This is a genomic window from Oceanibacterium hippocampi (assembly GCF_900172325.1).
GTDB classification, from domain to species: Bacteria; Pseudomonadota; Alphaproteobacteria; order Sneathiellales; family Sneathiellaceae; genus Oceanibacterium; species Oceanibacterium hippocampi.
In genome coordinates this window covers 285791-337459 of sequence record NZ_FWFR01000004.1, presented here as the reverse complement: position 1 = coordinate 337459, position 51669 = coordinate 285791, and the positions used below count along the sequence as shown (strand labels likewise).

Annotated in this window: 47 protein-coding genes, 1 pseudogene and 1 other annotated feature (1 of these 49 running past the window's edge); of the genes and pseudogenes, 21 read left to right on the top strand and 27 right to left on the bottom strand. The window is 66.4% G+C overall.

Features of this window, described 5'->3' with window-relative positions; all coding sequences use genetic code 11:
• Positions 1-247 precede the first annotated feature (247 nt).
• Positions 248-589: a helix-turn-helix domain-containing protein gene (locus OCH7691_RS20405; RefSeq protein WP_085885435.1), complete on the bottom strand. Its 342-nt coding sequence runs from the start codon at positions 587-589 to the stop codon at positions 248-250.
• Between the two features lie 504 nt (positions 590-1093).
• On the opposite strand from OCH7691_RS20405, the pseudogene OCH7691_RS23680 reads away from it, so the two are divergent.
• Positions 1094-2039 (top strand): annotated as a pseudogene (locus OCH7691_RS23680) (IS3 family transposase); the annotation flags it as partial.
• Positions 1375-1491: a sequence feature (AL1L pseudoknot), on the top strand. (Overlaps the previous pseudogene by 117 nt.)
• Before the next feature lie 1129 nt (positions 2040-3168).
• Here OCH7691_RS23680 and OCH7691_RS20395 read toward each other — a convergent pair.
• From OCH7691_RS20395 to OCH7691_RS20365, 6 genes are all read right to left on the bottom strand, one after another.
• Positions 3169-3516 (bottom strand): hypothetical protein, encoded by a 348-nt coding sequence (locus OCH7691_RS20395; RefSeq protein WP_085885433.1) that lies wholly within the window; start codon positions 3514-3516, stop codon positions 3169-3171.
• Positions 3513-3809, bottom strand: coding sequence for a hypothetical protein (locus OCH7691_RS23055; protein WP_139839821.1), 297 nt, complete (start codon positions 3807-3809; stop codon positions 3513-3515). Before OCH7691_RS23055 ends, OCH7691_RS20395 begins: the two co-directional genes overlap by 4 nt.
• A gap of 258 nt (positions 3810-4067) precedes the next feature.
• Complete coding sequence (locus OCH7691_RS20380; protein ID WP_085885430.1) at positions 4068-4439, bottom strand: hypothetical protein; 372 nt, start codon at positions 4437-4439, stop codon at positions 4068-4070.
• A gap of 170 nt (positions 4440-4609) precedes the next feature.
• Complete coding sequence (gene queF / locus OCH7691_RS20375; RefSeq protein WP_085885429.1) at positions 4610-5071, bottom strand: preQ(1) synthase; 462 nt, start codon at positions 5069-5071, stop codon at positions 4610-4612.
• Positions 5072-5165: 94 nt separating this feature from the next.
• Positions 5166-7082, bottom strand: a complete 1917-nt coding sequence (locus OCH7691_RS20370) for a TRAP transporter permease (protein WP_217808171.1) — start codon at positions 7080-7082, stop codon at positions 5166-5168.
• Positions 7083-7153: 71 nt separating this feature from the next.
• On the bottom strand, positions 7154-8314 hold the full coding sequence (locus OCH7691_RS20365; RefSeq protein ID WP_085885427.1) for a TAXI family TRAP transporter solute-binding subunit: 1161 nt from the start codon (positions 8312-8314) through the stop codon (positions 7154-7156).
• A gap of 183 nt (positions 8315-8497) precedes the next feature.
• Between OCH7691_RS20365 and OCH7691_RS20360 the strand changes: the two genes are divergently transcribed.
• The 7 genes from OCH7691_RS20360 to OCH7691_RS20330 all read left to right on the top strand — a co-directional run bounded on the left by OCH7691_RS20360 (position 8498) and on the right by OCH7691_RS20330 (position 16553).
• Positions 8498-9328, top strand: a complete 831-nt coding sequence (locus tag OCH7691_RS20360) for an IclR family transcriptional regulator (protein ID WP_085885469.1) — start codon at positions 8498-8500, stop codon at positions 9326-9328.
• A 130-nt stretch (positions 9329-9458) separates the two neighbouring features.
• On the top strand, positions 9459-11606 hold the full coding sequence (locus OCH7691_RS20355; RefSeq protein ID WP_085885426.1) for a thiamine pyrophosphate-dependent enzyme: 2148 nt from the start codon (positions 9459-9461) through the stop codon (positions 11604-11606).
• Entirely contained in the window at positions 11603-13138 is a 1536-nt protein-coding gene (locus OCH7691_RS20350) for an indolepyruvate oxidoreductase subunit beta family protein (protein WP_085885425.1), read from the top strand. The genes OCH7691_RS20355 and OCH7691_RS20350 overlap by 4 nt, the downstream gene beginning before the upstream one ends.
• Positions 13139-13169: 31 nt before the next feature.
• Positions 13170-14141, top strand: coding sequence for a TRAP transporter substrate-binding protein DctP (gene dctP, locus OCH7691_RS20345; protein WP_085885424.1), 972 nt, complete (start codon positions 13170-13172; stop codon positions 14139-14141).
• Between the two features lie 79 nt (positions 14142-14220).
• Positions 14221-14739, top strand: coding sequence for a TRAP transporter small permease (locus OCH7691_RS20340; protein ID WP_085885423.1), 519 nt, complete (start codon positions 14221-14223; stop codon positions 14737-14739).
• Positions 14740-14743: 4 nt separating this feature from the next.
• The gene (locus OCH7691_RS20335; protein ID WP_085885422.1) at positions 14744-16060 is read left to right on the top strand and encodes a TRAP transporter large permease; all 1317 of its coding nucleotides are present in this window, start codon (positions 14744-14746) and stop codon (positions 16058-16060) included.
• A gap of 19 nt (positions 16061-16079) precedes the next feature.
• On the top strand, positions 16080-16553 hold the full coding sequence (locus OCH7691_RS20330; RefSeq protein WP_085885421.1) for a MarR family winged helix-turn-helix transcriptional regulator: 474 nt from the start codon (positions 16080-16082) through the stop codon (positions 16551-16553).
• A gap of 54 nt (positions 16554-16607) precedes the next feature.
• On the opposite strand, the gene OCH7691_RS20325 is transcribed toward OCH7691_RS20330, so the two are convergent.
• The 3 genes from OCH7691_RS20325 to OCH7691_RS20315 form a co-directional block, all read right to left on the bottom strand.
• Positions 16608-16814, bottom strand: a complete 207-nt coding sequence (locus OCH7691_RS20325; RefSeq protein WP_085885420.1) for a hypothetical protein — start codon at positions 16812-16814, stop codon at positions 16608-16610.
• A 93-nt stretch (positions 16815-16907) separates the two neighbouring features.
• Complete coding sequence (locus OCH7691_RS20320; protein ID WP_085885419.1) at positions 16908-17945, bottom strand: 2,5-dihydroxypyridine 5,6-dioxygenase NicX family protein; 1038 nt, start codon at positions 17943-17945, stop codon at positions 16908-16910.
• A gap of 92 nt (positions 17946-18037) precedes the next feature.
• Positions 18038-18940, bottom strand: coding sequence for a sensor domain-containing diguanylate cyclase (locus tag OCH7691_RS20315; RefSeq protein WP_085885418.1), 903 nt, complete (start codon positions 18938-18940; stop codon positions 18038-18040).
• Between the two features lie 209 nt (positions 18941-19149).
• Here OCH7691_RS20315 and OCH7691_RS20310 point away from each other — a divergent pair, with 209 nt between their 5' ends.
• Positions 19150-19851, top strand: a complete 702-nt coding sequence (locus OCH7691_RS20310) for a hypothetical protein (RefSeq protein ID WP_085885417.1) — start codon at positions 19150-19152, stop codon at positions 19849-19851.
• Here OCH7691_RS20310 and OCH7691_RS20305 read toward each other — a convergent pair.
• From OCH7691_RS20305 to OCH7691_RS20295, 3 genes are read right to left on the bottom strand one after another with little or no spacing between them, the layout of a single operon-like run.
• The gene (locus OCH7691_RS20305; protein WP_085885416.1) at positions 19845-21179 is read right to left on the bottom strand and encodes a TRAP transporter large permease; all 1335 of its coding nucleotides are present in this window, start codon (positions 21177-21179) and stop codon (positions 19845-19847) included. The two genes, OCH7691_RS20310 and OCH7691_RS20305, sit on opposite strands and share 7 nt — an antisense overlap.
• Entirely contained in the window at positions 21176-21724 is a 549-nt protein-coding gene (locus tag OCH7691_RS20300; protein WP_085885415.1) for a TRAP transporter small permease subunit, read from the bottom strand. The genes OCH7691_RS20305 and OCH7691_RS20300 overlap by 4 nt, the downstream gene beginning before the upstream one ends.
• Positions 21721-22815 (bottom strand): C4-dicarboxylate TRAP transporter substrate-binding protein, encoded by a 1095-nt coding sequence (locus OCH7691_RS20295; protein ID WP_085885414.1) that lies wholly within the window; start codon positions 22813-22815, stop codon positions 21721-21723. The genes OCH7691_RS20300 and OCH7691_RS20295 overlap by 4 nt, the downstream gene beginning before the upstream one ends.
• Before the next feature lie 96 nt (positions 22816-22911).
• On the opposite strand from OCH7691_RS20295, the gene OCH7691_RS23410 reads away from it, so the two are divergent.
• From OCH7691_RS23410 to OCH7691_RS20275, 4 genes are read left to right on the top strand one after another with little or no spacing between them, the layout of a single operon-like run.
• Entirely contained in the window at positions 22912-23679 is a 768-nt protein-coding gene (locus tag OCH7691_RS23410) for a TetR/AcrR family transcriptional regulator (RefSeq protein ID WP_306456048.1), read from the top strand.
• Positions 23676-24452, top strand: coding sequence for a cyclase family protein (locus tag OCH7691_RS20285; RefSeq protein WP_085885413.1), 777 nt, complete (start codon positions 23676-23678; stop codon positions 24450-24452). Before OCH7691_RS23410 ends, OCH7691_RS20285 begins: the two co-directional genes overlap by 4 nt.
• A gap of 26 nt (positions 24453-24478) precedes the next feature.
• Positions 24479-25426, top strand: a complete 948-nt coding sequence (locus OCH7691_RS20280) for a fumarylacetoacetate hydrolase family protein (RefSeq protein WP_085885412.1) — start codon at positions 24479-24481, stop codon at positions 25424-25426.
• A gap of 30 nt (positions 25427-25456) precedes the next feature.
• Positions 25457-26401 carry an MBL fold metallo-hydrolase gene (locus OCH7691_RS20275; RefSeq protein WP_085885411.1) on the top strand — a complete coding sequence of 315 codons (945 nt, stop codon included), beginning with the start codon at positions 25457-25459 and terminating at the stop codon, positions 26399-26401.
• Between the two features lie 13 nt (positions 26402-26414).
• Here OCH7691_RS20275 and OCH7691_RS20270 read toward each other — a convergent pair whose 3' ends face one another.
• Positions 26415-27404, bottom strand: a complete 990-nt coding sequence (locus OCH7691_RS20270; protein ID WP_176245184.1) for a glycosyl transferase family protein — start codon at positions 27402-27404, stop codon at positions 26415-26417.
• On the opposite strand from OCH7691_RS20270, the gene OCH7691_RS23050 reads away from it, so the two are divergent.
• Both OCH7691_RS23050 and OCH7691_RS20255 read left to right on the top strand, forming a co-directional pair.
• Positions 27403-28287 (top strand): CbiX/SirB N-terminal domain-containing protein, encoded by an 885-nt coding sequence (locus tag OCH7691_RS23050; RefSeq protein ID WP_139839820.1) that lies wholly within the window; start codon positions 27403-27405, stop codon positions 28285-28287. The genes OCH7691_RS20270 and OCH7691_RS23050 overlap by 2 nt on opposite strands.
• A gap of 85 nt (positions 28288-28372) precedes the next feature.
• Complete coding sequence (locus OCH7691_RS20255) at positions 28373-29620, top strand: MFS transporter (RefSeq protein ID WP_085885467.1); 1248 nt, start codon at positions 28373-28375, stop codon at positions 29618-29620.
• Positions 29621-29630: 10 nt separating this feature from the next.
• On the opposite strand, the gene OCH7691_RS20250 is transcribed toward OCH7691_RS20255, so the two are convergent.
• From OCH7691_RS20250 to OCH7691_RS20225, 6 genes are all read right to left on the bottom strand, one after another.
• A complete protein-coding gene (locus OCH7691_RS20250) occupies positions 29631-29876 on the bottom strand; it encodes a hypothetical protein (RefSeq protein WP_139839819.1) in 246 nt (81 codons plus the stop codon).
• A gap of 121 nt (positions 29877-29997) precedes the next feature.
• Positions 29998-31026, bottom strand: coding sequence for an ABC transporter ATP-binding protein (locus OCH7691_RS20245; RefSeq protein ID WP_085885407.1), 1029 nt, complete (start codon positions 31024-31026; stop codon positions 29998-30000).
• Positions 31023-32018 carry an ABC transporter ATP-binding protein gene (locus OCH7691_RS20240; RefSeq protein WP_085885406.1) on the bottom strand — a complete coding sequence of 332 codons (996 nt, stop codon included), beginning with the start codon at positions 32016-32018 and terminating at the stop codon, positions 31023-31025. Before OCH7691_RS20240 ends, OCH7691_RS20245 begins: the two co-directional genes overlap by 4 nt.
• 10 nt (positions 32019-32028) lie before the next feature.
• Positions 32029-32931 carry an ABC transporter permease gene (locus OCH7691_RS20235; RefSeq protein WP_176245182.1) on the bottom strand — a complete coding sequence of 301 codons (903 nt, stop codon included), beginning with the start codon at positions 32929-32931 and terminating at the stop codon, positions 32029-32031.
• On the bottom strand, positions 32928-33911 hold the full coding sequence (locus OCH7691_RS20230) for an ABC transporter permease (protein WP_085885405.1): 984 nt from the start codon (positions 33909-33911) through the stop codon (positions 32928-32930). Before OCH7691_RS20230 ends, OCH7691_RS20235 begins: the two co-directional genes overlap by 4 nt.
• Before the next feature lie 88 nt (positions 33912-33999).
• Positions 34000-35595, bottom strand: coding sequence for an ABC transporter substrate-binding protein (locus tag OCH7691_RS20225; RefSeq protein ID WP_085885404.1), 1596 nt, complete (start codon positions 35593-35595; stop codon positions 34000-34002).
• Positions 35596-35977: 382 nt separating this feature from the next.
• Here OCH7691_RS20225 and aptA point away from each other — a divergent pair, with 382 nt between their 5' ends.
• The 3 genes from aptA to OCH7691_RS20210 are packed head-to-tail and all read left to right on the top strand — an operon-like array spanning position 35978 to position 40233.
• Positions 35978-37294: an omega-aminotransferase AptA gene (gene aptA / locus OCH7691_RS20220; protein WP_217808170.1), complete on the top strand. Its 1317-nt coding sequence runs from the start codon at positions 35978-35980 to the stop codon at positions 37292-37294.
• Between the two features lie 49 nt (positions 37295-37343).
• Positions 37344-39062, top strand: a complete 1719-nt coding sequence (gene xsc / locus OCH7691_RS20215; RefSeq protein WP_085885403.1) for a sulfoacetaldehyde acetyltransferase — start codon at positions 37344-37346, stop codon at positions 39060-39062.
• Positions 39055-40233, top strand: coding sequence for an acetate/propionate family kinase (locus OCH7691_RS20210; RefSeq protein ID WP_085885402.1), 1179 nt, complete (start codon positions 39055-39057; stop codon positions 40231-40233). The genes xsc and OCH7691_RS20210 overlap by 8 nt, the downstream gene beginning before the upstream one ends.
• Here the strand turns inward: OCH7691_RS20210 and pdxR are convergent.
• From pdxR to OCH7691_RS20175, 7 genes are all read right to left on the bottom strand, one after another.
• The gene (pdxR, locus tag OCH7691_RS20205; protein ID WP_085885401.1) at positions 40230-41714 is read right to left on the bottom strand and encodes a MocR-like pyridoxine biosynthesis transcription factor PdxR; all 1485 of its coding nucleotides are present in this window, start codon (positions 41712-41714) and stop codon (positions 40230-40232) included. The genes OCH7691_RS20210 and pdxR overlap by 4 nt on opposite strands.
• 91 nt (positions 41715-41805) lie before the next feature.
• Complete coding sequence (locus tag OCH7691_RS20200; RefSeq protein ID WP_085885400.1) at positions 41806-42747, bottom strand: nucleoside hydrolase; 942 nt, start codon at positions 42745-42747, stop codon at positions 41806-41808.
• A gap of 9 nt (positions 42748-42756) precedes the next feature.
• The gene (locus OCH7691_RS20195) at positions 42757-43053 is read right to left on the bottom strand and encodes a YciI family protein (protein ID WP_085885399.1); all 297 of its coding nucleotides are present in this window, start codon (positions 43051-43053) and stop codon (positions 42757-42759) included.
• Positions 43054-43163: 110 nt separating this feature from the next.
• Positions 43164-44093: a dimethyl sulfoxide reductase anchor subunit family protein gene (locus OCH7691_RS20190; RefSeq protein ID WP_085885398.1), complete on the bottom strand. Its 930-nt coding sequence runs from the start codon at positions 44091-44093 to the stop codon at positions 43164-43166.
• A 13-nt stretch (positions 44094-44106) separates the two neighbouring features.
• Positions 44107-44877 carry a 4Fe-4S dicluster domain-containing protein gene (locus tag OCH7691_RS20185; protein ID WP_085885397.1) on the bottom strand — a complete coding sequence of 257 codons (771 nt, stop codon included), beginning with the start codon at positions 44875-44877 and terminating at the stop codon, positions 44107-44109.
• A complete protein-coding gene (locus OCH7691_RS20180; RefSeq protein WP_085885396.1) occupies positions 44874-47744 on the bottom strand; it encodes a molybdopterin oxidoreductase family protein in 2871 nt (956 codons plus the stop codon). The genes OCH7691_RS20185 and OCH7691_RS20180 overlap by 4 nt, the downstream gene beginning before the upstream one ends.
• 263 nt (positions 47745-48007) lie before the next feature.
• A complete protein-coding gene (locus OCH7691_RS20175) occupies positions 48008-49468 on the bottom strand; it encodes an amidase (RefSeq protein WP_085885395.1) in 1461 nt (486 codons plus the stop codon).
• 178 nt (positions 49469-49646) lie between these two features.
• Between OCH7691_RS20175 and OCH7691_RS20170 the strand changes: the two genes are divergently transcribed.
• The 3 genes from OCH7691_RS20170 to OCH7691_RS20160 all read left to right on the top strand — a co-directional run.
• Positions 49647-50180: a PAS domain-containing protein gene (locus OCH7691_RS20170; RefSeq protein ID WP_176245181.1), complete on the top strand. Its 534-nt coding sequence runs from the start codon at positions 49647-49649 to the stop codon at positions 50178-50180.
• A gap of 61 nt (positions 50181-50241) precedes the next feature.
• A complete protein-coding gene (locus tag OCH7691_RS20165) occupies positions 50242-51360 on the top strand; it encodes an ELM1/GtrOC1 family putative glycosyltransferase (protein ID WP_085885393.1) in 1119 nt (372 codons plus the stop codon).
• 121 nt (positions 51361-51481) lie between these two features.
• Positions 51482-51669: the 5' portion of a hypothetical protein gene (locus OCH7691_RS20160; RefSeq protein ID WP_085885392.1), read on the top strand. The gene runs 715 nt beyond the window's last position; the window shows 188 of its 903 coding nt (coding positions 1-188); it begins with the start codon at positions 51482-51484; its stop codon lies beyond the right edge, outside the window.

Here is a 51669-nt window from a genome sequence, read left to right as displayed (position 1 = left end):
GCTGGTATAATCCCGCCAGGCGCCATTCCGCCCTCGGCTATCAGTCACCCATCAACTACGAAAGGAGCGCCCAAACGAGACTGGAATCCCCAAGCCCTTAACTGTCCACGAAACCGGGGGAACTCCACGCAGAGATCAACCTCTTGAGCAGCGGCAACGGCCCCGACCTGAATAGCCTCAAGTTCCCTAAACGACCTCAGTGCTCATCTCCTGCTGCCGTTCGAGCTCGACGGGCGACAGCATCCCATTATTTCCATAAGGCCCGACGCTTGGCCTTTAGGCATAGATAGATTTCCGGCTCGTATTCCTTGAGCAACTGCTCGGCCAGCTCGGCGCGGTCGATGCCCACGGCGTCCGCCCAGGCCGCCCAGTGGGCTCCCGGCAAACGGGTCGCGCCGCTCTCGACCGAGCCGACCATCGTGTAGTAATTGAAGCCGATCTTGACGCCCATCTCGCGCTGCGTCAGGTCAGCGTTGTTGCGCGTTGCGCGCAGGAACTGGCCCGCAGCGCGCTTGCGGCGCTTCAGGTCGGCCTGTTCCTCGGCAGTTAGGGTTGCGGATAGTCGTGCAGGCTTCTTGGTGGTGGTCATGGCTGATTCCGTCTGTTGTCTTGAAGGGTGGGCACCTTTCGTCGCCTCGATTTAGTGCCGGCTCTCGTGACCGACCAGGTAGGTGCGCGACACACCCCATTCAGTCCAATAGAGGTGACCAGCGGTCGCTCCACTAGCGATGAGGGTGATCGCCTTCTCGCACAGACAAGACGATAATGCCGAGACTCAAAGGGGACAGGAGGTCAGCCTAGAGCTTTAGGCGTAACCTCCTGTTACTCTAAGAGTTGGGTTCTCTCCTCGTCTCTCGTTGAAGGGAACTTAGAGACTCTACGGGCTCTAGAGTGTCACCCAAGGGTCTCTTTAAGACCCCCCTAGAGACAGCTCCTCCTCATGTGGGTGCCAAAATTGGTCCCTCCCGCTCTGCGACAGTTTTCTGCGGCCTACTGGCGCATTTTGCGTCTGATCGGTGGTGGTTGTGAATTAATACGAATGAATTGCTCCGGGATTTCCGGAGGCCCCAACTGCTGAGAAGAAGGGGCCATCATGAGCAAGACGACGAGCAAGTTTTCAACTAAGTTGCGCGAGCAAGCCGTTCGGAATGTGAGGGAGAATCGGGGCGAGGATCCGTCTCGGTGGGCTACGATAACCTCGATTGCGGGCAAGATCGGCTGTGCGCCCTAGACGCTGTCGGAGTGGCTCAAGAAGGTCGAGATCGACGGCGGGGTCGTTGCGGGCGTTCCAAGCGACGTCGCCAAGAAGCTGAAGGCTCTGGAACGTGAGAGCCGCAAGCTCCGGCAGGCCAATGAGTTCCTGCGCAGGGCATCGGCATGTTTCGCTTAGGCGGAGCTAGACCATCCGCTCGAGCGATAATCGCCTTCATTGACGATCACCCGGCGGAGTTCAGGGTCAAGCCGATCTGCAGGGTGCTGCCGATTACCCCACCCACCTACTATGACCATGTCGCCAAGCGGCGCACCCGTGTCTGTCATCGACGCGCGACAAGCGCGATATCGCTTTGAGGGCCGAAGTCCGCCAAGCCTTCGAGGAGACCTTCGGCGCATACATTACGCACAAGAGGTGGCGGCAGCTCCGGCGCGAGGGGCATGACGTCGCGCGCTGCACGGTCGTCCGTCAGATGCGGGAACACGAGCTTCAGGGCGTCATCCGCGGCAAGTTCGTCCGCATCACAGTCGGGGACAAGGCGGCGCCGTGTCCGCTCGAACAGGTCAACCGTCAGTTCCAAGCTCCGGCCCCGAACAGGCCTGGGTCTCCGACTTCACCTATGTCGCCACTAGGGCTGGCTTCGTTAATGCCGAGTTCGTCATCGACGTCTTCGCCCAATACATCGTCGGCTGGCGCGTCAGTCCGACTGCGCACGCCAACTTTGTGCTCGACGCCTTGGAACAGGCGCTCCACGACCGGCGGCCTGGTCCATCGCAGCGACCGGCGAAGCCAATTCCTCTCGGCCAATTGCACCGAGCATCTGGCCAGCGTGCGGGGCCTGTTCGTCCAGGGTCTTGGTCGAGAGTGACGACGATCTTGCCGCGCCAGCTCTGGGCCTCTAACTTCAGGCCCATGGTCTTGTGGCCGAGGCGCGACGCTTCAGAACGTTCGCTGCGGGCGATCCCGCGGAAGTGAGCCAATTTCATTCTCCGATTGTGGGGTGCGGATGCCCGGAAAACTGATCGCCGCTTGGCTTGTTGCCGCCTTCCCGGCCCTAGTGGTCGTGGCGGCCGTGAAGCATGGTCACGGGCCTGACCGGGAAGGCTTGGAGCGGTACAGGGAGCGCGTCAGGCGCTTGTGGCGCGAGGGCTAGGCCCCCGCGCTTGACGACGCGGAAATCTTCCCGCTGGGGGACGGTCTCCGCCGACATGTACCCGGCAGCGACAGCCTCATCAATGTCCTACAAGTGGCTGTCCAATGCCTCTTATGCCTCACGCCATGAGTTGAACTTCTCGCGCTCTGAGCGGCCGTCGCAGTCGGTTGCCATCCAGAAACTTTCATGGCGCTAGCGGTATTTGATTCATCAGGCGGTTCTGCTTCCGCTTGGTGGCTTCTGTCGGTCCCAACCCCGAGCTAATTACTAGCGCTCCGTCAAAGGTCGCTGATGACTTTTTTCGGGCCCTCGCAATAAACAGGGGTGCGCGTTGGCGCGCGCTTTTGAAATCAGCCGGCCCATAGGCGCCCCTCGGCACCCCTTACGCCCCTTGCCGCGCCCCTGAATAGCGCCCCTATCATCTCCCTGATGTTATCGGGCATCCGCCGCAAGGCCGCTTCGCGCTTGGCCTAGCGCCATGCGCCTTGCCGACTGTGACGGTCAATGCGCGGCCAGCTCGCCCGGGCGAGGCGTGGCTGAGGCGCGACCCCCCACCCCCGGTCAGCCGTGGGAGGCGAAGGGGGGCCAGGGGGGAACTGCTGCTCGCGCGCCCCCTAATATGGGTCTATGAACCGCAGACCATTTTTCGATCGGTACTAGCGTCCGCTTGTAGAGCGACAGAGGGGCTATTGCTGGGCCTCCAGAGCCCCCTCAGGCCCCGTTACGCCCCCACCCACCTTCTTATAGGGGCCGAACCTAACGGCCGCTGAGGGCCCATTTCCGGGACTCCCAGCGGACTCGTTCAGAAGCTCACCTGCCAGACCTCGGTGAACTCCCCGTTCCTCATGACGCCCCTGCGGCCGAACCTGGGGCCGGACTCAGCGGCCTCATTGAACCACTGGGCGATCCAGCGGTCCTTCTCGTCCTCCAGGAGGGTCTTTCGGGCGTGCTCAGGGTCCTGCGCCAGGACACGGACCAGGTGCCCCACGGCCCCCGCTACGCAGTCGACGCGGTCATCGTGACGCAGGCAGTTCCGCTCGCGGGTGATGTGGGTGAGTTGATGAATAAAATTCATCTCAAGCGCCAGGCTCTTCCACCCCTCCCCGCCCCTCGCGACCTCTTCGTCCACCACAAGGCGGTGCTGGGTCATGACGGGCTCCAGGGTGTCGATGATGCGCTGCTCCTTCTGGCTGCGCGCCCCCGACCGCCCTCCGCGATCCGGCTGGCGGCGAACGCCTGGGAGGACGCGACAGCCGCCGTCAGGCGTGGCATCAGGGCGGAGATGATGTGCGATCCCGGGCCCGTCTCGGCGAGCGTTGCGTGCCGGACGTTGCCCCTGTCGGTCACGGTCGAGAGCGAGGCCCGGTAACGCTTCACGACCTCGTCGACGCAGGACATCTCGTGGCGGATTTGACGTTCGATGTCGGCGTTTGTGGGGGTCATAGGACAACACCTCTGTTGCGGCGAGCGCCGTACAACCTGATCCGGTCTCCTGAAGCGACCGGCGCTTCCGCCGTGACCCGGACGCGCGTTCCGTCGTCCAGCTTCACGGATACGCGGCACAGTCTGGTGCTCATGAAGCCACCAGCAGAGCATGTGTGGACCTCCGTCACGACGCCTCGGCCGGCGTCGGGGTTGCAAGCGGACAGGCTGGCGAGGGACACCGCGAGGGCGACGGCTGTGAGACAGGCTTTCAACATCTCAGCTCTCCTTTGCGACTTCTGTGATCTTGACGGGGACGACAGAACAGCCGTCATCGTCGCCGAAATAGATGCCGCCACCCGTGCGCGCTTGATAAAGCGCAGCTTCGGCGGCCTCCTCTGTCGGGCGGATGTTTCGCACTTCAACGGGGTCGCCGGCCTTCTTCACAGCCCACGCCTCCACCGGCGCGTGCGCGGCCGTGCCGTTGAGTATGCGGTCGATGGTCGCGATAGCGCGCTGGCAGCGCTCCCAAGGCTCGCGTTCGTCCGGGTCCGTGCTGTAGGTGAACAAGTAGGACGCTTCCTCCTCCAGCAGCGCCCGCACGTCAGCGAGTGCGTCCGTGTCGATCGCAGTGTGCCGCTCAGTGTGCATTTCGTTTCCCTTTGCTCTCAAAGAGTTACCAGTGATCGCTATTAACGATGCTGAAAACAAAAGGAAATCAAAAGCCTAGAGGCTCCCCTCAACCCAGAAGATGTTCACCGGCATCGAGAACGGTCTCTACGTCATCAAGGACCGCGTACAGAACTGACGCCTGGCGCTGCTCAGCCGCGTCCGCGATACGTCGGGACCCCGGTGTCGGGCAGCCAGAGCCCCTTCGGCGGCTCACCGGTCTGCCAGAAGACGTCGATCGGGATGCCGCCGCGGGGATACCAGTAGCCGCCGATGCGGAGCCAGCGGGCTTCCATTTCCCGAGCGATCCGCATGCCGATCGACAGCGTGCAATCCTCATGGAAGGCGCCGTGATTGCGGAACGAGGTGAGATAGAGCTTGAGCGACTTGGATTCGACGATCCATGGCCCGGGCAGATAGTCGATCACCAGGTGGGCGAAATCCGGCTGGCCGGTGACCGGGCAGAGCGAGGTGAATTCCGGGCAGGTGAAGCGGGCGACGTAGAGGCTGTCCGGATGCGGGTTGGGGACACGCTCGAGCTTGGCCTTTTCAGGCGTTTCGGGAATGGCGGCCGGACCGCCGAGCTGCGTCAGGTGGCTATCATAGTCGGACATGGGATCACTCCGCTTCGGCGAAGCGGCGATCCTAGCCAAGATCGCCGGCGGGTAAAGGGACTTGCGCACCCCCGCCCGCCGGCGTTTCGTTGGATCAGATCGCCGGGCTGGAGGCCGCCCGGCGATTGAGCATCAAGGCGACCGCCGCCGCCGGCCCGGCAATGACGAGAGCGGCCAGGTTGAGTTCCGTATTGCTGACCGGCACCAGCCCGCCGCCGGGCGTGGCCAGCAGGATGCCGCCGACCGCGATCGCCAGCCTGACCGGCCATTCGACGAAGGGGTTGCCCTTCAGCGTGCCGATCCCGATCAGGTAACCCTGCAGACCGCCCGCCAGAAGCACCACGCCGGACAGGCCGCCGGCCGCGACCGTCAGCACCTCGGGCCATGGCGCCCGCATGATGTAGGCGCTGTTGAAGACGAAGAAGAACGGGATGAAATAGATGATGCTGCCGAGCCGCATCGCCTCGAACCCGGTCCGCATCGGGGTCGACCCGGCAAGCGTTGCGGCCGCGAAGGCGCCGAGCGCCACCGGCGGCGTGATGTAGGACAGCATCCCCCAGTACAGAATGAACAGATGCACCGCGAAGGGATCGAGGCCGGCCTGGATCAGGGCCGGCGCGAGGACAATGGCGAGGAAGATATAGGCCGCCGTCACGGTCATCCCGATGCCCAGGATGAAGCTCGTGATCGCCCCCATCACCAGCAGCAGGATCGTCGACCCGCCGGCGATATGGATCAGGTCGTTGACCAGCGTCCCCGCCATTCCGGTCACCGAAAGCGCGCCGACGATCAGCCCGATGCCGGCCAGGATCGCGGCGAGTTCGGCGAACAGCAGGCCGACACCCTCGACGAAGGCCAGCAGCTTCTTCATGTCCCAGCGATCGCCGCCGCGCGAGGTGACCTGGTTGATCGCGATCAGCAGCACTGTCGCGTAATAGGGTGCCAGCGCCTCGCGGTTCAGATAGACGAGCATCCAGACCAGGAGCACGAAGACCGCGACGAAGTACCAGCCTTCCTTGAAGGTCTCGCGCAGCGTCGGCATTTCCTCCGCTGGCAGGCCCTTCAGCCCTTCGCGGGCCGAATAGGCGTCGATCTGCATGAACAGGCCGAAGAAGTAGAGCACCGAGGGGATAACCGCGGCGATCGCGATCTCGGCGTAGGGCACGTTCAGGATCGATGCCATCACGAAGGCGGTCGCGCCCATGATCGGCGGCATCAGCACGCCGCCGGTCGAGGCGCAGGCCTCGATTCCGGCGGCATAGGAACGCGAGATGCCGACCCGGCGCATCGCCGGGATGGTCATCACGCCGGTGGTGAGCACGTTGGTGATCACGCTGCCGCTCATCGAGCCCATCAGGCCCGAGGAGAAGATCGCGACCTTTGCCGGCCCGCCCCGGACATGGCCGAGCAGGGCGAAGGCGAGATTGATGAAGAAGCGGCCCGCGCCGGTATGCTGGAGCGCGACGCCGAAGATCAGGAAGCCCAGGACGAGCTGGCCGAAGGCCCGCATCGGGATGCCGAGCACGCTCTCGGTCGACAGCGCGTGATAGGCGGCGGTGTCCGAGAAGGTGGTGGCGAAGCCCGAGATCGGCCCGGGCACCATGTCGGCATAGGTCGGGTAGAGCGAGATGATGAAGACGATGATGAACAGCGCGATCCCGCCGGCGCGCCGGCAGCCCTCGAGCAGCAAGCCCCAGAGCGCCACCGAGAACCAGACCGCCTGCTCGGGCGCGGCAAACTCCCAGCCCTCGTCGACATTCTGTTCCGAAGTCGCGACGAAGTAGCAGCAGACGACGATCGTCACGATCGCCAGCAGCGCGTCATACCAGGGCAGCCGCCGGTCGGTCATGCCGCCGCGGATCGGGAACGCGAGGAAGGTGAGCGGCAGGAGAAGGCCCAGCAGCGAATAGAGATACTGGTTGTCGAGCATCGTGTACCCGACAAAGAACCTGAGATTGAACAACTGGTTGACGCTGAGCAGGATCGCCAGCGTCGCGGCGAGGATAATCACCCCCCGCCACGCAGGGGACAGCCGGCGGTGGCGGCCTACTTCCACCTCCGCCGGCTTTACCTCTGACGAGGTTAGCGCCATACCGGCTCGAAGCCTGCCTTTTCAAGCGCCGCGGCGCGGACCTTCATCCACTCCGTCTGGAACGCTTCGTCATCCAGCCCGTCCTTCGAGCTCATCTGCTCCCACGCTGCATGCAGGACATTCTGGCGCTCGACCAGCTTGTCGTTGTGCATCTGCATGGCGTCGGTCCAGACACCGATCTCCTTGAAATAGGCGATCGCGCCGTCGTGGTAGGGCACGACCCACTGGAAGCTCTGCTTGTCCATCGCCCAGCCCTTGGCGGCCGGCTCGGCCTGGCTGTAGACGTCGAACTCTTCGTTCAGCGTCCGCGTCACCGAGTAAACCAGCTCGTTGTCGCGATCCGGATAGGTCATCAGGATCGGATAGGGATAGGCGGCGCCCTCGTGCGGATTGTCCGCCGAGATTCCACCCGAACCGAGAGTGCCCATCGACTTCACGAAGTAGGGGGCAACCTTGGCGATCCGCTCCCAGCAGCCGGCATCGTCATGGGGCACCGGCGGCCAGAAGATACCGCGCGGCGAGGCCTCGAGCTTCCGCGTCGGGCCGGACACGGTCGAGGCGAAGGCGGCGTCGGCCTGGTTGCTGACCAGCGCATCCCAGGATGCGCCGTAACCCGGAAATTCGACTTTCTCCACCTCGTCCCAGGTGAGATCGCCGCAGGCCAGCATGGCCTCGGCCCCGATATTCAGGGCATCGCCGCCACGAACCCAGGCGACCCGCTTGCCCTTGAGATCGGCCCAGGTCTTGATCCCGAGATCGGCGGCGACCCCGACACCGAGATTGGCGTCCGAAAGCGATGCCATCACCATGCGGATCATCTGCGGGCCCCAGCCCTTGGCGCCGAACTGGAAGACACCCTCCTGGGCGAAATAGGTGCCGATGCCGTTGGCCGAGAACTGGGCCTTGCCCTGGCGGACCGGGGTCAGCCGCGAGACGTCGTTCTTGCCCGGGATGACGCGCAGGGTAACGTTGTACTTGTCCTTGAGCGCGGCGCCGATGGCGACCGACTGGTTGTATCCGGTCGTGCCGGTGTTGTAGGCGGTCCAGGCCATCGTCGACGGCAACTTGACCTCGGCGGCAAAGGCGCCGCCGGCAAAGGCGCTCACTGCGAAAGCAGCGCCGAGCGCTGCCACGATAGGCTTAATTCTCATCCTGTTCCCTCCCAAGGGATCTGCGATTTTATTATCCAATCGCCGATAACGCCGCGTTGCGTCCGTTCCGACATGCAGAAATCTATTCTGCTATGAATGACATGGCGGGTAAAGTACCGATAACGCGCAAAGGACACGTGACGCGATCGACGGAAAAAGAAAGAAACCATGACGGACGGCAGCATGACCGACCCCAGCGCCGAAGCGCCCGGGATGCAGATGAACCCGGAAGGCGAACGGGACACCGAGAAGGATCGCCATTTCGTGACCGCGCTGGCCCGCGGCCTCGACATCCTCCGTGCCTTCCGCCCGGGCGAGGGCCCGCTCAACAACCAGGTTCTTTCCGCCCGGACTGGATTGCCGCGTTCGACCGTATCGCGCCTGACCAGCACTCTGACCCGGCTCGGCTACCTGACCCAGCGCGGCGAACGCGGCGCCTATGAACCGACCACGGCGGTCGTGGCGCTCGGCTATACGGTGCTGGCCAACAATCGGCTGCGCAGCCTGGCCCGCCCGATGATGGCCGAACTCGCGCGCGATGCCGATCTCGCCGTCGCCATGGGCAGCCGCGACGATCTCGCGATGATCTATGTCGAGATCTGCCAGGGGCGCGGCAACCTTGCGCTCTACCTCGACATCGGATCGCGCCTGCCGCTCGCGCTCACATCGATGGGGCGGGCCTACATGGCGGCGCTCGACGAGGCCGAGCGGTTGCCGTTGCTGGACGCCATCCGCCGGGAAGCGGATCCGGCCGACTGGCCGCGCATCGCCCGCGGCATCGAGCAGGCCTTCGAGGACTACGCGACCGCCGGCTTCTGCCTTTCGGCCGGCGACTGGCAGCGGGACGTGTTCGCCGTCGGCGTGCCGTTGCGGGACAAGCCGAACGGCCGGCTCGCCGCCCTCAACGCCGGCGGCCCGCGCTACCGCGTCGACCTCGACTGGCTGCGCAACGAGATCGCTCCCCGCCTGGTCGCGCTCGCCCGCAACGTCGAAGGGATGTGCGGCTGGCGCTGAGCGGATTCCCGACCGCCGCTCGCGATCGCCCTTGACCGCATGCCCCGGTTCCGGCGATATGTTTGCAAATGCATATTTCTCCCGTCGGGCGATCACGGCGGGGTAACGGCAATGCGACGGGAAGGGTGCGATGGAACGCTCATTCGCCAGGGAGGTGGAGAAGCTCAAGCTCGGTGACGGCGAGCTGTTCGAGGGCGAAGGCATCCTCGCCATCACCAAGGCGCTGCTGCAGTCGGGCGTGAGCTATGTCGGCGGCTACCAGGGGGCGCCGGTCTCGCACCTGATCGACGTGATGGCGGATGCCAGGTCGATCCTCGACGACATGGGCATCCATTTCGAGGCCTGTCCGAACGAGGCCGCCGCGGCGGCGATGTGCGCCGCCTCGATCAACTATCCGATGCGGGGCGCCGTCGTCTGGAAATCGACCGTCGGCACCAACGTGGCCTCGGACGCGCTGTCCAATCTCGCCTCGGCCGGCGTCAAGGGCGGCACGCTCATCATCCTCGGCGAGGACTACGGCGAGGGCGCCAGCATCATCCAGGAGCGCAGCCACGCCTTCGCGATGAAGTCGCAGATGTGGCTGATGGACCCCCGGCCCCATCATCCGACGATGGTACGCCTGACCGAGCAGGCCTTCGAGCTTTCGGAGGCCAGCGGCACGCCAGTGATGATGGAATTCCGGATCCGCGCCTGCCATGTCCATGGCCGTTTCCGCACCAGCGACAACAAGCGCCCGGCAATCTCCCGGAACGACCTGCTGAGCGAGCCCGACTTCGACTACGAGCGCATCTGCCTGCCGCCTTCCACCTATACGCAGGAGCAGGACAAGGTGAAGCGGCGCTTCCCGGCGGCGGTCGATCTCGTCCGTGACCACAAGCTCAACGAGATCTTCGCAGGCGCCAGCGACGATGTCGGCATCGTCATGCAGGGCGGGCTCTACAATTCGGTGATCCGCGCCCTGCAGCAGCTCGGGCTCGCCGACGCCTTCGGACGCACCGACATCCCGCTCTACGTTCTGAACGTCACCTACCCGCTCGTGCCGGACGAGGTCGCCGGCTTCTGCGCCGGCAAACGCGCGGTGCTGGTGGTCGAGGAAGGCCAGCCCGCGTTTCTCGAAGACGCGCTCCATGCCCTGCTCCGCAAGGCCGATCTCAACACCACGCTGGTCGGCAAGGACGTCCTGCCGATGGCCGGCGAATATACCGCCGAGGTCCTGCTGAACGGGCTCGTCGCCTTCCTGGAAGGCGCGGTGCCGGACGGTATCGAGCTGGCGCCGCTCGGCGCCGAGGTGGCGCGGATCGCCCGGATCAAGGCCGAGGCCGCCGAACTGCTCGGCGCGCCGATGCCGAAGAGGCCGCCCGGCTTCTGCACCGGCTGCCCGGAACGCCCGGTATTCAGCGCCATCAAGCTGCTTGAGCGCGACATGGGCAGGATTCATGTCGCCGCCGACATCGGCTGCCATACCTTCTCGACGCTGGCTCCGTTCAATATCGGCAACTCGGTGCTCGGCTACGGCCTCGGTCTGGCCAGTTCGACCGCGGTCGGACCGGCCTTCGACAAGCGCGTCATCAGCATCATGGGCGACGGCGGCTTCTGGCATAACGGCCTGACCAGCGGCGTCACCTCGGCGGTCTTCAACAAGAACGATTCGATCCTGCTGATCATGAACAACGGCTACACCTCGGCCACCGGTCAGCAGTATATCCCGTCCACCGGCAAGAATTTCGCCAACGAGCCGACCGGCCAGGACATCGAGCACGCCCTGCGTGGCGTCGGCGTCAAATGGCTGAAGACGATCACCACCTACCGCGTCGGCGAAATGAAGAAGGCGCTTAAAGAGGCCATGACCACGAAGCTTCCCGGCCTCAAGGTCATCATCGCCGAGAGCGAATGCCAGCTCGCCCGCCAGCGCCGCATCAAGCCTTTGATCCGCAAGCAGCTGGCCGCCGGAAAGCGCGTCGTCCGCACCCGCTTCGGCGTCGATGAGAATGTCTGCACCGGCGACCACGCCTGCATCCGGCTGTCGGGCTGCCCGTCGCTGACGGTCAAGCCGTCGAGCGATCCGTTGCGACGCGATCCGGTCGCCCATGTCGACCAGAGCTGCGTCGGCTGTGGCCTGTGCGGCGAGGTCGCGGACGCCGCCGTGCTCTGCCCCTCCTTCTACCGCGCCGAGATCGTGCAGAATCCCGGGCTCGGCGACCGCCTGCTCGCAGCCGTCCGCCGCCGCGTGATCGGCTGGCTGACGCCGAAGTCCCCGAACGCGGCACAGGCGTCATGACCCGCCCGGTCGCGATCCTCATCGCTGCGCTTGGCGGTGAAGGCGGTGGCGTGCTCACCGACTGGCTGGTCGAGGCGGCGACCGCCGAGGGGCTTCCCGTCCAGAAGACCTCGATCCCCGGCGTCGCCCAGCGGACCGGCGCGACGACCTATTATGTCGAGATCTATCCGGACCGGGATGCGCCGCTGGACGACGGCGCGCCGGTCCTCGGTCTCTATCCGAGTCCCGGCGGTATCGACCTGATGGTCGCGTCGGAGCTGGTCGAGGCCGGGCGCGCCATGGAAATGGGCTTCGTGACCCCCGACCGGACGACGCTCGTCGCCTCCTCGCACCGGATCTACGCAATCGGCGAGAAGACCGCGCTGGGCGACGGGCTGATCGACCATTCGCGGATCGTGCGCGCCGCCGGGACGCTTGCAAAACGGCCGATCCTCAGCGACTTCGCCGCGCTTGCCCGCGAACAGGGCACGGTCATCAACGCGGTCATTCTCGGCGCCATCGCCGAAGCCGACATCCTGCCGGTCGGCGCGGAGCGGCTCGAGGCGGCGATCCGCGCCGGCGGCGTTGCCGTCGAGGCGAGCCTGCGCGGCTTCAATGCCGGGCGCGCGTCTGTGCGCGGCGAAGGTCCGAAGGCGACGGCCGCACCGGCCAGGCCCCGGGCACTCAGCGCATCCGGGCTCGAGGCGCAGCTTCAGGCGGAGTTTCCCGCTGCCTGCCACGCCATCCTGGGCGAAGGCCTCCGGCGCGTGATCGACTTCCAGGATCCCGCCTATGGGGCGCTCTATCTCGACCGCATGCAGCGGATCCTGGCCCAGGAGCAGACTCTCGGCACGGCCGGGGGCGAGTTTCCCCTGACGCGCGAAACCGGACGCTACCTGGCGCTCTGGATGGCCTACCAGGACGTCATCCGGGTCGCCGACCAGAAGTCCCGGCCCGACCGGCTGACCGCGGTACGTGCCGAAGTCGGCGCGAAGGCCGACGAGCCGGTCCGGATCAGCGAGTTCCTGAAGCCCGGCATCGAGGAGATCGTCTCGGTGCTGCCGGCCGGGCTCGGCCGCACGGTGCGGCGCTGGGCCGCCCGCAGCGAACGGGCCCGCCAGCTGCATTTCACGATGCGGCTCCGCACCGACAGCATCAGCGGCTATCTCCGGCTGCGCCTGCTCGCCGGTCTTCGCGGCTGGCGTCGCCGCTCGCTGCGCTTCGAGGAGGAACAGGCCGGCATCGGACGCTGGCTCGAGCTGATCGAGCGCGCCGGGCGGATCGGACCGGACTTCGCCATGCAGGTGGCCGAGCTGGCCCGCCTGATCAAGGGCTATGGCGACACGCACGAACGCGGACGGGCCAACTTCGAACTGCTGATCGGTGGTATCGTGGAGCCGGCGCTGACCGGCCAGGGGCCGACCGATCCGGCCCGGGCACTGGCCGACGGCATCGCCGCGGCGCTCGCCGACGACAAGGGAACGGCGCTTCACCAGGCACTGGAGACGACCGGGGAAGCATCAGGGGACGGGTCCAGGCGCAACGTCGCCTAGATCCCATCATCACAAGGGAGGAAACGAAACCATGAAACGGACCAGCTACCTCATCGCCGCCGCCTGCGGCGCCGCGCTTCTCGCGGCGGCCGGCAGCGCCTCGGCCGAGACCACGCTCCGCGCGGTCAGCGCCTTCGCCGACGACACCACGTTCAGCGTCAATTTCCAGCGCTTCATCGACAAGGTGAACGAGTCCGGCAAGGGCGTCATCCAGATCAACTATGTCGGCGGCGGCGGCAAGGTGATGAACCCGTTCGAGCTCGGCAACGCCGTCAAGACCGGCGTCGTCGATATCGGCAATCTGCCGGGCGCCTTCTACACCAACCTGCTGCCGGAGGCCGACGCCATCAAGCTGTCGCGCTACACGATCCAGGAGGAACGGCAGAACGGCGCCTGGGCATACATGAACAAGCTGCACAACGAGAAGGTGAACGCCGAACTCCTGGCCCGCCAGAAGGACTGCGTCCCCTTCCACATCTATCTCAACAAGAAGATCGACAAGCCCGACCTGACCGGCCTCAAGATCCGCGTGACGCCGATCTACCGCGCCTTCTTCGCCGCCATGGGGGCGGAGAATATCCGTACCGCGCCGGGCGAGGTCTACACCGCGCTGGAGCGCGGCACGGTCGACGGCTACGGCTGGCCCACGGTCGGGGTGCTCGATCTCGGCTGGCACGAGGTGACGAAGTATCGTGTCGACCCGGGCTTCTACCGGGCCTCCGTCGAGATCCTGATGAACCTCGACAGCTGGAAGAAGCTGAGCGACGCCGAGCGCGGCGTTATCAACAGCGCCGTCCAGTGGCTGGAATCGCTCTGTGAGGAGGACAAGGCAATCGCCGAGAAGGAAATCGCCCGGCAGACCGAGGCAGGCATCCAGGCGATCACCTTCGAGGGCCAGGTTGCCGATGACTACCTGCAACTGGCCTACGATTCCGGCTGGAAGGCGTTCCTCGAGGCCAACACCGAGCATGGTCCGAAGCTCCAGGAGCTGCTGAGCAAGTAATCTTGCCGACTGCCGACACCGGCCGGTATCTTCCGGCCGGTGTCGTGCGTCGCTCGCGCCCCCGTGTTCTGGTGACAACATGAAGCAACTGGCGTCCCTCTATTCGACGCTGCTCGATGCCTGCGGCCTGCTCGCGGGCTTCGTCTTCGTCCTGCTGGCACTGTTCGTCAGCATCGACGTGGTGATCCGCAATGTCGGGCTCGGGAATTTCGGCTGGCTGATCGAGATTTCCGAATATGCGCTCTACGGAGCGACCTTCATTGCCGCGCCCTGGGTGCTCCGGCTCGGCGCACACGTGCGCGTCGATCTCGTTGTCGGAAACGTGCCGCGCCGGGCGGCGCTCGCGCTCGAGATCGTCACCGACCTGATCGGCCTCGCGATCTCGCTCATCCTGTTCTGGTACAGCCTCGCCGCGACGATCGCCTCGGCCGAGTCGAACTCGCTGATCTTCAAGGATCTGGTCGTCACCGAATGGTGGCTGCTCGCCGTGCTGCCGGCATCGATGGCACTGCTGGCAATCGAATTCGTCGTCCGTCTCGTGCGCGCCGTGCGCGGCAGGACGGAGGCCGGGAACGACACCGTGCTGGACGGACTCTGAGAGAATGGACTGGCTTTCCGCACTCGTCCTGATGCTCGGGCTGCTCTGCGCGCTGATGGCCATCGGGCTGCCCGTCGCCTTCGCCTTTCTCGGCGTCAACATCGTCGGCGCCTTCGTCTTCCTGGGCGGTGAAGCGGGCCTGACGCAACTCGCCCGCAACGCGATGGCCTCGCTCACCTCCTTCACCCTTGTGCCGATCGCGCTCTTCCTGCTGATGGGCGAGATCCTGTTTCACTCCGGCGTCGCCTTCAAGGCGATCGACGCGGTCGACCGGCTGATCAGCCGGGTTCCGGGCCGGCTCTCGATCGTGTCGGTCGTCGGCGGAACGATCTTCTCCTCGCTGTCCGGTTCGACGATCGCCAATACCGCCGTGCTCGGTTCCATGCTGCTGCCCAACATGCTGAAGCGCGGCTATCACCCGACGCTCGCGATGGGCCCGATAATGGCCGCCGGCAGCATCGCCATGCTGATTCCGCCCTCGGCGCTGGCCGTGCTGCTCGGCAGTCTCGCCGGGATCTCGATCTCGAAGCTGCTGATCGCCGGCATCATTCCCGGCCTGATGCTGAGCATCTTCTTCCTCGGTTACGTGGTGATCCGGGCGGGTCTCAAGCCCGAGCTTGCCCCCTCCTACGAGATCGAGGCCGTGCGGGGCTGGAACCGCTGGCGCCCCTTCGTCATCTACGTGCTGCCGCTGTTCGGGATCTTCGCTGTCGTCGTCGGCTCGATCCTCGCCGGCTGGGCGACTCCGACCGAATCCGCCGCACTGGGCTGTACCGCCTCGGCGATCGCCGCCGCCGGCTATCGCAGCCTGAGCGTCAAGGTGATGATCAAGTCGATGCGCGAAACCGCGAAGATCGCGGTGATGATCCTGTTCATCATCGTCGCCTCGGTGACTTTCTCGCAGATCCTCGCCTTCTCCGGCGCGACGAATGGCCTGCTCGGCGTGATCAACAGTTTCGAGGCCACGCCGTTCATGATCCTGCTGGCGATGCTGGTCGTGCTGCTGTTCCTCGGCGCCTTCATGGATCAGGTCAGCATGATCATGATCACCCTGCCGTTCTTCATTCCGCTGGCCAAGCTGGTCGGGATCGACCTGCTGTGGCTTGGCGTGCTGATGCTGATCGTCATGGAGATCAGCTTCACGACGCCGCCCTTCGGGCTGCTGCTCTATGTCATGAAGGGCGTCGCGCCACCCGATATCACGCTCGGCCAGATCTACGCGGCCGCTGCCCCCTTCATCGTGCTGGAGCTCATCGCGCTGGCCATCATCGTCGCGGTCCCCGACATTGCGACCTGGTTGCCGACAATCATGCGGCGTTGAGCAAGAGGAAACGGAGCGCATGCAGGATGGAAAAGGAATGGCGCCGCTGGCGGACGGGCTCTGCCTCGACGACTTCCTCCCCTATCTGCTCAATCGCATTTCCAACCGGCTGAATACCGATCTGGCGGAAGAACTGCGCGGTATTGGCATGACGCTGCCCGACTGGCGCGTGCTCGCCGTGCTCCGCGTCGCCGACGGCCGAAGCATCGGCGAGGTCTCGGTCTATACGGTCATCGAGCAATCGACCCTGTCGCGGGTCGTCGAACGGCTGGTCAAGCGCGGTCTCGTCAAGCGCCGCTCGCCGCCGGAGGACCAGCGGATCGTCAACCTGCACATGACGGCGAAGGGGCACGACGTCTTCGAGACGATCCTGCCGATCGCCATGCGCCATTATCGTCGCGCCGTTCTGGGTCTGGACGCAGCGACGGTCGAGGGCCTCATCGAAACCCTGCACAAGGTGCTCGAGAATATCCGCCGCTCGCCCTATCCCTGAACGCCCCGGACCCTTCGACCAGCCGAGGCGACCGGTACGGACGACGACCCCGGTTCAGGGGCCGCCGCTCTTGTACCGATTGTTCATCCGGTCATTGACGTCCTGTTCCCGCTGCAGTTCGGCGAGGCAGCGCTGAAAGGCCTCGGTGCCGCTGACCAGCCCCCGTTCCTCGCAGGTCCGGCTGTAGAAGCTGCCGGCGCAACCGGACAATCCGGCCGCGAAAAGTACCAGCGCGAGCGGGATGATTTTCCGATGGGTCATGCCGACGATCCCTTCCTGGGTTCCACTGAAGTCATTCAGTCAGGACGTGGCACCGGGCATGGCAACTTCAAGGCGCCCGGACGGACGCGGGGTTCAGCCGACCAGCTTTCCGTCCTCGACGACGGGCCGGTTGTCGAGCAGCACCGTGCAGTGCCGCATCGGCAAATCGAAATGGCCGAGCGTGAAGCGCTTGGCGAACTGGTTGGCGCCGGTCGAATAGAGGAAATTGCCGGCGAAGGTGCGCTGTTCGGTGCCGTTCATGTCGCGCTTGTCGTACATCGTGACGGCATCCCAGCGGGCGCGTTCATTGAGCCCCCAGCCGACATGCGAGGTCGCATAGGCATTGCGGTCGCCCCAGACCTCGAAATAGCTGCGGAGCAGTTCGGCATCGACGCCCCGGCCCTCGACCGTCGTGACGAAATCGTCCTCGATCTGGAGCGTGATCGGCTCCTCGACGTAGCGTTTGAAGGTGAGATTGAGGTCGCCCCGGTCGAGGACGATCCGCCCGTTGACCGAGCCGGCCCTGGGAAAGCAGGCGACCAGGCCGCCGGGCCAGTGATCGACCGATTTCGGCGCCGCGGCAAAGCCCCGCGCGCCGCCGACCGGGGCGCCCGAGACATCGACGATGAGATCGGTACCGCCAGGCGAGGTCACGCGAAGCTCGCTCGCCGCCTTCATCATCGCGATCGCCCCGTCGACACGGGCGCCCAGTTCCGGGTCGGGCTTGAGCCGTTCCAGCGCTTCCGGATGCTCGTTGCTGATGAACAGCATGCGGGTTCCGCCGCGCACGACCCCCGGCAGTTCGGGTGCATGCAACAGGCCCTCGACGGTCAGATCGACGACCATGTCTGCGGCGGCCAGCGCTTTGACCACCGCGTCCTGCCCGGCCAGCGCGTTCGAGGCGCCGGTGGAGCGGACCGGCACCGGCAAGGTTTGCGCCGGGGTCGGCACGATCACGTGATAGGCCTTCGCACCGAGACGGTGCAGGGCAAGTTCGACGAGCTGGACGTTGAGCGCCCGGGACTGCGATTCCGAGAGGATGGCGACGGATTCGCCCTTCTTCACGGCGGACAGCGCCAGCACTTCCTCGAAGCAATCAAGCCATTTGCCTTCCAGCCGGTCGGTCAGCATCGAACTCTCCCCTTCTGACGGCGCCAAGGTCCGCCGTCAGTGTTAGCGCCGGCACCGGCCCATGGCAATTGATCCGGCATGCCGGAACAATATCAGCCGGCGCGGAACTCGACCCGGTTGCGTCCGGCCGCCTTGGCCCGGTACAGCGCCGCGTCGGCGCGCCGGATCGCATTCTCGATTGCCTCGTCGGACGGCTCGACACAGGCGATGCCGATGCTCACCGTGAAGCCGAAAGTCTCGCCGTCCGGGTTCGGCAGGACGATGTCCTCGGTCGCCCGACGCAGCCGTTCCGCCACCAGTTCCGCCTGCGTCCGGTCGGCCTCGGGAAGAATCAGCAGGAACTCCTCGCCACCGATCCGGCCGAAGATATCGACATCGCGCAGATCGCCGCGACAGGCGTCCGTGAAGCCCTTGAGCGCCAGGTCGCCGGTCGCATGACCGAAAGTGTCGTTCACCGACTTGAAGCGATCGATGTCGAGAAGCAGCACCGCAATCGAACCGCCGTGGCGGCGCTGGCGATTGAACTCCCGGGCCGCGAGTTCCAGGCAATGGCCACGGTTGAACGCCCCCGTCAGCTGATCGACCGTCGCCAGCTGACGCAGACGCGCCTCGACTGTCAGGTCGTGGATATTGCCGACAAAGAAACGCTCGCCGAGGATTTCGAGCACGCCGACAGAGAGCACCACTGGAAGTTCCGTCCCGTCCTTGCGACGGGCCACGACCTCCCTGCCGATGCCGATGATCCGGGCTTCGCCGGTTTCCCGGTATTGCGCCAGATAGCCGTCATGGCGGGTGGCATGTTCGGCCGGCATCAGCATGGCGACGTTGCGACCGAGCGCCTCATCGCGGCCATAGCCGAAAATCCTTTCAGCGCCCTTGTTGAAGCGCCGGATGATGCCACCCTCGTCGATCAGGATGACGGCATCGACAATGCTGTCCAGCAATGCGTCGAGCGCGACATCGCCCGTGACCTGCGACAGTACCGTATTACGCATCACTACCTGCTTTGGCGTCCGCCGCCGGCTGTTTCCGGAACCACCACTGAGCGTCGCCCCCGTTAAACCGGACTCATTGCCCAAAGTCCAACTGTATAACCGGTCCTGCGCCGCGCCGGACGTGATCCGGATTGGCGCTTTCGGGCAATCTTGCGTATCCTGCGACGCGGACAGACCAGACCGACCGGGACAACGTGAAACCTTCACAATTGACCGCACTCGCCCCCCTGCTCGTGCATCTCGGGCGGCATGCGCGACGCGCGGGACAACTCGAGGAAGCACTCGCCGCGGCAAGCGCGGCGGTCGCGGCCTATCGGGCGATCGAGAGCCGGCAACCGGAAAGTACCGGCGCCGGACTTGCCGAGGCGCTGCTGGACGCGGCCGAGGTCAATGCCCAGATGCACCGCTTCGGCAAGGCGTCGGCGATCGCATTCGAAGCGGTCGAGCTTTACCGGACGCTGGCCACCGAACGCGACCCGATCCATCTGCCCGATCTCGCGGGCGCGCTGCGCCGGGCGGCATCCTATGCGACAGCCGCGAACCGGCTCGGCACCGCGCACGCGGCCTGCGAGGAAGCGGTCGCGCTGCTTCGCGATCTTGCCGCCCTCGACCGCCGCCGCCATCGCCATGAACTGACCGAGGCGCTGGCCCTGCTCGCCCGCCTTGCCGCCGATACCGGTCGGCGGAAAGAGGCGGCAGCACGCTTCCGCGAAGGCCTCGATATGCTGAAGGCCCTGCCCAACCGCACCGCCGGAGACCGCAAGAGCGGCCTGACCCTCGCCACGCTGTTCCGCGACCAGATCGAACTCGAGGCACTGGGCGACATCGCGCCGCTGGTCGAACAGGCTGCCGCCCGCTTCCAGCGCGCCGCACCGGCGCCGAAATCGGCGACCGTCGATCCCCCTCAATAGACCAGCGCGATACTGAGCGGGGGCCAGAGGATCACCGCGATCAGCACCAGCAGCATGATCGCCGCGAACGGCGCGGCGCCGATGAAGATGTCGCCGAGCTTGATCCGCGGATCGTCGAGCGTGCTCGCGATCACGTAAACCGCGATCCCCAGCGGCGGCGTCAGCAGGCCGATCTCGACCGCGAGAACGGTGACGATCCCGAACCACACCAGGTCGGCATTGAAGCCGATCATGACCGGCAGGATCAGCGGCAGCGACACCAGCATGATCGAGGTCGAATCGAGTACCGTGCCCATCAGCAGCACGATCACCACGTAAATCGCCAGCACGGCGGCGAAGCCGAGTTCCGCCCCCTCGATCCCGCCGATGACGAACTGCGGGATGCCGGAGAGCGTGAGCATCCGCGTGTAGATCGAGGCGGCGATAATCAGGAACGAGATCGAGACGGTCACGTGACCGGTCTCGACGAGGACCTGCCAGAAGCCGCGCAGGCTCAGCTTGCGCTTGGCGAGCGCCAGCAGCAGAGCGCCGAGCGCGCCGACCGCGCCGGCTTCCGTCGGCGTGAAGAAGCCGCCATAGATGCCGCCGAGAACGAGGCCGATCAGCAGCACGATCGGCCCGAGCTTCGCGAGGATAATGGCCAGGCTGAGCGCCCCGGCGTCATTGCCCTCGCCATTGGCCGACACCGACCGTCCCTCGTCGCCGCCCACGAAGGACGGCACCCGATGGGCAAGAAAGACGATCAGGACAGCGAAGGCACAAGCGAGCACGAGGCCCGGCACGATCCCGGCGATGAAAAGCGCGCCGACCGATGTTTCCGCCAGGAAGCCGTAAAGGATCAGGAGCAGGCTCGGCGGGATCAGCATGCCGAGCACGGACGACCCGGCGACGACACCGGTGGCGAAACGCGGCGTATAGCCCAGCCGCAGCATTTCCGGCACCGCGACCTTGGTGAAGACGGCGGCCGAGGCGATGGAAATGCCGGTGATCGCGGCGAAGACCGCGTTCGCCGCCACTGTGGCGATGCCGAGACCGCCACGGACCCGGTGAAACATCCGGTGCGCGATCTCGAAGGTGTCCTTGCCGATGTCGGATACCGAAACGAGCAGTCCCATCAGCACGAACAGCGGGACGACGCCGAAGATGTGGCTGGCAATGGAATCATAGGCGGCCAGCGCCAGCAGCTTGCTCGCCACCACCCAGTTGCCCTTGATCGCCCAGACGCCGAGGAACGAGAGCAGGGTTAGCGCGACCGCGACATGCATGCCGAGCCAGATCAGGATGAGCATCGCGGCGAGCGAACAGAGACCGATCTCGAGCCCGCTCACCCGGCCGTCTCCCGGCCCCGGAGCGCGATCTTCAGATGGCCGGCGGCGAGGATCAGGAAGGCGACCGAGGTCACCGCCGCGCCAAGCAGGATGATCAGCCGGACCGGCCAGGTCGGCGCCGTGAAGTCACCGAGGGCGCCGACATATTCCCCGATATCGACGGCCCGCGTGAAGAACGGCAGCGAGGCCCAGAACAGGATCGCGAACAGGATCGCGCCGGTCAGGCAGTAGACCGTCTCGAGCCCGCCGGCAAAGCGCGGCCAGCGGGCCTGGATCCGTGTCAGGAAGGCGTCGGAGCGGGTGAATCGGCCGACCCAGAGGGTGTGAGCGAGCTGCATGAAGACGATGCCGACAATCGACAGCGAGACGATCTCGGAAACCCCGCGAACCGGTGCCGCGAACGCCTCGCGACCGATCACGTCGGCATTGATGAGAACCATCAGGACGAAGATCCAGGCCGTACCGACCGCGTTCATCACCCCCATCAGGCGTTCGAACGCGATGATCGGGCGGCGGCGCCAGCCGCCGCCCGCGCCTCTCGTCATTCAGCCGACCAGTCGCGCGGAACGTCCGCGCCGGAAGCCTTGATCGTGCTCATGAAGCCCTTCAGAACCTCGGTTCCCGGAAGCCCGGCCGCGTCCTGGGTCGCGGCCCATTCCTTGGCGACATTCGGGATCATCATGGCCCATTTCATCCGCTCGCCGGCCGCGAGTTCGGAGACCTTGGCGCCGCCCTCGATCATCTTGGCGAGCAGCGCGTCGGCCGCTGCCTGCTGGGCCTCGGCAAAGCGCACGTCGTATTCCGCCGCGACGTCGCGGAAGATCTTCTGCGTCTCGGGCGAGAAGCCGTCCCAGACATCCTTGTTGATCGACAGGCCGCCGGCAAACTGGGCGCCGAAATTGACCTTGGTGACATAGGGCGCCACCTCGAAGACCTTGGACGCCCAGGCCCCGGTGGTGAAGGTCAGCACGCCGTCGGCAACGCCGGTCTTGATGTCGTTGTAATAGGTCTTGAGATTGCCGGCGACCGCGACCGCGCCGGTATCCTTGACCCAGTTGGCGGACGGGCCGGGGGCGAGGATCTTCTTGCCAGCCAGGTCGGCGACCGAGGTGACCGGGAAATTCGTGAAGAGGTGATAGCTGTCAAGCGCGGCGCCGCCCAGATAGACCTGGTTGTAACGCGTCCAGCTGTCGGCCATCGCCGGGATCTCGCTTTGCAGCTTGACGATCGCGCCGCTGACCGTGGCGATGTCGGCACTGCCGAAGGGACAGACATAGGAGACATTCTGAAGCGGCATCTTCGGCGCCTCGAAGATGGTGCCGACGAAGCCGATATCGACCACGCCCTCCTCGATCGCCTCGAGCACACCGCCGATCTTGGCCACGGTGCCGCCGTAGGCTTCCGTCCATTCGATCTTGTCCGCGCCGGCGGCGGCGAGACGCTTGTCGACCTCCGGAATATAGAACTCGCTCAGGAGCTTGACCCACAGGAAGACCGGCGGATGACCGGCCGCCGCCGTCAACTTGTAGGTCTCCGCCGAGGCCGGTGCGGCCGCGAACGCGAGCCCCGCCCCCAATGCCGCGACCGACAGCAACGCGCCGCCACGACGTATCAGTCCGCCGATTTCCCCGAACATGCCGCTTCCTCCTCTTGGCCTCCCGTGCCGGTCTCTGTGCGCCTGCCCATATACGACTGTGAGGCGGCAGCCCTGGCCGGCCGGGACGCGTTTTCTATGATTGACGAAAAAATGATTGCATCCCGATACCGCCTTGACAAGAAATTTGTACGAACGTTCAATCAATGGATGTCACAGGCGCGTCGAAGCTCCGCCGGGGAGGAAAGCCGGTCGCGAATTCTGGACGCGGCCGAAGCGTTGTTTGCCGATCACGGCTACGACGGCGTCTCAATTCGCCAGATCACCGAGGCGGCCGGCGTGCAGACCTCGATGGTGAACTACTATTTCGGCAGCAAGGACGCGCTCTGGAGCGCGGTCTTCGAGCGCCGCAGCGCCCATCTCGGCGAAAGCCGGCGGAGCCGTCTCGACGCCCTGGAGCGACACCATGCGCCGGCATCGCCGCCACTCGAATCGCTGATTGACGCCTTCGTCCGCCCGATACTGGAGGCCCGGTTGTCGGGCGATCCGGGCTGGCAAAGCTTCACCCGGCTGATCGCCCAGGCCTCCAACACGCCGAACGTCCGCAATGTCGAGCAGCTGAGCCAGCAGTATGACCCGACCGCCCGGCGCTTCATCGCGGCATTCGGCCACGCGCTGCCCGACCGCAGCGAAGAGGAAGTGATGTGGGGTTTCTCTTTCCTGATGGGGGCGATGTTGCATATTTTCGCCGAAACAAGACGGGTCGACCGGTTGAGCGACGGGCACTACCGTTCGGCGTCGCTCGAACGGATCACCGACCACCTGACGCCATTTCTCGCCGCCGGCTTCCGCGCTTGCCGTGCCGCCCCTGACAGCAGCCGGCCCTCGGAAGGACCCGCGCCATGAGCCGCCGCTTCATCGACATTTCCATCCCGCTGGAGAACGACGTCGTCTCCGACCCTGCGCCGTTCCGGCCGAAGATCGACTATGTCGACCATTCGATGTCGGTGGACGGGATGACCGCCTTCTTTCCCGGCCTAACCCAGGCGGATCTCCCGGACGGCGAGGCCTGGGCGATCGAGAAGGTCGAGCTGATCACGCACAACGGCACCCATCTGGACGCGCCCTATCACTTTGCCTCGACGATGAACAAGGGCGAGCGGGCGATCACCATCGACGAGGTGCCGCTCGACTGGTGCTTCCGGCCCGGCGTGAAGCTCGATTTCCGCGCCCTGCCCGACGGCCATGTGGTGACCGCGGCGGAGGTCGAGGCCGAGCTCGCCCGGATCGGCCACGAGATCCAGCCCTTCGATATCGTCGTCGTCAATACCCGCGCGGGGAGCGCCTATGGCGGGGACGGCTATGTCGATGCCGGCTGCGGCATGGGCTACGAGGCGACCATGTATCTCCTGGAACGCGGTGTCCGGCTCACCGGAACCGACGCCTGGTCCTGGGATGCGCCCTTCACCTACACGGCGGAACGCTACGCCGAGGCGCGCGACCCCTCGATCATCTGGGAAGGCCACAAGGCCGGGCGCGACATCGGCTATTGCCACCTGGAGAAGCTGCACAACCTGGAAGCGCTGCCGCCACACGGCTTCACCGTCGCCTGCTTTCCGGTGAAGATCCGCGGCGCCTCGGCGGGCTGGACCCGCGCGGTCGCGATCATCGAGGAATAACCGAAACCGGCAAGGGGGAGAAACCGGTGAAGCTCTGCACCTTCCAGTCCCGGAACGACAGCAACGGCCCTGCCCGGGTCGGCCTCGTGCTGGCCGGCGAAGCCGAGGTTCTCGACCTCGCGGCCGCCGAGGCGGCCACGGGTGCCACGGCATCCGGCCATTTCGCTTCCATGCTGGCCCTGATCGACGGCGGCGAGGCCGCGCTCGCGGGCTGCCGCGCACTTGCCGAGGCGCCCCGCGCGTCCGCCGTGCTTCCGCTCGACGGCCTGCGGCTCCTCGCCCCGATCCCCGAGCCGCGCCAGATTCGCGACTGCCTCGTCTTCGAGGAGCATCTGCAGAACTGTCTTGTCACGGCCGAGAAGATGACCGGCCAGAAGGGCGCGATCCCGCCGGTCTGGTACGAGCAGCCGATCTACTACAAGGCCAACCGCTTTTCCGTCGTCGGCCCGGGCCACGACGTGGTCTGGCCGGCCTATTCCAGCATCATGGATTACGAGCTCGAACTGGCCTGCGTGATCGGCCGGACGGGCGTCGACATCCCGGCGGAACGGTCCGCCGAGCATATCTTCGGCTATACGATCTTCAACGATTGCTCGGCCCGCGACGCGCAGCTTCGCGAGATGGCCGGCCAGCTTGGCCCGGCCAAGGGCAAGGATTTCGACACCGGCAACGTCTTCGGTCCGTGGATCGTTACCGCCGACGAGATCGGTGATCCCTACGCGCTCGCCATGGAGGTCCGGGTCAACGGCGAACGGCGCGGCGGCGGCAACAGCCGGGCCATGCAGCATCGCTTCGACGCCATTCTCGCCCATATCTCGGCGTCGGAGACGATCCATGCCGGCGAAATCGTCTGTTCCGGCACGGTCGGCACCGGCTGCGGCCTGGAGATCGGCCGCTTTCCCGAGGCGGGCGACGTCGTCACGCTCGAGATCGAGAAGATCGGCATTCTGGAGAACCGCTTCGTCCGGCGTTGAGGCCGGCAGGCCCTGGGGAAGGGAAGAAACATGGCGCGAAGCCGCTACGACAAGGGGCTGAAGGATCTCGGCAATGGCGTCTATGCCTACATGCAGCCCGACGGTTCGTGGGGCTGGAGCAATGCCGGGCTGATCGTCGACGGCGATGAATCGATGCTGGTCGATACCCTCTTCGATCTCGACCTGACGCGCGAGATGCTGGCCGCGATGCGCGGCGCGACCAGGGCGGCGGCCAATATCGAATGCCTCGTCAACACCCATGCCAACGGCGATCACTGCTGGGGCAACGAGCTTGTCGAGGGCGCCGAAATCATCGCCAGCCGGGCCAGCGCGGAAGAGATGGAGGAAGTCCCCGCCGCGATGCTCGCCCAGATGATGAAGGCAGCGCCGCAGATGGGCGAACTTGGCGACTACATGAAGCGGATCTTCGGCGCCTTCGACTTCGAGGGCATCAAGACGACGCTGCCGACCCGCACCTTCGACCGGGAACTGACGGTGAGCGTCGGCGACCGGACGGTCGAACTGATCGAGGTCGGCCCGGCACACACCAAGGGCGACGTGCTGGTCCATGTGCCGTCCGACCGGACCGTCTTCACCGGCGACATCCTGTTCATCGAAGGACACCCGATCATGTGGGCCGGCCCGGTCGCCAACTGGATTCGCGCCTGCGAGCGCATCCTCGCCATGGATGTGGAGACCATCGTGCCGGGCCACGGGCCGATCACCGACAAGGCCGGTGTCGCGGCGGTCCAGGGCTACCTGGAGTATGTCAGCGCCGAGGCCCGCAAGCGCTTTGACGCCGGGATGTCGTCGTTCGAGGCGGCGCAGGACATCGCGCTCGACGATTACTCGTCCTGGGGCGACGGCGAACGGATCGCGGTCAATGTCGATACGCTCTACCGGGAATTTTCCGGCAGCACCGCACCGCCGAACATCGTCGAGCTGTTCGGTCGCATGGCCAGGCTCGCGCGCTGAGACCGGGTCCGCGTCAAGGCTGCCGGTCGCGCCCTTCCCAGAGCGCACTCGCCGCGTCGATCGCGGCCTCCGCCGTCGATGCCCTGCCACAAGCCAGCAGCGCGATCGCCGCGGTTCCGATCACCGCAGCCTCCGGCACCGGCATGCGCCGAGTGCCCTGCCAGAGTTCAGCCAGGTGTGACGGCGCGAGATCCTCCTCGCGCCAGACATGGTCGCGGCCCGGCGCCAGCGCGGGGAAGGTGACTTCCTCAGCCGCGCCGTCGCGGCGCAACGTTACCCGGCAGGGCTTCGGAACGTTCCACTGGACCTCCCCGCCGACACCCTTGAAGATCGCCGCGACCGGCTGCTCCAGCCGCTCCGCGATACCCAGATGCAGCGAGACATACGGCGGATGGAAGACTCCCTGAACCTGGTACGTCGCGCGCAGCGGGTTGAGGTCGCGGGCAAAGGTATTCACCGCCGTCCGGACGCCGAACAGTCGGCGATAGTCGAACAGCCGGTCGATCTCGGGCGCGAAATCCTCGAGTGCCAGATAGACGATATCCTCGACCGCAAGCCGGGCGGCCGCGTCCGCCAGCGATACGGCGCGCGGAATACCCAGAATGTCGAGACCGGGCCGTGTCGGCGCAAGGCCTTCCTCGTGCCCGGCGATGCCGTGTACCAGGACCTTCTGCCCGGTTCCGGCGACGAGCCTCGCGGCGAGCAGGAACCAGGGCTGCTGGCGATGGCGGTCGGCGTAGGACGGCCAGTCGAGCAACCCGTTCACGCGGCCCTCGGGCTGCGCCATGCGGCTTCGCGCCGCCTCGACCATGCCGGCGAGTTCCGCAGCCGTCTCCCCGTTCCGTCGCAGCAGCAACAGGAAGGCGCCGACCTGTTCCGGGGTCGCCTCGCCCGCCAGCAGCAGCGTCATCGCCTCGCACGCCTCTTCCTGGTCGAGATTCCGGTAAAGTTTCGGGCCGCGGCCGAGGGCACGGACATAGGCGGCAAAAGGATGATCGCTCATGCCCGAAGATGTAGCAGCAGCATCGCCGGAAGACGACGGCTCTTTGCGACAGGCTCTGGACCTGGCGGCATTGTCGCCTATCTCGCTTCCTGACATGACTCCAGCCCGAAAAGAGATCCGAGAGAAGCCGCGGCGCGCCCTGCTGATCGCGCATGGTTCGAGCCACCGGCCCGAGGCAATCGCATTGACCGAGGCGATCGCCGACCGTTTGCGCGGGGTCGGCGACTACGACCGCGTCGCCATCGCCGCGCTGCATGGCGAGCCTGGCATCAGGGTGTCTCTCGAGTCGCTCGGCGACGGGCCCGTCGATATCTTTCCGCTTTTCATGAGCGACGGATTTCTCACCCGCACGCGCATTCCGTCCCTCATGGGCACCGACCCCAGCGACCCCCGCATCCGTTATCACCGGCCGGTCGGCTGCCATGCCGCCATGCCGGGTCTGGTCGCCGCCGAGATCGGCGCGCTTTGCCGATCACGCGACCTCGACCCGGGCTCTGCTACGATCCTGATCGTCGGGCACGGATCGAGCCGCCCCTCGGCGTCCCGCGACGGCGCCGAGGCGATCGCTTCGGGGCTGCGCCGGCTCCAACGCTTCGGCACCGTCGAAACGGCCTATCTGGAGGAAGCGCCCCGGTTGGGTGAGTGGCTCGCCGCCTGCCGGCCCGACGGCCCGCCGATCGTGGTCTTCGGGCTGTTCCTGGGCGCCGGCCAGCATGCGTCGGTCGACCTGCCGGAAGTCCTCGCCCGCCATCGGGAAGTCCTGTCGTCACGCATCGTGGCCATGCAGACGATGCTCGGCAATGTGGAGGCTCTTGCCGACCTCGTCCGGTCGATCGCGGACGAGGAACCGCAGATCGCCCCTGCGCGCCGGGCAAAGCTCTGATACAACGCAGGCGATAGCTCTGACGAAGAGGCTCGCCTAGTCTCTGCGGGCATCGTCAGCCTGGAAGGCCATTGCCGTGAATTTCATGAGCCAGCGTGTCGTCGGGACCCGCGCCGACATCGACAGCGCCTATGCCTGGTGGCGGCTGGCCGTCTCGATGGTGATCGCGACCGTGGGCAGCGTCGGCATGTGGGCGGTCATCGTCATCCTGCCCGACATCCAGGCCGAATTCGGCGTCGACCGCGCCGGCGCCTCGCTGCCCTACACGATGACCATGATCGGCTTCGCGTTCGGCGGCGTCATCGTCGGCCGCTATGTCGACCGGCTCGGCATGTTGCTGCCGATGCTTGCTTCGGGGACCTCGCTTGGCCTCGGCTTCATTCTCGCCTCGCAGACGACAGGGATCTGGCAGTTCGCGTTGATTCAGTGCCTGCTGATCGGGATCGGGTCCGCCGCGAGCTTCGGGCCGCTGATCGCCGATGTCTCGCACTGGTTCGAAATTCGCCGCGGCATCGCGGTTGGCGCCGCGGCGAGCGGCAATTACATCGCCGGTGCGATCTGGCCGACGATCATACGCGGCCTCGCCGAGTCCGAGGGCTGGCGTTCCGCCTATATCACCGTCGGCATCGTCTGCTTCGCCGTGATCCTGCCGCTCACCCTCCTGCTGCGACGCCAGCGCCCGCAGGACGACGCACCGATGCCGTCGACCGACGGCCTGCCGCCACCGATCGTGCCGCGTTACGGCTCGCTCGGCCTCTCGCCGCGCACCCTGCAGCTGCTGCTGGCCGTTGCCGGCGTCGCCTGCTGCACGGCGATGGCAATGCCCCAGGTCCATACGGTCGCCTATTGCGCCGATCTCGGCTACGGGGTCACCCGGGGCGCCGAGATGCTGTCGCTGATGCTTGCCGGCGGCATCGTCAGCCGTCTCGCGTCTGGCTTTCTCGCCGACTATATCGGCGGTATCCGGACCATCCTGCTCGGCTCGGCACTCCAGTGCATCGCGCTTTTCCTCTATCTGCCGTTCGACGGCCTGACCTCGCTCTATGTCGTCTCGCTGATCTTCGGGCTCAGCCAGGGCGGCATCGTGCCGGGCTATGCGATCATCGTGCGGGAGTATCTGCCGGCCCGCGAAGCCGGGCAGCGTGTCGGCCTGGTCATCATGGCGACGGTCTTCGGCATGGCCCTTGGCGGCTGGATGTCCGGCTGGATCTACGACCTGACAGGATCGTACGAGGCGGCGTTCCTGAACGGGATCGCCTGGAATCTGCTGAATATCGGCATCATCGGCACCCTGCTGTGGCGCAGTCTCGGCCGGCGCGCGGTGACGGCCTAGGCCACCGGCGTCACTGACCGGAGCGGATCACGCAGAAGCAGGGGTCCGATTCCGGTGGCAGCCCGGCGCCGGAATCGCTCCATTCGCTGAACACCAGCACCTCGCCCTCGAAGCGCCCGATCTTGCCGCTGCAATGGGCCGTGAGGGTGCAGTGCTGTGCGACACTGCGTTCGATATCGAGGGCAGCATCCTGATCCGCCGAACCAACGAACAGGGCAACGATGAAATGCAGCGCCTCGTAGAGATGTTCGTACATCGGCCGCTCCATCGTCCGGCCGGGTCCGGCAGGCGATGCCGGAAGCGGCCATTTGTGGCCCTTCGAGCTTGCGACCAAATACTTTCCGAAATCTTAATATTCGGCTGGCGGCGCGTGGCGCTCAATCGAGGCGATGATGGGGTGCGTTGCCGTCGTCATCGACCAGATGGCAGGCAACGCTGTGTCCGGGATGTATCGTCCGCAATCGCGGGCTCTCGGCGTGACAGCGTTCGACCGCGAAGGGACAGCGGGCGACGAACCGGCAGCCGGCCGGCGGGTCGATCGGGCTCGGCGGATCGCCCACGAGACGGATCCGCCGCCCCTTGGAATGCAGCGCCGGATCGGTCGAGGGCACGGCCGACAGCAGCGCCCACGTATAGGGATGCAGCGGCTTGCCGAACAGCGAGATGCGGTCGCCCTGCTCGACGATACGCCCGAGATACATCACCGCGACCTCGTCGCAGACATATTGCACGACACCGAGATCGTGGCTGATGAACAGATAGGTGAGGCCGAGCTCGCGCTGCAGGTTGCGCAACAGGTTCAGGATCTGCGCCTGGATGGCGACGTCGAGGGCCGAGACCGGCTCGTCGCAGACGATCAGGTCCGGTTCGGTCGAGAGCGCCCGGGCGACGCCGATGCGCTGGCGCTGGCCGCCGGAAAACTGGTGCGGGAACAAGGCCTGCTGTTCCGGCCGAAGGCCGACCCGGCGGAATATCTCGGCCACCTTGCCGTCGCGTTCCTCCGGATTCCCGATCGCCATCAGGTCCATTGGCTCGCGCACGATCGCGCCGGCCCGCATGCGCGGATTGAGCGAGGAATAGGGATCCTGGAAGATGATCTGGAAGCGCCGGCGCATCTCGCGGAGCGCCTTGCCTTCCAGGCCGCCGAGGTCGATGCCGTCGAGGTCGATCCGTCCGCCGGTCAGCTTGACCAGGCGCATGATGGCGAAGGCAGTCGTCGATTTGCCGGAACCGGATTCGCCGACCAGCCCGAAGGTCGTGCCGCGCCGGATCGAGAAGCTGACCCCGTCGACGGCATGGACCAGCCGCTGCTCGGCAAACAGCCTGCGGTTCAGGCGGAAATGCACCTTCAGATCCTCGACCCGAAGGAAATCCTGCTTCGACCCCGTCTCAGGCGCCGCACTCATGCCGGCACCGCCTCGTCGAGCAGCCAGCAGGCCGCCTCATGGCCCGGTTCGGCCGCCATCAGCGGCGGTCGCTCGCCCCGGCAGCGCGGCATCACGTGGCGGCAGCGCGGCGCGAAGGCGCAGCCAGTGCCGAGATCGCTGAGCGGCGGCACCAGGCCCGGAATCTCAACCAGCGGCGGACGCTCGACCGGCGGGTTGGCGAGAAAATGCGGGACGCAGGCGATCAGCCCCTGGGTATAGGGGTGGCGCGGGTCAGCGAGGATCTCGCCAACCGTCCCGCTTTCGATGATCCGGCCGGCATACATCACGACGACCTTGTCGGCGGTCTCCGCGATCGCCCCCATATCGTGGGTGATCAGCACGATCGCGGCGTTGGTGCGGTCCTGCAGTTCCCGCAGGAGATCGAAGATCTGCGCCTGCACGGTGACATCGAGCGCCGTGGTCGGCTCGTCGGCGATCAGCACCGACGGATTGCAGGCCAGCGCCATCGCGATCATGACCCGCTGGCGCATGCCGCCGGAAAGCTGATGCGGATATTCCGAGACCCGCTTCTCCGGCGCCGGGATGCCGACCGCCTTCAGCGTCTCGACCGCCCGGGCCAGCGCATCGCGCTGGGACAGGCCCTCGTGCAGGCGAACGGTTTCGGCGATCTGTTCACCCACGGTGAAGACCGGGTTCAGCGAGGTCATCGGCTCCTGGAAGATCATCGAGATCTCGTTGCCGCGGATCGAGCGCATGCGCCTCTCGCCGGCCGACAGCAGGTCCTCGCCGCGCAGGCGGACCGCACCGCCGGCGATCCGGCCGGGCGGGGTCGGCACGAGGCCCATGATCGAAAGCGCGGTCATCGACTTGCCGCAGCCGGATTCGCCAACGATACCGAGCGTCTCGCCCTGCCCGAGCGAGAAGCTGACATGGTCCAGGACCTGAGCCAGCCCGTTCCGCGTTCGGAAGGTCACCGACAGGTTGTCGACCTCGAGGACCGGTTCGCTCATCGCCCTCACCTCACCGTTCGCGCAGTTTCGGATTGAGCGCGTCGTTCAGCCCGTCGCCGATCAGGCTGACCGAAAGGACGGTGATGAAGATCGCCGCGCCGGGCAGCGTCACCGCCCACCATGAATCGATGATGTAAGACCGGCTCGAGCCGATCATCAGGCCCCAGCTCATGACATTCGGATCGCTCAGCCCGAGGAAGCTCAGGCCCGCCTCGAAGAGGATCGCGACACCGATGATCAGGGTCGCCGACACGATCAGCGGCGGCAGCGCGTTCGGCAGGATGACGCGCCAGATGATGCGGCCATTGCGCGAACCGATGGCGCGCGCCGCAGTCACATATTCAAGCTGCTTGAGCTTCAGGAACTCGGCCCGGGTAAGCCGCGCCGTCTGCGTCCAGCTGACCACGCCGATGGCAACCGCCACCGTCGTCAGCGTCGGCGTGAACAGCGCCACCAGCACCATCGCGAAGAGCAGCGGCGGCAGGACCTGGAAGAATTCGGTGAGCCGCATCAGGATCTCGTCGACAAAGCCGCCATAGAAGCCGGCGAGCGCGCCGACGACGATGCCGATCAGGACCGTCAGGATCGCCGCCGAAGCCCCGACCGCGAGCGTTGCCCGACCGCCATGGATGATCCCGGCCAGCACGTCGCGGCCGAGATAGTCGGTGCCGAAGGGGATCGACGCGTCGACGCCCGGCGGCGTCAGCGGCGCCCAGACGATCTCGAAGGGATCGACCGGGTAGACCTGCGGCCCGATGAAGGTCACCAGGATGACGCCGATCAGCAGCACCAGCCCGGCGATCGCCGAGCCGTTGCGGAGGAACATCCGCCAGGCTTCGCGGATCGGGCTCTCGACCTTGAGCGGCGCGGCGCCCGGCTCTTCCGGGGCCGCGACCTGTTCGGTACCGGTCATTTGTGCCCTCCGGAGCGGATGCGCGGGTCGACCAGGCGGTAACAGAGATCGGTCAGCAGATTGGCGACGATCACGATGACCGCCGAAAAGAACAGGATCCCGAGAATGGTCGGATAATCGCGGCCAAGAATGGCATCGAGCGCCAGCGTGCCGAGGCCCGGCCAGCTGAACACGGTCTCGACCAGCACCGCGCCCGAGATCAGGCCGCCGAACTGCAGTCCAGCGATCGTGACGATCGGCAGGATGGCGTTCCGCAGCGCGTGCTTGCCGACGACGACGGACTCGGAAAGGCCCTTGGCGCGGGCGGTGCGGATATAGTCGGCGCCGAGCACTTCCAGCATGCTGGCGCGCGACAGCCGGCTGTATTGTGCCAGGTAGATGACGCCGAGCGTGAAGGCCGGCAGCACCAGGTGATGGGCAACATCCAGCACATGCTCGATCCCGCCGCCGGCGAGCCGGATGTCGCTCATCCCGGAAATCGGAAAGATCGGAAAGACCCAGGCGAAGACGATCACCAGGATGATCCCGGTCCAGAAGACCGGTGCCGAATATCCGACAAGCGACAGCACGGTAATCACATTCGAGAACAGCCCGGTCGGCTTTCGCGCCGCGAGCACGCCGAGCAGCGTGCCGATGACCACGGCAAAGGTAAGCGAGGTCACGACCAGCAGGATCGTCGCGCCGAGCCGGCCGAGAATGAGCCCCACGACCGGGGCATTGTAGAAGAAGGATTGTCCGAGATCGCCCTGCAGCGCCCGGCCGAGATAGATCCCGAGTTGCACATGCAGCGGCTGGTCAAGGCCGTAGGCGGCGCGGATCTCGGCCATCATTTCCTGCGTCGCGCCGCCCATCTCGCCGGCGATGACCTCGGCCGGGTCGCCGGGCGCCAGGTGCAGCAGCAGGAAATTCAGCACCAGGACGGCAAGGATCAGGATCGCCGCGTAGAACAGGCGCTGGGCAATGATGGCGGCAATCTTCATGACCGACCCTCAGGCGTCCGAGGCAGGACGCGGGGGGAGCAACGGGGCTCCCCTCGGCCCTTTGTAACGCACGAAACCGTCGTCACCGTCAGTTATTCAGATAGACCTCGTCCATGGGCGCCATGGTGCCCCAGATCGTCAGCGGCGGATTGCCGACGCGATTGCTGTAGGCGGTGTGATAGGGCAGCAGGTTGAGCCAGTAGATCGGCAGGTCGTCGGCGACGATCTTCTGGAACGCTACGTAGTCGGCCTTGCGCTTGGCCTCGTCCGGCTCCTTGGCGGCCGCGTCGAGCAGCTTGTCGACTTCCGAATTGGCGTAGCTCTGGGTGTTCGACCAGATCACGCCCTCGATGATGTTGGTGCTCAGGTAGGTACGGTGAACGCCGATTACCGGATCGCCCCAGTTGAACACGATGTCCATGGTCAGGTCGAAATCATGGCTGCTGACCCGCTTGGCCCAGGTCGGGAAGTCGGGCGCGGCGCGGACCTGCAGGTCGATGCCGATTTTCTTGAGCTGCGACGCGATATATTCGGCGACATTCTTCTGCTGTTCGTCACCGCCGGGAATGTAGTCGATGGTCAGCGAGAAGCGCGCGCCATCCTTCTCGGGATATCCGGCCGCGTCGAGCATCGCCTTCGACTTGTCGAGGTCCAGATCGTATTTCGCGACGTCGACCGTATAGAACGGGCTCGCCGGCGTGATGGGGCCGGTGGCGATCGTCGAGGCGCCGGCATGCAAGGCCTTGGTGATGAAGTTGCGGTCGACCGCGTAGGCGATCGCCTGACGGACTTCCTTCTTGGCAAGGATCTCACGTTTCGTGTTGAAGGCGAGCCAGTTGATCGGCCCGACCGCGGCGTAGCCGTCCGAGGTTACCGTGAGATCCTTGTTTTCCTTCAGCCGGTTGATGTTCCGGGCGCCCTCCAGGAACGGGTACATGTCGATCTCGCCCTTGTCCATGGCGAGCGTCAGGCTGGTGGTGTCCTTGTAGTTCTTGATGATGATCTTATCGAGGTAGGGCCGCCCCTCGATGAAATAGTCCGGATTCTTCTCGAGGATCACGTTCTCGCCGGGATTGAACTCGACGAACCTGAACGGGCCCGAGCCGACCGGTGCGGAATTGGCCGGGTGGGTCTTCAGGTCCTGCCCGTCGCCGTAAACATGCTTGGGAATGACCGGAAGCAGGGCCGACGACATCGCCAGCAGGATCGCCGGGTGCGGATGGGCCAGGTGAATGATCGCGGTATGCGCGTCCGGCGTCTCGACGCTGGTGACCGGGGCAAACATCGTCTTGAACGGATGGTTCGCCTTCACAGTCTCCAGCGAGAAGGCAAGGTCCTCCGACGTCACCGGCTTGCCGTCATGGAACGTGGCGTTCTTGCGCAGGTGCAGGGTGATGTCGAGGCCGTTGTCCGAGACCTCCCATTTTTCGGCCAGATAGGGCTGCGGTTTCCAGTTCGCGTCGAACCGCAGAGGGGTCGCGAAGAGCTGCGTTCCGGGCACGGCGGTCGCGATGCCTGACTGAACCGCCGGATTGAGATGCCGTGGTTTCTGCGTCGAGCCGATCACGAGCGTCCCTCCCGCCTTCGCCTCGGCCTGTGCGGGCGCCGGGCCGCCGATCGCCGTTGCGCCGGCGAAGACCATGGCGAGTGCCGTCGCGGATAGCAATTTTCTGCCGAATGTCATATCCGTCGTCTCCCTGATGCTTGTTCACGCTGCGCCGGCACGTATTCCACCGACGGTTGGTCGAACGTCCAGCGTGCGGGCCTTCCGCGGCGATTTCCCCGACAGTCCGATGCCGGGTATCGCCGTCTCTCCACAGCACGCTTCAAGTGCTCCCTTACCCGAAGGTTAGCGGTCCCGCTCGGGCGCATTATAGGGCCAGATTGCATGTTCGGGTTGGTCCAGTGGCCCGGAACCGGCCCTCTGGTCCCATCCGCGCACCTCTGGCGCAGGCAATCACCGCGCTCTGGTCCTACTGACCGGCCGCGCCACCCCACTAGTCTCTTATACAAGCCGAGGCCCCCGGGCGCACGGCCGTTCGCATGGCAACGATCGGACCTTCGACATGACCGTACAAGTCAGCCCGAATTCGCTGGATAACTACTGGATGCCGTTTACGGCCAATCGCGACTTCAGGCAGGACCCGCGACTGCTGGTCCGGGCCGAGGGCGTCAGCTTCTGGAATCACCGCGGCGACCGCCTGCTGGACGCCTGCTCCGGCCTGTTCTGCGTTCCGCTCGGGCATGGCCGCAGGGAAATCACCGAGGCGGTCGCGACCCAGCTCGCGACGCTCGATTTCGCGCCGCCCTTCCAGTATGGCACGCCCGGCGCCTTCGAGCTCGCCCGCCGCGTCGCCGCGCTCACGCCAAACGGGCTCGACCATGTCTTCTTCACCAACTCCGGCTCGGAATCGGTCGAGACCGCGATGAAGATCGCGCTCGCCTATCACCGCGCCAACGGCGAGCCGCAACGTCAGCGCTTCATCGGGCGGGAACGCGGCTACCACGGGGTCAACTTCGGCGGCATCTCGGTCGGCGGCATGGTCAAGAACCGGGAAGCGTTCGGCAGCGCCCTGCCCGTCGTCAGCCACCTCCGCCATACCCATCTCGACGCCAATCGCATGACCCCGGGCCAGGGCGCCCACGGCGCCGATCTGGCCGACGACCTGCAGCGCTTCGTCGACCTCCATGGCGCGACCTCCATCGCCGCCTGCATCGTCGAGCCGGTCGCCGGTTCGACCGGCGTGCTGGTGCCGCCGAAGGGCTATCTGGAGCGGCTGCGCGCGATCTGCGACCGTCACGGCATCCTCCTGATCTTCGACGAGGTTATCACCGGATTCGGGCGGCTCGGCCCGGCCTTCGGCGCCCAGGCCTTCGGTGTGACGCCGGACATCATGACGATGGCCAAGGCGCTCACCAACGGCGCGATCCCGATGGGCGCCGCGGTCTTCCGGAACGAGATCCACGACACCATCGTGAACAGCGCGCCGGCCGGCACGATCGAGCTTTTCCACGGCTATACCTATTCCGCCCATCCCGCCGCCTGCGCGGCCGGCAACGCCACGCTCGCACTTTACGAAAGCGAGGGCACGTTCGCCCAGGGCGCGGCGCTTGCCCCCTATTTCCAGGAACAGCTGTTCGCGCTGGCCGACTTGCCCGTGGTCAGGGACATCCGCGGCCTCGGCCTGCTCGGCGGCATCGATCTCGCGCAGGGCGAGGGCCCGGGCACGCGCGGCTACGAGACCCTGAAGCGGCTCTTCGCGGCCGGCCTCGTGACCCGGGTCACCGCCGACACGCTGATCCTGGCACCCGCCTTCGTGATGGCGCGCGACGATGTAGACCGGCTGTTCGAAACCCTGCGCGACGTCCTCGGAACGATCTGACGCCGCGCGCCCGGCTGCGACCGCCTGTTTCCAATCGAGGAGAGTTACCATGACCCGAATGACTGCTTCCGAAGCCTTCGTGGAACAGCTTGTCGCGGAAGGCGTGACGGACATGTTCGGCATCGTCGGCTCCGCCTACATGGACGCGCTCGACATCTTCGAGCCGGCCGGCATCCGCTTCATTTCGGTCGCCCACGAACAGAATGCCGCCCACATGGCCGACGGCTACAGCCGCGCCTCGGGCCGGCATGGTGTCTGCATCGCCCAGAACGGACCGGGGATCACCAACTTCGTGACGGCGATCGCCGCCGCCTACTGGGCCCATTCCCCGGTCGTCGCGATCACCCCTGAAACCGGCAGCACGGGCATGGGCCTCGGCGGCTTCCAGGAAACCGACCAGATCCCGATCTTTTCCAAGATCACCAGGTACCAGGCCCATGTCACCGGCCCGCAGCGCCTGGCCGAACTGACCCACCGCGCCTTCTACATGGCCAAGGCCGAGCGCGGCCCGACGCAGATCAACATCCCGCGCGACCATTTCTACGGCGAGGTCGACTGGGAGGTGAAACCGCCGCTGGAGGTCGAACGCGGCGCCGGCGGCCCGCGGAGCCTCGACGCCGCGGCGGACATGCTGGCGACGGCGCGCTTCCCGGTCATCGTCGCCGGCGGCGGGGTGGTCATGGCCGACGGCCAGCGGGAGGCGATAGCACTGGCCGAACATCTCGGCGCACCCGTGGTCACCAGCTATCTGCACAACGACGCCTTTCCGGCGAGCCACCCGCTGATGTGCGGGCCACTCGGCTACCAGGGCTCGAAGGCGGCGATGAAGGTGATCGCGCAGGCCGACGTGGTGCTCGCACTCGGCACCCGCCTTGGCCCGTTCGGCACCCTGCCGCAGCACGGCCTGGACTACTGGCCGAAGAATGCCAGGGTCGTGCAGGTCGATGCCGATCATCGCGTGCTCGGACTGGTCAAGGATGTGAGCGTCGCCGTCAACGGCGACGCCCGCCTCGCCGCAGCCGCGATCCGCGAGCGTCTGCAGACTGGCAACCGCAGGATCGCCGCCCATGACAACCGCGAGGCGCGCCTCGACATCGTCGAGAAGGAAAAGCGCGACTGGGAGGCCGAACTCGACAGCTGGGGCCAGGGCGACGGCAGCCCGGTCCCGCCGCGCCGGATCCTCCGCGAACTCGAACGCGCGATGCCGGCCAACGCCATGGTGACGACCGATATCGGCAATATCTGTTCGGTCTCGAATTCCTATCTCCGCTTCGAGCAGCCGAACAGCTTCTTCGCGGCGATGAGCTTCGGCAATTGCGGCTATGCTTTCCCGACGGCGATGGGCGCCAAGGTCGCCGCGCCGGACCGGCCCGCGATCGCCTATGTCGGCGACGGCGCCTGGGGCATGAGTCTCGCGGAGATCCTGACCTGCGTCCGCGAGGACATCCCGGCCGTCGCGGTCGTCTTCAACAACGGCCAGTGGGGCGCGGAGAAGAAGAACCAGATCGACTTCTACGCCGACCGCTTCGTCGGCACGAATCTCGCCAACCCGAGTTTCGCCGGGATCGCCGAGGCGATGGGCGGCAACGGCCTGCGGGTCGACCGACCCGACCAGATCGGCGACGCACTGCGCGAGGCGGTGGCAAGCGGCCGGCCGACGGTGCTGGAGATCATGGCAACCCAGGAACTCGGCGATCCGTTCCGCCGCGATGCCCTCAAGAAGCCGGTCCGGATGCTCGACAAGTACAAGGCCTTCACGGTTGCCTGACGGCATCCTGGTCGTCAACGCCGGGTCGTCGAGCCTCAAGTTCTCGCTTTACGAGGTGGCGGCGCCCGCCACGCCCCGGCGTTCTCTCGTCCGCGCCATGGTCGAGGAAATCGGCCCTTCGGCGCTCTTCATTCACGAAGGCGAGAAACAGCCCGCGCCGGCGGCGCGCGATCACGTCGGCGCCATCGCCCATGTGCTCGACTGGATCGGCAGCCGCTTTCCCGGGATCCGGCCGGTTGCCGCCGGCCACCGGGTCGTTCATGGCGGCCCGGACTTCTGGGCGCCGGTCCGGGTCGACCCCGGCATCCTGTCGGCGCTGGAGGCACTGATCCCCCTTGCCCCCCTGCACCTGCCGCACAACGTCGCGGCGATCCGGGCACTCGCGGCCGCCCACCCGGCGCTGCCGCAGGTTGCCTGCTTCGACACCGCCTTCCACGCCGGTCAACCGGATGTCGCGAGCCGCTTCGCACTGCCGGCCGAGTTCGCCGAGCGTGGCATCCGGCGCTACGGCTTCCACGGCCTGAGCTTCGAGGCGATCGTCCGCGACCTGCCCGGCGTGATGGCAAGCACCGGCGACGGCGCCACGTTGCCCGAAAGGCTGATCGTTGCCCATCTCGGGAATGGTGCCAGCCTCTGCGCGATCCGCGCCGGCAGATCGGTGGCGACCACGATGGGCTTCTCCACCCTCGACGGGATCCCGATGGGGACACGCCCGGGCGCAATCGATCCGGGCGTGCTGCTGCATTTGTTGCAGCGCGAGGAGATGGACGCCGCCGGGCTCACCGAATTGCTCTACCGCCGATCGGGCCTGCTGGGCCTGAGCGGGATCAGCTCGGACATGCGTGCGCTGCTCGCCAGCGACGATCCGCGCGCCGCCTTCGCGGTCGCGTACCACGCCTGCCATGTTGCCCGCGCCGCGGGCTCGCTCGCCGTCGCTCTTGGCGGCCTCGACGCGCTCGTCTTCACCGGCGGGATCGGTGAGCACGCCGTCCCGGCCCGGGCGGCGATCGCCGCGCATCTGGGGTGGCTCGGGCTCGACCTCGATCGCGCCGCGAACGACCGCCATGGGCCCCGGATCAGCCGCCCGGCGAGCGCGATATCCGCCTGGGTAGTCCCGACCGACGAGGAAGGCGTGATCGTCGGCCATGCAAGGACCCTGCTGAACCTCTAGGCGGCCGCGCTGTGCGCATGCACGAGTTCGGCGAGCAGGCGGATCCCGGGCTCGATCCGGTCGGTCGGAATCGACGAGAAACCAAGCCGGAAATAGTTTCTCGGCGGGTTCGGCACCTGGAAGAAGATCCTTCCGGGCTCGATGACGATGCCGCGTTCGAGCGCCAGCCGGGCCAGGCTCTCGCCATCCAGCCCCTCCGGCCCGCGCACCCAGAAGCTGCTGCCTCCGACGCTCTTCGCCCGCACCGTGTCGGGCATGTGGCGTTCGAGCGCCGCGCCCATTACCTCCCAGCGTTCCCGGTAGACCCGCCGCAGCCGGTGGATCAGGCTGTCGTAATGACCGTCGGCCAGGAACAGCCCGGCGCAGCGCTGGTTGTTGGCCGGCGGATGACGGAACATCAGGCGGCGGAGATAGCGCAGTTCCCGGATCAGCGCCGGCGGCGCGACCAGGAAGCCGAGCCGGAGGCCCGGCGCGAGATTCTTCGAGAAGCTGCCGACATAGAGAACCCGCCCGGAGGAATCGAGCGACTTCAGCGCCGGTGTCGGCTCGCCGACGAAGTTGATCTCGCCCTCGTAATCGTCCTCGATCAGGATGAAATCGTCGGCCGAGGCCCGCTCGAGAAGCGCCAGGCGGCGCTCGAACGGCATCGTCACCGTGCTCGGCGACTGGTGGCTCGGCGTGACATAGACATAGTCGCAGCCCTTCAGACCGTCATCGACGATCAACCCGGCGCTGTCGATCGGCAGCGGCCGGAGACGACCTGTCCGCAGCGCGAAGATGTTCCGGGCGTCGACATAGCCCGGCTCTTCCAGGCCGATTGTGCTGGCCTCGGAAAACAGCAGGCTGGAGACGAGCCAGAGGGCATTCTGGGCCCCCATGGTGATCAGGATCTCGTCATCACGGGCGCGCACGCCGCGGCGCAGCAGGACACGGGTGCGGATCTGCTCGATCAGCAGCGGGTCGTCGGTCTGGAACTGGTCGGTCGACCATTGGTTGACGGCGAGCTTGGCGAGTGCCCGTCGCGAACAGTCCCGCCAGGCGGACAGCGGGAAGAATTGCGGGTCGATCTGGCCATAGATGAACGGATAGGGGCAGTTCTGCCAGTCCACCGGCTTGCTGATGTTGACCTGCGCCGACGGATGGCGGGTATAGCGGCCTTCCCAGTCGACCGGCGGACCGGACGGCGTCCCGCCCTGCCCCATGCCTATCGGCGGCGAAGCATGGTCGAGCTTCAGCGCCTCGTTGACGAAGAAACCGCTCCGCTCGCGGCTGACAACGAAGCCCTGTTCGACCAGCGACTGGTAGGTCAGCATGACGGTATTGCGGGCGACACCGAGCTGCCGGGCCAGCCGTCGCGATGACGGCAGCGGCTGCCCGGGCATCAGTTGCCGGTTCAGGATCGCATCGAGAAGCTGCTCGCGGAGTTGTGCCTGCAGGGTGCCCCGGGTTGCGTGCTTCAAGTGGAATATGATGTCCCGCATGTCATCGGGAGTTTCGTACAGTTGCGCGCAAAATGCCACCGGCTGCGCAGGCCGGAACGGCGTCCCGGCACGGCGACCGGCCGCTTCCGCGTCAGAGCCTCGCCAGCCGCTCGGTCAGCAGGGCGAAGAAGCCGTCGGCATCGACATGATGGGCCCAGTGCGCGTTCAGCGGCTTTCCGGTCACCCGCCAGAAATCGACCGCCGTATGGCCCATCGTCAGTTCGCTGGCCGTCTCGACCGCGACATGGACATGCTTGAGGCTGAACAATTCCGGCCGGAGCAGATAGGCGATCGTGCACGGGTCGTGCAGCGGGCCGCCGTCGGATCCGTACTTCGCCTCGTCGTGACGCTCGTAATAGCGCAGGAGGTCGACGATTGCCCTGGCCGCCTTGCCGCCGGCCTCCTCGATCGCCGCGACGCGGACAGCCGTGGTCATCACCTGGTGGGTGACGTCGAGGCCCATGGCGACGATCGGCCGGCCGCAACGGAACACGATGTGGGCGGCGTGGGGATCGACGAGGATGTTGAATTCGGCCGACGGCGTCGAATTGCCGCCCTCCCGCATGGCCCCGCCCATCAGCACGATCTCGCGGATCTTCGGCAGAATCGAGGGCGCCCGCCGGATCGCCAGTGCGATATTGGTGAGCGGCCCGGTCGGGACCAGGGTGACGCCGTCGTCGGCGGCGGCGGCCAGCGTCTCGATGATGAAATCGACCGCATGCTTGGGCTGCAACGGATGGACGGGCTCGTAGATCTCGATGCCGTTCAGCCCGGTCTCGCCGTGGACTTCCTCCGCCGTCACGAGATCGCGCACCATTGGCCGGTCGGCACCGGCATAGACCGCGACGTCGGTGCGGCCGCACAGTTCGCACATGATCCGGGCATTCCGCTCGGTCAGCCGAAGCGGCACGTTGCCGGCGACCGCGGTCACCCCGAGTATCTCGAGCTCGTCCGGGCTCGCCATGGCAAGGGCGAGGGCGACCGCGTCGTCCTGGCCGGGATCGCAGTCGATGATGATCGGGCGGGGCGCCATGCGAGCCTCCTAGACCAGACGTTCGCCGTTGAAGAACGCCTTGCGCCAGCGCTTGACCGTCACCGACTCGAACAATTCGGCCTCGGTGAACGGGTCGCCGGCGATGAAGGCCTCTGCCTCGGCCCGGTCCTCGGTGTCATAGATGATGACGCCGCCCTCGCCGCCGGTGCCGTTATCGGCGGTCAGCGCGCCGGCCGCGAGCAGCTTCGCCTTGTGCTTGTCGAGATAGGCGAGATGGACGTCCCGGACCTTGGTCCGCAGCGCCAGGCTGTCGGCCTTGTCCCGGGTGATGATGATATAGGGCATGAGCGGTCTCCGCGTCGGGAATCGAGCGACACAGCATAGTCGTTTCACCGGCCGGGTCGACTCCTCCCGGACCGCAAAGCGCCTTGCCGGGCAGCGCAGATATCACGCCGCTATTCGCCCTCGTAATACTGCATGACGACATGCCTCGCCTCGGCGAAAAACAGCCAGCGTTCGACGATCAGGCCGAATGTGGCGATCGCCGCGGCAAGCATCGCCGCCCCGGCCGCCGGCCAGTGCGGCAGCACGATCGACAGGAGCGTCAGGGCGAGCGGCACGACGAAGGCCGCGACGAAGGCGACGCGGCGCAACTTGCCCGCATGCTTCCGGGCGATCCGGTAACCCATTTCCCGCTGCAGGTAGTTCGGTTGGGTATGCGGCGGGTCGAACGGCCGCACCGTCCCGGCAGGCCCCAGCCCGGTCGCGCGCATCGCCGCTTCCGGCCGGTCGACACGTCGCCAGTAACCGAGCTTGACCACCGCGCCTGCGACCAGCGAGACCAGCGCAAAGACGACCTGGCCCGGCAGGATGCCGGAGAACGGCGCGGTGATCGCGCCGAGCCAGAGCGCCCCGCTCATCAGCGCCAGCACCAGGTAGGACGGCACGACCCAGCCGTTCCGCCAGGCCGGGATCGGCTTCAGGCTGGCATAGATCATCGCCGTCGCGGCGATCGTCGGCAACGGCAGCAGCAGCGAGCCCCAGATACCGAGCGGCCGAAGTGCCTCCAGCGGGGCGATGAAGGCCGAACCGATCAGCAGGGCGAGCGACCCGACCGCGACGATCGCCAGCACGCCTTCGCGCGACAGCCACGAGCTCCGCCACTGGCTGAGCGCGCGCCAGGCGCGTTCCGGATGACCGAGATGGAAGGTCGAGGAAAGCAGACCGCCGCTGATCAAGACGAAGGCAAGCCCCAATCCGGTCAGGATGACCGGCGAGACGGGCGAGACATGCCCGGCGAGCAGGAGCGCGGCGAGCAATACCTGAAGGCCGAGCCCGGCGCCGGACGCGACAGTGAAGAAGATGACGGAATATGCGGGATGCACGGCGAACCGGAAGTTAGCGGGAGAACAGACGATCGACCCATTTCAGCAGTCGATTGTCAGGGGAAAGATCGTCGCAGAGGTCGGCCGGCAAGGTGACGGCGGCCGCCTGCTCCCGGTCGCGGCGTGCGCGAGGCGGCAGGTAGCGGTTGACCGGGCCGTAGCCGGCTTCCGGCATCAGGCCATAGCCCTTGCGGTCCTCGACCAGGGCGGAAACGGCGGAATCCGGATCGCCGAGGTCGCCGAAATGGCGTGCACCGACCGGACAGGTGGAGACGCATGCCGGCACCCGTTCGATCTCCGGCAGCGCATCGTTGTAGATCCGGTCGACGCAGAGCGTGCATTTCTTCATCACCCGGTCGACCTGGTCGTATTCCCGGGCACCGTAGGGACAGGCCCAGGAACAGAGCTTGCAGCCGATGCAGGTTTCCGCGTCGACAAGCACGATGCCGTCCTCCTCCCGCTTGTAGGAGGCGCCGGTCGGGCACACGGTGACGCATTCGGCGGTTTCGCAATGCATGCAGGACTTCGGGAAATAGACCGTCTGTCCGCTGCTCCCGCCACCGCAGCCACCACTGCCTGCGCCATCCACCTCGTAGGAATGGATGCGGTTGAACCAGACGCCGGTCGGATCGGCGCCATAGGCGGCGAGATCGCTGAGCGGGCCGCCCGAGCCGCCGTCGTTCCACTCCTTGCAGGCGACCGCGCAGGCATGGCAGCCGACGCAGATATCGAGATCGATGACGAGCCCGAGCTTGCGCCCGGTGCTTTTCGGCAGCGTGGTCATGCCCGGCCCCTCCGGCCCGCGGACGGGTGCACGGCACGATGCTCGCCGCGCGGCCCCGGCAGGATTTCGAATTGCGGCCAGCTCGTGCCCGCCTCTTCCGGCGTCGCTTTCTCGATCCGGACCTTGAGGTCGTACCAGGCGGCCTGCCCGGTGACCGGATCGATATTGGCGTCTTTCGCGTCCGGCGTGCCGGGCAGGAATTCACTGATCAGGTGGTTCAGCAGGAAGCCCTCACGCGACTCCGGCGCATCGGGAGACAGGCCCCAGGTCCCGCGACGCTTGCCGATCGCGTTCCACGTCCAGACCGTGTCCGGGTTGACGCCGTCCATCAGCCGCGCCTGGGCCCGGACTCGCCCATGGGCGCTGGTCAGCCAGATCCAGTCGTCGTCGGCGATGCCGAGACGCTCGCCCAGGCCGCGATGGAGATAGATCCGGTTGCGGCCGAGAATCTGGCGCTGCCAGGCATTCTGTGAGTCCCAGGCATGATACATGACCATCGGCCGCTGGGTGATCGCATGGAAGGGGTAGTCGCCCTTGCCGAGCCGGGCGTCGGAAAGTTGCTGATGCCAGATCGGCAGCGGGTCGAAATGGGCCGCGATCCGTTCCCGCATGTCGTCCGGCGGCTGGTGCGGACCATGGCCTTCCGCGGCAAGGCGGAATTTCTGCAGGGTTTCGGAATAGAGCTCAAGCGTGATCGGGGTTGCGACATCGCGCCAGCCCATGCCCTCCGCATGGTCGAGGTAGTCGCGGTTGGCGAAGCGGAAGTAGCGCTTCTCCGGCGTCAGTTCCTGGCGCCAGAAGCAGCCATTCTCCTTGTAGCGGTCGAGCTGGTCCGGATTGACCGCGCCGCGTCCTTCGGCCTTGCCATCGGCGCCGCGCCAGCCGGACAGCATGCCGACGCCTGGCCGGCGTTCGTGGCGCGTCATGTAGTCGGGCAACCCCCCTGGATAGAGCGGCGCGCCGGCCTCGTCGACCAGCCCGGGCAGACCGAGCCTCGCACCAAGATCGAGCAGCACGTCCTGGAACGGCCGGACATCCCGGTCTGGCGTGACGATCGGCTGGCGGATGCCATCCGCGGCCCCGTCGGCATCCGAGATCGGCCGGTCGAGCAGCGAGATGCAGTCGTGGCGTTCCAGATAGGTGGTATCGGGCAGCACGATGTCGGCGTAGGCGACCATCTCGGAATTGAAGGCGTCGCTGTAGACGACGAACGGGATCCGGTATTCGCCGGTCTCCGGGTCGCGATCGGTCAGCTTCTCCATTGTCGCGGCGGCGTTCATCGCCGAGTTCCAGCTCATGTTCGCCATGAACATGAGCAAGGTGTCGATCGGATAGGGATCGCCCGCATGGGCATTGGCGATCACCATGTGCATCATGCCGTGGGCGGCCAGCGGCGCGTCCCAGGAGAATGCCTTGTCGATGCGCTCGGGCTTGCCCGTCTCGTCGATCAGCAGGTCCTCCGGGCCGCGTATGAAGCCGAGCGGCATGCCGGGAAGCGGCTGGCCGGGCCGGACGTCGGCGCGGTGCCCCGCGGGCGGCGGGGCCGGCGGAATAGACTGCGGATACGGCGGCCGGTAGCGGAAGCTGCCCGGGGCGTCGACGGCGCCCAGCAGCATCTGCAGCAGGTGGATCGCCCGGCAGGTATGGAAGCCATTCGAATGGGCCGAGATCCCGCGCATGGCATGGAAGCTGACCGGGCGGCCGATCATCGTCTCGTGGCGGCGCCCGGTCCAGTCGGTCCAGGGCACATCGACCACCACTTCGCTCTCGAAGGCGGCCTCGGCGATTTCGCCGGCAACGCGGCGGATCGTCTCGGCGGGAAGCCCGGTTTCCGCCGCGACCGCCTCGGGCGCGTTTGCCGGATCGAGATAACGGCGGGCGAACAGTTCGAACGCCGGAACCGCGCGACGGCCGTCGGCGAGCGTCGCGGCGCCGACCAGCGAGGGGCTGAAATTCGTCGTCGTCGCATCGACCAGTGCGCCGCTCTCGCCGTCGCGGGCCAGCGGTTCGCCGTCGGCGCCGCGCGCGAACAGGCCGTGGTCGGCGGCGCCGGGGTCGTCGATCACCAGCCACGGGGCGTTGGTGTAGCGGCTGAGGAAGGCAAAATCGACGCGGTCGGAGCGCAGCAGTTCGTGAATGATCGCGAACACGAACAGGCCGTCGCTGCCCGGCCGGATACCGAGCCATTCATCGGCGATCGCCGAGTAACCGGTCCGCACCGGGTTGACCGACACGAACTTCGCGCCGTGACCCTTCAGCTTGCCGAGACCGATCTTGATCGGGTTCGAGGCATGGTCCTCGGCGACCCCGAACATCATGAAATAGCGGCTGTGTTCCCAGTCGGGCTCGCCGAATTCCCAGAACGAACCGCCGAGGGTGTAGAGCCCGGCCGCCGCCATGTTGACCGAACAGAAGCCGCCATGGGCCGCATAGTTCGGCGTGCCGAACTGGCGTGCCCACCAACTGGTGAGGGCCTGGCTCTGGTCGCGTCCGGTGAAGAAGGCGAGCTTCCTCGGATCCTCCGCCCGGATCCGGGCGAGGCGAGAGGCAACGATCTCGAGCGCCTCGTCCCAGCCGATCGCCTCGAATTCGCCGCTGCCGCGCTCGCCGACACGACGAAGCGGGGAGCTCAGCCGGGCCGGGGAATATTGTTTCATGATCCCGGCCGCGCCCTTGCCGCAGAGCACGCCGCGATTGACCGGATGGTCCCGGTTGCCCTCGATGTAGCGGATCCGGCCCTGCTTCAGATGCACCTTGATGCCGCAGCGGCAGGCGCACATGTAGCAGGTACTGGTCTTGACCTCGTCGGCGGGGGGCTCGGAGAGCGCGGCGGTCGCCGTCCGCGCCGCACGGCTGGTGCCGCTCATGCCGTCCGTCCGCAGGGCACGCCTCCGGATGCGCCGGAAATTGTACTCATTACCATTGTTTCCTCGCAAACCACGCAGCCTTCACGGCCGACCGGCAAGGCCGACTCCGACTGTTCAAGGCTAAAGTCTCTACACACAACACAAGTAGAATACTACGCCATAGCGGTAGCAGGGGCCGAGCCCGGGACGCCTCTGGGTCAGGCGGTTTGTTCTCGCTGGCCCTAACGGGGGCCGGCCCGTGCGATCTCGCCGGCCGTCGGGCCCTATTCGCAGCCCGGGGGCGCCTGGAATCCGCCCATCAGTCGTTCCACCTCGCCGGCGAAGGCGATTGTCGTTCGGTCGCCGAGATAGGGCCCGACAATCTGCACGCCGACCGGAAGCCCTTCGTCGTCCCGCCCGACCGGCGCGACGCTGCCCGGCAGGTTCGCCACGCCCGCGAGCCCGGCCCAGACGACGAGGTCCATGTAGGGGCGGGCCTGGCCATTGATCGTCACGGTGCGGGATTCCGGTGCACCATCGTGGTCGTGCGGTATCGCCACGACCGAGGTGGCCGGACAGAGCAGCACGTCGAAGGATTCGAAGAAGCGGGCCCAGCGGCTGCGAAGCTGCTGGCGCTGGGCATCGAGCGCCAGATAATCGGCAAAGGAAAGCGTTGCGCCCCTGGCAAATCGGGCCCGGTAACTCGGGTCGTCCGGCGCGGCCGCCGCGGCGCGGTCGCGCATGCTGGCCCGCAACGGTTCCGGCAACCCGGCGCCGACGATCGCCGACAGCATCTTGTAGAAAAGATCGTGGCCGGCCTTCAGCGACGCCACCGGGCGGGCCGCCATGTCGACCGCAACCCCCGCCCTCCGCAGCGCATCGGCAAGCGCCTCCAGACGGGCCCGCACGCCGTCATCCGTCGGAAAATCCGCATCGTCGATCCACATCGCGACGCGATAATCCTTCAACCGCTTGTGGCGCGCGGCCGGGAGCGCGAGCGTCCATGCGGGCGCCTCGCGGGGCGCTGCCCCGGCAAGGACATCGAGACCCAGGTCGAGATCGGCGGCGCTGCGCGCGAGCGGCCCTGCAACGCCGAAATCGACGTCGAGCAGGGTCCCGGGAGGCCCGGGAATATGGCCCCGCATGGGCACGATGCCGTAACTCGGCTTGTGCCCGAAGATGCCGCAGAAATGGGCCGGGGTTCGGATCGAACCGCCGATGTCGCTGCCGAGTTCGAAGGCGGTGAGACCGGCGGCGACGGCCGCCGCCGCGCCACCGGACGATCCGCCCGGCGTGCGCGCCCGGTTCCACGGATTGTTTGTGGTTCCGAAAACCTCGTTGAAGGATTGCAGGTCGCCGGCAAAGAGCGGCAGGTTGGTCTTGCCGAAGACATTGGCGCCGGCCGCGACCAGCCGCTCGACGGCATCGGCGTGACGTCCCGGGCGATGCCCGGCCAGCATCGGCGCGCCGGACGTCGTCGGCATCCCGGCGACCTCGAAACTGTCCTTGATCGTCATCGGCAGGCCTTGCAGGCGGCCCGTGTTCTCACCCCGGGCAAGCGCCGCATCCGCCGCCTGCGCGCGCGCCCGCGCCGCGTCCGCGTCGAGCGCGACGACCGCGTTGATACCCGGATCGAGCCGCGCGATCCGTTCCAGATAATGTTCCAGCAACTCGGTCGCCGAAATCTTTCGCGCCCCGAGCATGGCCACGAGCTCGGTTGCCGGTAGCAACGCCAGATCCGTCATCGTCCCCCCTCCCCCGACGCCGCGGGAACCAACCCGGGCCGCCACCTGTCCGCGGCCGATACGGGCGGTCAGTCGATCGCCCGAAAAGCGGTCGGCTTGTTAACGCCCTATAAACATGTTAACATTTTTACTGACAACTTTCCGAAGAGACACACCGCGTACCGAGTTAGGTCAGAATATGTCACGGCCCACGTCTCTGCTCGCCGCCGATATCGAGACAGCGTCGCCCGACCAGCTCGCCATCCGGAAATACTGGAGCGAGCGAAAGGACGGCGACCGGTTGCCCGGACGGCAGCATATCAGGCCCGAAGACATTCCCGACCTGCTGCCACGGATTTCGCTCGTCGACGTCGTCCCCGGACCTGCCGGGCGGCGATTCCGCAGCCGCCTGATCGGCACCGAACTGGTCCACCGGTTCGGGCGGAACATCACCGGAAAGTTCGGCGATGAACTCTACACGCCGGAATATCTCGAGCAGCTCAACGCGACCTACAACGGCATCATCGAGGCACGCGAAGCGCGCCTCTTCCGCTGCAGCACGATGACCGCGAACAATTACCTGTTGCGCTACAGCCGCATCATCATGCCGCTGGCACGCGACGGCATGACCGTCGACATGCTGCTGGTCCTCTTCGAGTTCGAGGGCGACAGAATGCATTGGGACGCGCATTGCGACGAGGGACGCTCGCACTGGCAGGCGCCGCGGCGCTGACCGGTCGTGTCCCGCCGCGCCGGCGATTGCAATCCGCCGCGCTCTGACGCATTAGACGGGGATGTCCGAATTCCCTTCAGGTCGACCCGAAGCGACGCCCGGAACCTGGCTCCTGCTCGGCGACAAGCTTGGCGACAACGCCCAGGTAAGCGTGATCGCCGACGCGCTCGGCTGGCCCTGCGAGCGCAAGGATCTCGTCTTCAAGCCGGAGTACCAGCTTGGCAAGCCGGCTTTCGAGGCTTCGCTCTACCATATCGACCCGGAACGCTCCGCGCCGCTCGAGCCGCCCTGGCCCGAACTGATCCTGACCGTCGGCCGGCGCCCGTCGATGGCGGCGCTCTGGGTACGCAGGCAATCGGGCAACCGGACGAAGATCGTCATGCTGGGCCGCCCGAAGAAGTACATGTCGGACATCGCGCTGGTCATCGCGACGCCGCAGTACCGGCTGCCGTCGGCCGACAATGTCGTTCATCTGGAATTGCCGCTGATGCGGGTCGACGAGGCGGCGATCGCCGCCGCCGCCGCCGAATGGGCCGAGCGTTTCGCGGCCCTGCCCCGGCCGATCACGGCCGTGCTGGTTGGCGGCGCGACCAAGCCGTTCCGCTTCGACGAGGCGGCCGCGAATGACCTGCTCGACGCCGCCTTCGCCGCCCATGGCGAGGGCGGGACGCTCTATCTCACGACCAGCCGGCGCACCCGGCCGGAAGCAGTTGATGCCCTTCGCCGGCTGCTTCCGGCAAACGCACGGCTCTTCAGCTGGGGAGCCGGCGCGGCCGAGAATCCCTATCGCGCGCTGCTCGCCCTGGCCGACCGGTTCATCGTGACCGGCGACAGCGTCTCGATGATGGTCGAAGTCGTCCGGTTGGGCCGGCCGCTGGCCATCTACCCGCTGCCGATCGCCGGCGGTATCGCGACCCGGGCGCGCCTCGCGTTCGGCCGCCTGCTCCATCCGGCACCCGACGCCGGCGCCCTCGGGCGTCTGGTTGCGCCGCTTGGGCAGGCGCTCTACCGGATCGGACTGGTCGGCTTCTCCCGGGACTTCGACCGCTTCCACCGCAAACTCGCCGAGAGCGGTGTCGCGACGATCCTGCCCGCACCGTTCGCCGTGCCGAGCGACCGGTTCCCGGACGAGGCGGCGATGGTCGCGGAGCGGATTCGCGGGCTCTTTCACGAACCCTGACCGCGCGCCCGGGGAAGCCCGCACGGCGCCCGATATCGCATGCGTCCGGCTTGCGGAGCAGGCTTGCTTCGATTAACTGGTACGAATCGGACTGCTGTGCACGGGCAGGAGGAAGCCAGGAATGCGGCCCACCGTTTTTATCCATACCAATCGCAAGCAGATCGTCGGCGCCATCGTCAGCGAATACTCGCTCAAGCGAAATGCCGCGAATCCGGACAGTTTCGACGTCCGCGTCATCAATCACCAGGACCAGGCCTTTCTGCAGGCGAAAGAGGGCGAGGCCTACCTGCGTGACGGCGTGCACCGGGT

Excerpts from the sequence above, each read along its gene's own strand:
- OCH7691_RS20315 (WP_085885418.1), bottom strand. The coding sequence starts at position 18,940 with ATGCGTAATACGGTACTGTCGCAGGTCACGGGCGATGTCGCGCTCGAC.
- OCH7691_RS20395 (WP_085885433.1), bottom strand. The coding sequence starts at position 3,516 with ATGACCCAGCACCGCCTTGTGGTGGACGAAGAGGTCGCGAGGGGCGGG.
- OCH7691_RS20240 (WP_085885406.1), bottom strand. The coding sequence starts at position 32,018 with ATGAGCGAACCGGTCCTCGAGGTCGACAACCTGTCGGTGACCTTCCGA.
- OCH7691_RS20350 (WP_085885425.1), top strand. The coding sequence starts at position 11,603 with ATGACCCGCCCGGTCGCGATCCTCATCGCTGCGCTTGGCGGTGAAGGC.
- queF (WP_085885429.1), bottom strand. The coding sequence starts at position 5,071 with ATGTCCGACTATGATAGCCACCTGACGCAGCTCGGCGGTCCGGCCGCC.
- OCH7691_RS20185 (WP_085885397.1), bottom strand. The coding sequence starts at position 44,877 with ATGACCACGCTGCCGAAAAGCACCGGGCGCAAGCTCGGGCTCGTCATC.
- OCH7691_RS20285 (WP_085885413.1), top strand. The coding sequence starts at position 23,676 with ATGAGCCGCCGCTTCATCGACATTTCCATCCCGCTGGAGAACGACGTC.
- OCH7691_RS20320 (WP_085885419.1), bottom strand. The coding sequence starts at position 17,945 with ATGCTGACCGACCGGCTGGAAGGCAAATGGCTTGATTGCTTCGAGGAA.
- OCH7691_RS20165 (WP_085885393.1), top strand. The coding sequence starts at position 50,242 with ATGTCCGAATTCCCTTCAGGTCGACCCGAAGCGACGCCCGGAACCTGG.
- OCH7691_RS20195 (WP_085885399.1), bottom strand. The coding sequence starts at position 43,053 with ATGCCCTATATCATCATCACCCGGGACAAGGCCGACAGCCTGGCGCTG.
- OCH7691_RS20355 (WP_085885426.1), top strand. The coding sequence starts at position 9,459 with ATGGAACGCTCATTCGCCAGGGAGGTGGAGAAGCTCAAGCTCGGTGAC.
- OCH7691_RS20335 (WP_085885422.1), top strand. The coding sequence starts at position 14,744 with ATGGACTGGCTTTCCGCACTCGTCCTGATGCTCGGGCTGCTCTGCGCG.
- OCH7691_RS23410 (WP_306456048.1), top strand. The coding sequence starts at position 22,912 with ATGATTGACGAAAAAATGATTGCATCCCGATACCGCCTTGACAAGAAA.
- OCH7691_RS20405 (WP_085885435.1), bottom strand. The coding sequence starts at position 589 with ATGACCACCACCAAGAAGCCTGCACGACTATCCGCAACCCTAACTGCC.
- OCH7691_RS20340 (WP_085885423.1), top strand. The coding sequence starts at position 14,221 with ATGAAGCAACTGGCGTCCCTCTATTCGACGCTGCTCGATGCCTGCGGC.
- OCH7691_RS20170 (WP_176245181.1), top strand. The coding sequence starts at position 49,647 with ATGTCACGGCCCACGTCTCTGCTCGCCGCCGATATCGAGACAGCGTCG.
- OCH7691_RS20180 (WP_085885396.1), bottom strand. The coding sequence starts at position 47,744 with ATGAGCGGCACCAGCCGTGCGGCGCGGACGGCGACCGCCGCGCTCTCC.
- OCH7691_RS20255 (WP_085885467.1), top strand. The coding sequence starts at position 28,373 with ATGAGCCAGCGTGTCGTCGGGACCCGCGCCGACATCGACAGCGCCTAT.
- OCH7691_RS20365 (WP_085885427.1), bottom strand. The coding sequence starts at position 8,314 with ATGAGAATTAAGCCTATCGTGGCAGCGCTCGGCGCTGCTTTCGCAGTG.
- OCH7691_RS20175 (WP_085885395.1), bottom strand. The coding sequence starts at position 49,468 with ATGACGGATCTGGCGTTGCTACCGGCAACCGAGCTCGTGGCCATGCTC.
- OCH7691_RS20360 (WP_085885469.1), top strand. The coding sequence starts at position 8,498 with ATGACCGACCCCAGCGCCGAAGCGCCCGGGATGCAGATGAACCCGGAA.
- aptA (WP_217808170.1), top strand. The coding sequence starts at position 35,978 with ATGACCGTACAAGTCAGCCCGAATTCGCTGGATAACTACTGGATGCCG.
- OCH7691_RS20225 (WP_085885404.1), bottom strand. The coding sequence starts at position 35,595 with ATGACATTCGGCAGAAAATTGCTATCCGCGACGGCACTCGCCATGGTC.
- OCH7691_RS20330 (WP_085885421.1), top strand. The coding sequence starts at position 16,080 with ATGCAGGATGGAAAAGGAATGGCGCCGCTGGCGGACGGGCTCTGCCTC.
- xsc (WP_085885403.1), top strand. The coding sequence starts at position 37,344 with ATGACCCGAATGACTGCTTCCGAAGCCTTCGTGGAACAGCTTGTCGCG.
- OCH7691_RS20325 (WP_085885420.1), bottom strand. The coding sequence starts at position 16,814 with ATGACCCATCGGAAAATCATCCCGCTCGCGCTGGTACTTTTCGCGGCC.
- OCH7691_RS23050 (WP_139839820.1), top strand. The coding sequence starts at position 27,403 with ATGCCCGAAGATGTAGCAGCAGCATCGCCGGAAGACGACGGCTCTTTG.
- OCH7691_RS20300 (WP_085885415.1), bottom strand. The coding sequence starts at position 21,724 with ATGACGAGAGGCGCGGGCGGCGGCTGGCGCCGCCGCCCGATCATCGCG.
- OCH7691_RS20250 (WP_139839819.1), bottom strand. The coding sequence starts at position 29,876 with ATGTACGAACATCTCTACGAGGCGCTGCATTTCATCGTTGCCCTGTTC.
- OCH7691_RS20270 (WP_176245184.1), bottom strand. The coding sequence starts at position 27,404 with ATGAGCGATCATCCTTTTGCCGCCTATGTCCGTGCCCTCGGCCGCGGC.
- OCH7691_RS20245 (WP_085885407.1), bottom strand. The coding sequence starts at position 31,026 with ATGAGTGCGGCGCCTGAGACGGGGTCGAAGCAGGATTTCCTTCGGGTC.
- OCH7691_RS20295 (WP_085885414.1), bottom strand. The coding sequence starts at position 22,815 with ATGTTCGGGGAAATCGGCGGACTGATACGTCGTGGCGGCGCGTTGCTG.
- OCH7691_RS20200 (WP_085885400.1), bottom strand. The coding sequence starts at position 42,747 with ATGGCGCCCCGCCCGATCATCATCGACTGCGATCCCGGCCAGGACGAC.
- pdxR (WP_085885401.1), bottom strand. The coding sequence starts at position 41,714 with ATGCGGGACATCATATTCCACTTGAAGCACGCAACCCGGGGCACCCTG.
- OCH7691_RS20380 (WP_085885430.1), bottom strand. The coding sequence starts at position 4,439 with ATGCACACTGAGCGGCACACTGCGATCGACACGGACGCACTCGCTGAC.
- OCH7691_RS20230 (WP_085885405.1), bottom strand. The coding sequence starts at position 33,911 with ATGAAGATTGCCGCCATCATTGCCCAGCGCCTGTTCTACGCGGCGATC.
- OCH7691_RS20275 (WP_085885411.1), top strand. The coding sequence starts at position 25,457 with ATGGCGCGAAGCCGCTACGACAAGGGGCTGAAGGATCTCGGCAATGGC.
- dctP (WP_085885424.1), top strand. The coding sequence starts at position 13,170 with ATGAAACGGACCAGCTACCTCATCGCCGCCGCCTGCGGCGCCGCGCTT.
- OCH7691_RS23055 (WP_139839821.1), bottom strand. The coding sequence starts at position 3,809 with ATGACCCCCACAAACGCCGACATCGAACGTCAAATCCGCCACGAGATG.
- OCH7691_RS20235 (WP_176245182.1), bottom strand. The coding sequence starts at position 32,931 with ATGACCGGTACCGAACAGGTCGCGGCCCCGGAAGAGCCGGGCGCCGCG.